The organism is Proteiniclasticum ruminis (assembly GCF_900115135.1).
Lineage (GTDB): Bacteria > Bacillota > Clostridia > Clostridiales > Clostridiaceae > Proteiniclasticum > Proteiniclasticum ruminis_A.
The window spans coordinates 1-57671 of the sequence record NZ_FOVK01000009.1; the positions used below are offsets into that span (position 1 = coordinate 1).

The window sequence follows — 57671 nt, forward strand, 5'->3', positions numbered from 1 at the left end:
AGAAATGCACAGGACGGAATTTCTCTGATCCAGACAGCAGAAGGTGCTCTTAACGAAACACACTCCATTCTGAACAGAATGAGAGAACTTGCTGTACAGAGCTCCAATGATACCAATACAAACTCCGACAGAGATGAGATTCAAAAAGAAATGAATCAGCTTTCCCAGGAAATCACAAGAATCTCCGAAAACACTGAGTTTAATACTCAGAAGCTTCTTACAGGAGACTTTGCAAGCAAAAAGCTTCACATTGGTGCCAATGAAGGCCAAGCAATGGAAGTTTCCATTGCTGATATGGGCTCAAATGCACTCGGAGTAGAAGGCAAAGTTGGATCAGCTACAGCTGTTACCGGTGTCGCAAACTTAAACGTAAGAGCAGTTAATGGTGATACAGCCCTTACAATCAAGTTTGCAGCAGCTGGAAATGATGCTGTCACAGAAACAACAGCTACAAGATCTGGTGATGAAATCACAGTTACATTGAAACAGGGAGCAGGTACTCCTGGTACAATAGCTGATACTCATGGAGCCATAGCTGATGCATTAAGCACAATTGAAGGACTTATCGTTGAGAAAGCAACTGGATTTGCAGCAGGCACAGCAATCGCAGCTGCTCCTGCTAATACAACCACAAGCACAACACTTGATGCCACCTATAATAGAGATAAGGGAATTAATGTATCTACACAGGCTGATGCCGATGCGGCCATCACAACAATCGATAATGCTATTACATCCGTATCTGCAGAAAGATCCAAGCTTGGTGCTGTTCAGAACAGACTGGACCACACCATCAACAACCTGACAGCAACATCTGAGAACCTCTCAGCTGCTGAATCCAGAATCAGAGACGTAGACATGGCTAAGGAAATGATGGAGTTCACAAAGAACAACATCCTGAACCAGGCTTCTACGGCTATGCTGGCTCAGGCTAACCAGATGCCACAGGGAGTACTTCAGTTACTCGGCTAATCAAAATATTAAAGGTAGACAGTTCATCATTTGAACTGCCTACCTTTTTTCTTGTCCTCAGTATTCATTTTCTCCTAACCTCTCATTACTTTATAAGTGCGATCCCCAAGCTTTCTCTAGAAAACCTCACTTATCCCTGTTACGTTGAAGAATATCATAAGTGAAGTACTTATTCTATCAAACTAACCAATTTCATTAATCCCGAAGTACTCTTTAATAATTGAATTGAGTTGAGTCGTAATTTCAAAAAAATCACAACCCAGATCTAGAGTTTTGACACTTATACTATTGCCGCTCATCCTATATGTACTATTTGGTTGTACAGTTTCATCTGTCTTTGCATAAAGTAACATACCTGACACTTCATGTGGTTGATCTCTTAATTGTCTCTCTTTATTCTTAACATACGTGAATATCTGGTATAGATTCCCAGAATGAAGCTTACGAACATCATATCGTGCTCGCGTCGTATTTGAATAATACTTTGCATCAATGATCAGTGTCTTCTCATCTTTAGTAAGCATGATATCAGTCTGCATAATGGGAAGCATATCATTTATCTCATCATCCAACTGCCAAGGAATCTGGGATGCTCTTGCATTAACTTCAGGATATTCTTTTTTGTAATACTCTAGAATAAATTTCTCATACAGTCGGGACATATGCTGTTCATCAAGAAAATCCATAAGCTTTTTTGTTCCACTAGAGGTGGTCTGCAGTAGACTATTTATTATTAGATGACATATTGAAATAAGCATTTGATACGTCTGATTATTTTTGTTGTAAATAAAATTCCAGTTTATGTTGTAAACATTAAGTATCTCAACATCACTAAAAAACACAAGGTGTTTACGTAATTCCTTTTTTCTTTTCGGGGAAATATCCGAGCGTAGTAGAAGCTCGGCTGTGGATTTTATAACTCGATTCATATAAGAGTTCACGGAAAAATCTTCATACACACAAACCAATTGCTTTCTTAACATAGTCCGAGTTTTTATCGATTCAGAAATATCAATCTTTCCTCGAATAGAAGATAAAGCATCAGATTCCCCTATGTATTCTCTTCCAAGACCTCTCTTTAATTGCAGAGAAATACCTTTTGTCAAAATTGCTGCACATAGTTCTGTAACATTACTAAATTTTTCGGTAGATACATTTTTATATCCCTGCTCATTCAGCACTTGGAAAGCATAAGATAGCATATAATATATATTCTGTACGGGTATCACTTAATAGCACCCCTTAAATAATTTGTCCAATCTTTAATTTTCAGCGGTTCGTCAAACCAGTATTCCTTCAGTAATGGGATGAGCTCGTACTCAACAATATTCGAAAGCATCGAATTACTGATCTCTCTTAGCTCACAAAAGTAGCTATGGCCTATACAGAACCCTTCACCGAGAGACTCATCAGCTGTAATAACACCATTCAAATTATCAATGGTGTTTATAAGATTATTAAATTCCTTGCTATTTAAGCTCATACGGTAGTTTCTAAAACCTTCAGATTCAAATCCTGGCTTCATTTCAAAGAATGCAAACCGTCTGCGAAGTGCATAATCAAGCATAGCCAAACTTCTATCTGCAGTATTCATCATACCAATGATATGGAGATTCTTGGGTACTGAGAACTTCTCATCAGAATATAAGAGCTGCAGTGCATTCCCACGTTTATCGTTCTCAATAAGCATAAAAAGTTCACCGAATATTTTACTCAGGTTTCCTCTGTTTATCTCATCAATAATGAAGAAGTAATCATTGTCCAGATCATCTGCTGCCTTTTTACAAAAGTTATAGAAGGAGCCCTTCTTAATTTCAAATCCTTCTCCTGCAGAAGTAGGACGAAACCCTTCAATAAAATCTTCGTAGCTATAGCTCTGGTGAAATTGAATCATCATCACACGTTCCTGATCTTTAACCCCCATCATTGAATAGGCTAAGCGCTTGGCCGCATATGTCTTACCTACCCCCGGTGCACCTTGAAGAATAACGTTTTTCTTTGTTTTTACAAGTCCTACAAGTGTATTGTATTTGTCTTCATCCATATATACTTCATCAAGAAACCTCTTTTTATCATAAAGAGGGTAGGAAATATCGGGAACCTCAACTTCATCATTATCTTCATCCTTTTCAAATAGTGTAATTAATTTTTCCACATAATCTGTGTATGATGTGATATCCGTCAAAGTTTTCATGACTGCTTGTCCTGGGTGATCCTTAGGCTCATCTATGTAATTATCTGTCCAATTCATCTCTCGAAAATTAGAATAGTCACTATCAATTGAAGAATCAAAAAAGTAATCCGATTTTACTATACCTCGACCAATAAGCTGATGCATTCCCTTTTTCACAAAAACAATATCACCTGGCTTCATCTCATTTGCAAACTGCCAAGTAGCGTGGGCAGCATTTCTATATGGTTTTGATGGGTCAATTTTCTCCTTCATGGCAACCTTCATTTCGTCTTTGCTTGTATATTGAGTTAAATCTCCAATCCTGCTCCACCCTATTCCCATAACATTTTGCCGATAAAAATCTTCCCACTTAACCGCACCATCCCCGGGTGAGTAGATCCAATAATGAACAGTATCTACATCTTCGTCTGCTAAGCCAGCGCCTTTCTCATCACGAGTAGTCTTATCATCTTTTATTTTTTGATTCACTTCCTCAGAATATCTCCATGCTTCAAATGATAGCTCTTTAAAATCCTTTAAACTGCACTCACCACTATTAAGGTAGCTCAGAAGTATATTAATTATTTCAAAATACTTCGCAGAAGGAATTTTACTTTCAATTTTAGGTAAAGAGGATACGACTTTACCAGGTATTTTCCCTGATTCGTATATATACCAAGAGTTACGTTGGTCAAGATTGAGGAAAGAATCCGGAGCAATCCAGTAAAGTGCCATAGTAACTTTACTATTGCCATTTCCTTTTTTATTGATCACGAGATCAAAATACTTCGATAGCACTTTTCGATTTCCTTCTGTAGGATTATCAGCATACTTCATAGCAGTTTCAAACAAATCCCACAATTCTTCAATATCACTCTCCCCACGTTCACCAACATAGTCATAAAAAGTAGCATTTTGGTTATTTAATACTGGAACACTGTCAAAAGACGTTGGAATATCTGCTTGTACTCCAAACGTTTCTGCAACTGATTCAATTATTTTCAAACGGTTTGACTCTTTCATCGAACTCTTGTTAAACAAACCAAATATTGTAAATGGGTCTATATCTGTAATTTGGTTATCTTTATCCAATGTCGGCATACTGATTCCTGTATCTTTAAAAATCTTCTCAACTTTAGTGATAAGCTCCTCTCTTTGTCTCCTAAAGCCTAATAGAAGATGTGAGAACTCTTTGTAAAGATCTACCCAATCATACTGTTTTGTTTCCAATTTTTTCCCTCCAGTATTTTTTATGTTCATATTATCTTTACTTTAACATGGAATTATCAGAGTAATGTAATCATTTTACTTATTATTTGTTGAACTTCACCATTTCTATACCTTCTTTCAAATGACCCTTCAATCCAATGACTTTCACGCAGTAACATAATTAATAATGCAACACATAGCTCATAGTTTGCATCTGGAAGTCTCAATAGTTCTATATCTACATTAATCGGGTCTGTCGATAATAAGCTTCTATAGTCACCATTAAGATCACCAAACCGCTGCAAACAATAGTAATAATGACTCTCATTCGAAGTATCTTTTTCTAGAAGCAATCTTAGATTGTCCTTTTTTTCCTCATTATGCATATATTTGCCCTCCTCACAAATAATGGATGCTGAAATATAATCTTGAAGACTATTCCATACACTAACCATCCACACAGTCCTTATAGACAAATACGCTCTCTATAAAGTTTTCGGTTCAAACTATAAAAGAAACTCATACCAAATAAAGTTCATTACTGATTTGAACAAACTCTTCATCCCCAACACATTCATACTGAAATACAGGACCATCCAATTCTAGATAGGTCTCAACCTCTAAAGTATCCAGATTGATCCTGCATACCCTCTCATTCCCCCTATCCGAAACATAGAGCATATTTCCCAGTAGAGTAAGACTTTCTGGATAACAGAATAGGCTTCCTCGATCCATACCAATTTCTCCATCAGAAATTGAAACTTCCAAACTTCCATCATCCAAAGAGAATCTTTTTACAGTGTGGGATGTAGGGTAAGCACACCATATGGAGTTCCCATACACAGCAATGTCATAAATCGTATCAACTTGTCCCATCTCTTCATATTTCCTCATAAGGGACCCACTTCTATCAAATTTGTAGATGACAGATTCCTGATAATAGCACACATAGAGAGAACCATCTTGGTCCCAACACCTTGAAGTACTCCTGTCACCAAACCTATCCACCATGGGTTCATAAAGATCCCCATTGAAGGCTTTAAAATATTCTTCTTCAGTGATTTCCTCAATCTCACCACGATATCTTCTGTACTCTCTGTTTCCATAATCATCTGATGCCGCATAATAAAGTTCCTTGTTGCTACTAAAGATCCCTGCAACACTTTCACTGATTAACTTCAAATAGACCACTCCTTCTCCACTAGCATTACAAACAAAGACATCCAGTGAAGATAACTCAAACCACTGATTATTTCATACTTCGATCTATCTTCTTTAAAAAACGAACATCCATTTAATTCTTATCGATTCCAGTCCACCTCTGAAAACCAGGTACCTTCACTGAGCTTTTCAGAAAGCTCCACACTCTCTTCCCGATTCTGAGCTGGGGCTACAAAGAACTCATCTATTCTTGGCTGACTCCCTTCCTCATGAAAAAGCATCACAATTTCCTCGAAATTCTTTGTAGAAACATATCCCCATGCTGCATAGAGTTCAGCTGATTTCCCTTCTCGTAGAGACTGACGTCACCCTCTTCATGATGAAAATGAATGAGAACGTGTTTGCCATTCCATCGATGAGAACTGTCTGAAAAAGTAAATTCCCCCTCAAACTCTTTCATCGTAAAGTAGCGGTACTTGGCCGTTCCGCGGATGGTTACCTCCATGACCGCATCCTCGCCTGCACTGAAGCTTCTTTCTATGCCGCTCAGCGTACTTTCTATCTCTTTTTCGTAAGGAAGGACATAGGCTATAACAGCTCCCAGAACCAGAAAGATCAAAAACAAACTGCTATAGATCCATCTTCTCTTCATACACGTACACCTCTCCATTTCACATAGGGATATCAATCTCAAACTTCAGTAAATTCAGAATATATTATCTCTATCTATATCCTAATATATTCAAAGCTATAACTCAATGAAATTTCTATTCTTTTCTCCTTCTTTCAGAGTAAATTGTAAGTCCCCTCCCAGGATGCTACAATTTATCTTAAAGAAGCAGTCCATCCGAAGGAGAAGAAGCAGCATGATACACGAAACCATGAAGATCACACAAGAGGGCTCCCAGGAGTACGCCAGACTTACCACCTATCTCTGGGAGTACTCTCCCGAGATACCCGTAAAGAAAAGAGCATTAGTCCTCATCTGCCCCGGTGGAGGCTATCATAGAACCTCCGACAGAGAAGCGGAAGCCGTTGCCCTCAAGATCATGTCCATGGGCCATCACGCAGCGGTGCTTCGATACTCTGTGGCACCAGCCCGCTTTCCTGTGGCTTTAAGAGAAGTGGCCAGCAGCATTACGCTCTTAAGAGGAAAAGCTGAAGAGTGGCACATAGATGAGAATAGGATTGTTGTTATGGGCTTTTCTGCAGGAGGCCACCTGGCTGCAAGCTATGGAGTCTACTGGAACTCCCCAATGCTGTCAGAAAGCACCGGGGCGAGTTTGGAGAATCTCCGTCCAAACGGCCTCATCCTAGGCTACCCTGTCATCACCGCATACGAACCCCACCGCCATGAAGGAAGCATCCGAAACCTCCTAGGAGACAACTGGCAGGAAAAAGAGTTCCTGGAGAAGGTTTCCCTGGAAAACCATGTAGGATTCCATACCCCTAGAACCTTTCTCTGGAGCACCTTTGAAGATGATACGGTTCCAGCAGAAAATTCCTTGGTCTTTGTCCAGGCACTGATGAAAAAGAAGATCCCGGTGGAGTTTCACCTTTATGAAAAAGGCGGACATGGACTTTCCTTAGCAAACCACATCACCGATAACGTTGCTCACACCTGCGATCAGAAAGAATGCCAGAACTGGATTGACCTTGTAGAGACCTGGCTTCAGAATCTATAGAAGAACCCCAAAAAAGGAGAACAGCCATGAGTACCATTCTCAATGAAAACCTCATCTACGAGATTCTTTCCGTGGTAGAAGAGATCCCGCCAGGTAACGTAGCCACCTATGGCCAGATTGCCCGTCTCATCGGAAGAGAAAAGAACGCAAGGCTTGTGGGCAGTGTCCTAAAAAGATCCGAATACTACGGAAGCTATCCCTGTCACCGGGTGGTGAATCATGAGGGACGCCTGGCTCCCAGCTTTCCAGAGCAGAAAGAGCTTCTACTCGAAGAGGACGTGCCATTTAAAAGTGAAAATCAGGTGGATCTGAAAAAAGCCCAGTGGGAGATCTAGGATGCCAAAATCCCCTGTGAGGCACTGAGCATCTTGTTATTCATTACTAATAAGGCTTTCAAAAGTAAGTACATATTCATCTTACTCTTTTCGCATACATCGTAAAAAGCAGTCAAAGTTTAAAAACTCTGACTGCTTTTTGCTTGAAGGGATGAACTGTTATCTGTTACGTCCGAACCCATTGCCTCCGCCGTTACCAAGACCTTCACCATTCTTTAGGCCGCTTCCATATCCTTGCCCATTTTGAGCTCCATTTCCGAACTGAAGTCCAGCACCTGCCATCGGTCTATCACCAGGATTGCCTTCGCCATCACAGTCTGCCTGATGTTCCTGAATTCTTTCCATCAGAGCATCTGCATTTTCCTGAGAAATCCTGCCTTCTGTCACTCTTTCCTCAACGACTTCTCTCTTCTGCTCAAAAAGTTCTGCTTTGAATTCATCCAGTACGCCTGCATCAACCGCAATGGAGCCATAGGTATTTTCGGCTGTCTTCAGTTCAGCAATTTCCTCCACAGACTTTCCTGTCATACCCGCTAAAGCCTCCTGTGGTGAGTCGTACTTTGCGGCTGCGAACACGGTCATGGAAGTCACTCCCATGGCTAGAGACAGAGCACCTGCTGCAATGATGTTTCTTTTGTTTTTCATTTTCTTTTCCTCCTAAATTTGTTTGTTGTTGAGATTGTTTCTATGGTTCAAATTTATCAGGAATTTATGTCATATTTTTGTTTTTTTCTGACTATATATGTGTTTTTCACTTTACCTGCAGAATCAAGGAGGTTTTTCTGTTCATTGCAAAAACGAGTACCCGAAAGGCTATCCTGTTTATCCTGTTCTTCATCAGATGCTTGTGAGCCTCATGGAAGAAGGCCTTACACATCTGAATGAGGCTTTCCCAGCCCCGAAAAAAAGCGTCACCCTGGATATGCTCTAAGTCCCTTTAATATGTCATATCAGAAAAGACAAAGGCATAGGAAGACGCCTTCCTATGCCTTTATCCTATAAGTACTGTTTTTCTGCCAAAGGCACTGATGATTTCTGACTCCACCCCATAGACCTCTTTCATGATCTTCGGCGTCACGATGGAAGCCTCTCCATAGGCATGAACCTTTCCGTCTTTCAGAAACAAAAACCGGTCGCAGTACCGAAGGGCTAAATTGATGTCATGGATCACCACAAGGCTGCCAATGCCTCTTTCCTTCGTAATCTCTCTCACGAGCCCCATCATTTCCACCTGGTTTTTCGGATCCAGACTGCTGGTGGGCTCATCCAGAAGAAGAAGTTTTGGATTCTGAAGAAGAGCCCTGGCAATCATCACCTTCTGGACCTCTCCTCCGGAAAGCTCATGAATGTACCGAAGGGAAAAGGGAGAAAGGCCTACCTTTTCCAAAGTCTCCTCGCAAAGAAGAAGATCTTCCTCTGAGACCCCCCACTTCATGTGGGGTTTTCTGCCAAGAAGCACCGCATCAAACACCGTCATTTCATGAATCTCATTCTTCTGAGCAACAAAAGCCATCTGCCTTGCCCGCTCCGCTGAAGATAAAGGCAGCATGCTTTTCCCCTCCACATACACACTTCCATGGCTGGGTACCCGGATTTTGCAGAGGCAGGAGAGAAGGGTGCTTTTTCCTGCGCCATTATTGCCCAAAATGGCCACAAACTCTCCTTTTCCCATACGAAAACTCACATCTTTCAGAATCTCAGTTTTTCCGTAGGAAAAAGAAATCTTATCCACTTGAATCAAACTACATTCACCTCCGCTTTCCTTTCTTCAGAATCAGGTAGAGAAAAAGAGGCGCGCCCAAAAAGGATGTGATGGCCCCGATGGGGAGCACCGCAGGCGTTCTCACGGTCCTTGAGAGAAGATCTGCAAAGAGCATCAGCGCGCTGCCAAGAAGGGCAGAGCCTGGAAGGAGGAAGCGGTAATCACTGCCCACAACCTTCCGGACCATATGGGGAGCAATGAGACCGATGAAGCTGATGGTGCCCACAAAGGCTATGGCCGTGGCAGAGATCAGGGTGGCCAGAAACATGCTCACAAGAATCAGCCGGTCCACAGGAACCCCCAGACTCTTCGCCGTCTGAACACCGCTTTCCATGGCATTGTAGTTCCATCGGTTGTAAAAAAAGTAGAAAAAAGACAAGAGGGACGTGATGAAAATGAGCGCAATCTCTTCGCTTCCTGCCCGGCCAAGGCTACCAAAGGTCCAGTAGACTATGGACGCCACCATCTCGTCGTCACTGAAGTACTGGATGAGGGTGGTGGCACCGCTGAACATGGCACTGAGGGCAACGCCCACAAGGATCATCACCGTGGGGGAGACCCCACGGACCTTGGAGAGAAATAAAATCAGCACCGTGGTAGTCATTCCTCCTAAAAAAGCCAAAATCACAATGATATAAGGATTGGTGAAGGTGATGCTGGAAAGAGCGTTTCCAGAAGCCTTGCTCCCCGCATGAAAATAGACAATGGCCACAGCAGCACCAAAGGAAGCCCCTTGGGAAACCCCCAAGGTGGACGCAGAGGCCAAGGGGTTCCGAAGAACACTCTGCATGACGCAGCCTGCAAGGGCCAAGGCCATGCCCACCACCACCGCCGTCAGGACCCTGGGCATACGAACCTGAAAGAGGATGGTCCTCATGGATGCATCGCCGCTTCTTCCAAGAAGAGTATTTACCACATCCTTCAGCGGCATCCCGGAAGACCCCACAGAGAGTGACAAAAGAGCCATAAAAATAGCCGTGAGAAGAAGACCCAGAAGAAAGAGCGCTTTTCTTCTGGTATAGCGCTGATAGCCTGTTCTGGTATTCTCTTCTCTCCGTACTGTCTTCATTTTCTACTCTCCCAGCTGAATGGTTCCATAATATAGGCCACCTGCCACCATCTCTTCATAGAGATTGACCCCCAGAAACTTCATGAAGATCTCTTCTGCCTTCTCTTCCAGGTTCACATCCTGAAACTCTTCCGGATAAAGAATCTTTCCGGCATGGTAAGCATTGAGAAAGGCATAGGTGAAATTGGTGCCTGCATTGTTGAAAGACGGCATGGTATAGACCTGTCCCTCTTTTACCGCCCGCAGATTTTCAAAATACTCCGGATGGTCCTGATACTCCTTCGTCACAAGATCGAGATTCCCAGGATCGAGGAAAATCACCTGGGGGTCCCAGGTCATGATCTTTTCAAGATCCGCCTCATAAAAGCCCTCTATGGCAGCATCCTCCGCCACATTTTTCGCATGGAGGGCATCAAAGATGCCGAACTTGGAGTAGGTGCCTGAAAAGCCCCGTCTGCCGTTAAAGGTCACGGCTCCTGCATAGGCCCGAAGCTTCTCTTCTTCCGGCACATTCTCCGTACGCGCCGTAAGATCTGAAAGCATTGTGTCCATATAGCTTAGGATCTCCTCTGCTCGGTCTTCCTTCTTTATGACCTCTCCAAAGACTCTCATAGCCTTGTAAAAAGACTCCGGGGAAAGGCCGGTGCTGTGCCGGACTGAAACCACGGGAATTCCTGTCTGAGCCTGAAGCTCCTCTGCTGCCTCATAATCAAAGCCTGCGATGATGACATCCGGGGAAACCAGGATGATCTCTTCAGAGAATCCGTTGTTCTGTCCACTGCCGCCTCCTTCGCCTACCACGGGAAGCTTTAAAAGATCCTCCCGGTGGATGGGGTTATAGTCTCGTCTAATGTTGACCCCTTCAGAAAGGTAGGCTTCGCTGCCCACCACCATATCCATGGCCTGAAGATACGCCGCAAGTCTTGGGGCTCCTGAGCCCAGGCAGATGATGGTTTCCACATCCACTGGAATCTCCACTTCTCTTCCCACCGCATCGGTGATGATTCTCGTCTTGGACGAAGCTGGCGCATCCAGCACGTCCTTCTCCACTGTTTCTTTTTCTCCACATCCAGTAAAGCTTGTGAGGACACTCAAGGCAAGCCCCATCAGTAGGATGCTTTTTAACTTTTTCTTCATACTGTTCTCCTATATACCAGACGATTTGGTCTGCTTTTTGTCTGCTTCTGCCACTTCATGTCAGAAGAAAGGCACCTGTATAAGGTGCCTGCTTCATCCACGATATCTCTACACTGCAAGGTTTCAGGGGAAACCTTCTAACTTTCTCTATGATGTTTTCTACAGTCCGTTGGCGGTTAAGGTCTTCTTGTAGGCATCGGTATGCACATAAAGCTCCTGCTTGATAGGGTTCACCTTTCTCTGCCTCACGGTGTACACCATAAAGAAGAATACACCCAGGTTGAACACAAAGGACAGAACACTAAGACTCATGAGGGCTCCGGTGCTGTAGGTAGGGATCACCTTGAAAAAGGAAGCCGTCTGGAAGTCCACTGACAGAGAGAACATGGCATAAAGAGACAGAATCTGTGCTCTATGCTGCAGCCATGCGCCCCGCTTGAAGAAATACTCCGCAATGACTGCGGCGGTTAAAATACCAAATCCCGCATAGAGGGACCGGGTGGAGATACAGTTATAAACATAGGCATAATTCCATAGAGTATAGCCGATGACATAAGGCCAGGTCATATCCGGCCAGATCATGTCTCTGGATTTGTCCTTGGACACCCGGATGCCCACAAATCCTGTGAGGGTGATGATGGTGAAAACTCCGGCAATGGCATTTAGAATGTTCCAGGGACCGCCCTGAACCACTATGCCGCCTGCGTCCACCGTCAGGGTCTTATAGGTGACAAAGATCTCCAGCTCTCTGAATACGGCCTCTGCAATGTTGATGGAGAGGATGGCTGCTGGAAAAACTGCAGCAAACTTCTTTGTGCCAAGCTTTGTAAAGCGGATGAGAAGGAATCCATAGACACCGATGAGGGCGGATACCACCTTCACCCATCCGAACCAGGTTTTTCCAGTGGGAGAACCCAAGGGGCCATAAAAGATCCCTATGGCCAGAAGCACTGGAAGCAGGACAAACATCAGCACCGATACGGTTTTAGATCTTCTGCTGATCTCATTTAAGAAAAGGAATGCGGCGATAAAAACCACCAGGGCCAGGAAACTCTGTACATTTAAACCTTCGTATAAAAATCCCATGATAAGCTCCTTTCACTAATACGCAACGACTTCTTTGATGTTGAACTCCTGACCGGAGAGAAGTGTATAAGCACTCCCCCCGCAGGAAGGACAGATGCGGCGGTGGGTGACAATGTTAAAATCTTCCCCACAGCCATGGCACTTGGCCATGGCCGGTAAAGTGAGGATTTCAAGCTTTGTCTCTTCATAGGCGGTGCCGCTCACCGCTGCCGGATAGCATTCCTCGATGAATCTTGGAATGGCCTGGGAAAGCTGGCCGATTTCCAGCACAATCTTATCCACCTTGGATAGCTGGTTTTCCAGGACAAAGCTGTCCACCACACGGATCACTTCATAGACAATACCAAGCTCATGCATACAAACACCCCATCATCTGGTTTCACTGAACGGATTGATCTTGTTCAGTGTAATCTTCGCTTTTCTTGTAATGGCATTTTTCATCACAGACTTTGGCAGTTTGTCCAGCTCAAAGCCCTTGACATCGTGGACTCTTTCCAGACTGATGGCACCGAATTTGCATCGTAAGGTGCAGGCGCCACAGCCTACACAAAGATACTCATCCACTTTGCTGGCACCACAGCCAAGGCATCTTGAGGACTCTTTTTTAATCTGCTCTTCTGTGAGGACCCCTCTTAAATCCTTGAAAGTATCTCTGGCTACTCTGCCAGAAACTGCAGCAGTTCTCTGACGCTCTGTGCCATCATAGTCCACAATCTCCTTGAGATTGCTCTTATCCAGCATGATGTAGGAGTGGTTGTCCCGTCCAAAGACCAGGGACTGTCCTTTCTGGACAAATCTGTGGATGGAGATGGCCGCTTCTTTACCTGCTGCAATGGCATCGATGGCAAGTCTTGGTCCGCTGGCCACATCGCCGCCGGCGAAGATGTCTGCCTTGGAGGACTGAAGCGTCACAGGATTCACCTTGATGGTCTGACGCTCTGTGAGAAGAACATCCTCTCCTTGGAGAAGATCCCCATATCCATAGGTCTGACCCACAGATAAGAGCACATGGTCACACGGAACCATAATGGTGTCCGTCTCATCATAGGCAGGGGCAAATCTTCCCGAAGCATCAAAGATGGAGATGCATTTTTTGAACTCCACGCCCGTGACCTTCACGCCGTCATGAAGAATGCGCACAGGACCCCAACTGTTGTGGATGGAGACCTCTTCAGACAGAGCTTCCTCCACTTCTTCCTCGTGGGCTGGCATGGCGTCTCTTGGCTCCAGGCAGTAAAGAGCAGCGCTCTCTACATCGCTGAGCCGGATGGAACTTCTGGCCACATCGATGGCCACATTGCCACCGCCGATGACAACGACCTTGCCGGATACCCCTGGATTTTCTCCAAGGTTGATCTTTTTCAGGAACTCTACGCCGTGCATCACGTCTTTAAGCTCTTCTCCCTGAAGACCCAGGTTTCTTCCTAAGGAAGCCCCAATGGCAACGTAGAAGGCATGGAAGCCTCTTTCTCTCAGCTGCGCGATCGTCACATCCTTGCCCACTTCTACACCGGTCTCAAACTTCACGCCCAGACCCTTGATGACTTCAATCTCCGCATCCACCACATCTTTTTCCAGACGGTAGGAAGGAATGCCTAAGGTGAGCATACCGCCCAGTCTCTTTTCCTTTTCAAACACCGTCACATCGTAGCCGTCCATAGCCAGATCATAGGCACAGGTGAGTCCCGATGGGCCGGATCCGATGATGGCCACTTTCTTGTCGCTGTAGTCATGACGCTTCTTTGGCACATAGCGGGTACCTGCTTCCAGGTCCTTCTCTGCAATGAACTTCTTGATGTCATCCACCGCCACCGCTTCATCATAAGCGCTTCTTGTGCAGTCCTCCTCACAAAGTCTTGGGCAGACTCTGCCACAGACTGCTGGCAGGGGGTTGTGCTTTTTGATGAGTTCTAATGCTTCAGTGTATTTCCCCTGGGCAGCCAGCTTGATATACCCCTGCACCGGGATATGGGCTGGGCACTTGGTGATACAAGGGGCTGTTCCGGAGTCTAAGGTGTTCTTCCGGTTCACCCGGTAATCGCTGTTCCACTTGTCCTCTTGCCACTCAGTATTTCGAGGGGTTACTTTTGTGATCTTCTCATCGAGAGGCGTCTTTGCGCAAAGCTTCTGTCCAAGCCTGATGGCGTTGGTGGGGCATACATCCACACACTCTCCGCAGGCAACGCATTTGGACTCGTCCACCACAGACTTGTAGTTGGAACGCACGATGTCATTGTTTAAGTACTCATTGGCCAGTCTCATGGCATAGCAGCCACATCCACAGCAGTTGCAGATGGCATGGGTATGGCCAGGCGTATCCAGGTTCGGCACGGAGTGCATGAGTCCGTTGTCCTCTGCCTTTCGGATGATCTCAAAAGCTTCTTCTCTTGTGATCTCCCGGCCTCTTCCGGTTTTGATGTAGTACTCCGCCGCATGGTCCAGCTGAATGCACATCTCTTCCTTCAGATGTCCGCAGCCTTCATGCATGGCTTCTCTGGAGGTTCTGCAGGAGCAGTCGGACACAGAGAAGATATGGGCTTCGTTGAGATGCTTGGAGATTTCCTCGTAGCTGGCCTTCTTGGAGTTTCCGTCAATGGCACGCTCGATGGGCAGCACTCTCATGGGGCCACCGCCAATGGGCATAATGCCTGCGGCCATGGGTCCTTTCTTGCTGCCGAAGAAGTAGAAGGCCTCTGCCACTTCCGGATATTTTGCCACCAGTTCTTTGTTGTTGTTGATCATCTCCAGATGTCCAGGCACAAAGATGTCATGCCAGTACACATCCACCCCATCCACGGTGTTCCAGAAGGTCACCCCGGTCCAGGCCAGATGCTGCAGAGCTTCTTTCACTTTTTCCAAAGGCTCTCCGGCGGCCGCTGCGATCTCTTCTGCACTCTTTTTGTCTCTAAAAGACACATGAAGGGCGATCTTTGCCTCATAGGGAGAAAGGATGGGTGCCAGAGCATAATACTCCGGACCAAAAGGAATGGCCTCCCGGCTGGTTCCCGCTTTGGTTCTGCCGATCTTGTTCGCCAGGTCCACAATCTCCTGTCGGTACTCTCTGCCGTCCACATCTGCCCAGTTCAGAGCAAAGTTAAAGTTTTTGGACTTGTTGAAATTTGTTTTTTCCTGTTTTTTTGCCATGTTCTACATCCTTCCCATTTGCTTTCTGATCCAGTTTGTCCAGGCTTCCATTCCTTCTCCGGTCTTAGCCGAGAGAGGGAAGATCTCAATGTCCTTGTTCAGGTGATACACTCTTTCCTTCAGCGCTTCCATGTCAAAATCAAAGTAGGGCATCACATCCATCTTGCTGATGAGAAGCGCATCCACCTTGGCGAAGATCATGGGATACTTGAGAGGCTTGTCGTCTCCCTCCGGTACGCTTAATATGGCGATGTTCTTCATGGCGCCAGTGTCGTAGCCCACAGGACAGATGAGGTTTCCAATGTTCTCCAGAAACACCAGATCCAGATCCGAAACTTCCAGGGCATCCACCCCAGCTCTCGCCATGGTGGCGTCAATGTGGCACAGTCCGTCTGTGTGCATCTGCACGGCTCTAGCACCTGCCTCCTGAACGGTTTTTGCGTCCACATCGGAGTCCACATCCGCTTCAATGACCCCGATGGTCATCTCCTCTTTCAGCGCTTTCACCGTACTCACCAGCGTGGTGGTTTTTCCGCTGCCGGGAGAAGACATGACATTCACCATGAAGGCTCCATTTTCTCTTAAAAATCCTCTGGTTTCCTCTGCCACTTTCTTGTTGTCCTCATAGATATTCTTCTTGATGGAAAAGACTTTCAGCTCACTCATTTCTACACCTCAACCCTTTATTTGACATGATTATAACAATCTGATTTTCCAGTAACAACCGCCCTTTTTGTCTTAAAATTAACAATAATTTACTTTACCTATGTGTTTACAATGGATGGAGAGTCCTTGTAAATAGGGAATATTCACTGAAGTGTACACACCAGTCCAAAGTAAAATTTTCTTTCTACATTGTATAAAGCCTTGTATTATGTTAAAGTTTTAGTAAATCATGTATAGCAGAAATGGGGGGTACAAATGGATTCCAAAGAGAAGCAGAACATCCTGGCAGAAGGTCAGAAATATGGCATCACTGCCACCTGTGAGAAATATGGCATCTCCCGGACCCTCTATTACCGGTGGCTCCACCGCTATGAAACCAAGGGCATGGAGGGGCTGAGGACAAGGAAAGCCCTTACGTCTCCCAAAAACCGGACACCTAAGGCTCTGGAGGAGAAGGTGCTCACCCTCATCCGGACCTATCCTGCTCTGGGTCCAAGGGAAATCAAGTACCTGTTGGAGGAGATTGATGTCCCTCTGAGTGAGTCTGCGGTGTACAACATCATGAAACGCCACAATCTCTCAAGACGGGAGCAGCGCATGGCTTTTTCCAGAAAGAAGCTGCCAAAGTCCACTTCAGGAACCCTTCCCTATGAGGCTTCCAAAAGTGGAGAGTGCTGGTTTTTCTTTCTGACTGCCTGCGGATACTGGCAGGATGGAAAACCGCTCTATATCTACAGCATCATCGACTACCAAAGCAGGATCGCCTGTTCCCGGCTTTATGAAACACTTTCCATGGACTGCTTCGAGGATCTTCTCACAGCAGCAGCGCTGCCTGTGGCCCAGAACCTGGGCTTTCAGACAAAATATCTGGTTTTCTTAGAAGATGCCCAGCTTCAGTGTAAAAACAGGAACCTCTTCGAAGAAAAGGTCCATGAGATCCTTCATGCCAGCGGATTTGATCCTGAGCTCCATTTTCTGAAAAGCGATGCTCTGCCAAAAGAAATCCTCTCCCTTCGGGAAAGTTACACGAAAGTCTGTCTATCGGCCCTGATGCCAAGGCTCTCCCAGTCAGAACCTCTGTCTTCCCTGAAGATCGCCCTCCAAAGAGAAATCAGACGCTATAATCTGTCCCATCAGATGCTCTATGAAGACCTCTTTCTCTCCCCTCTGGAATTTCACAGAAGATCCATCGGGGTGGGAACCATTCTTCCACTATGGGCCTATATGGACCGGGACTATTAAGGAGTACAATCTATGCACATCGCTGTCATCGGTGGAGGATTCAGCGGCCTTCTGGCCGCGTACCTTCTACAAAAAAAAGACATCCACGTTACTGTTTATGAAAAAGAAAATCTTCTGGGAGGCCATCTCAGAACGCTGTACTGCCATGGCCTTACGGTGGAAATCGGAACCGCAGCAGCTTTTTCTCCCCATCTGAAAGAGCTGCTTCTTGAGCTCGACATTTCCTATACCGAGAGGTTCACCTACAGAAACTTCCTCGATGAGAACCACCAGAAAGTGGAGCAGCTGAGTCATAAGGAAGTGGTAAAGCTCATAGAAGAGCTCCCCAGGTATGAGGCGCTTTATAGCACGCACTTTTCCGAGAAGTCCTCTCCTTTTTATGGAGAATTCGGGCATCTGAAGATGCCTCTTTGTGACTTTCTGACGATGCATGACCTTCCCATGATGAGACAAGTCATCGCACCGCATCTTTCTGCCTACGGCTTTGGGGCCATTGAGGAGGTTCCAGCCTACTATGCTCTCCACACCTTTGATCCCCAGACCATCAAAGCCATCATCCGGGGAGACAAGCTTCTGTTTGTGGATGAAGGAATGCAGCGCCTCATGGAAAAGCTCAGTGAGCATCTGAAAGACATCCGGTATGGGGCTGAAGTGATCCAGGTGGAACCTGTCTCAGATAAAGTGCGGATCGACACAGCCTTTCATACAGAACTTTATGATCAGGTGCTGGTGACCACGAAGCTTCCCAAGGATGTGCTGAAAGATGATCTCTACAATGATCTCATGAAAAAGATTGATACAAACCCTTACGTCACCTGCACCTATGAAGTGGAGAACAAAAACATCGTCACCACCTACTACAAAGCCAATGCAGGAAAGAAAGAGTGTCTTCAGTTTTTCAATGTCTATAAAGACAAAGAGAAAACCATCCTGGTGGCTTACACCTATGGACACCTTACTAAAAACTTAGCGGAGAACATCACAGAGGATCTTATAAGGACCGGGATTGAAGTGAAGCATCTCATCATGGCCAAGCAGTGGTATATCTTCCCCCACCTGAAAACCCATAATCTCACGGAGGACTTCTATCGGCAGCTTTTGGAGCATCAGAAAAAGAGCCCCATCTGCCTCACTGGAACCCTCATGACAAAACCTTCCATCTCCCATCTCTATGAGGCCATCAAAACCTTCATCCAAGAACGCTTTTCCTGAATGAAAAAGACATAGAAATACTCTTTTTGACTTTTTAGAACTTATGAATAGAAATACGTTGGAAGCAGAGAGATTTCATCATGTTTTCAACGTTTTTTTGTACACTTATTTCAAGTTCATCTCTGAAACATTTTATTCTACCCTTTTCAAGTATTTTGTATCGGCCACCTGAGGGGTTCATCACTTCGCCATTTTCCATCCTGCGTACACCAAAAAAAAGGATAAGGCGAACTTCGCTTTATCCTTTACTTCATCCATTCAATCCGGTTCCGATGTGTTTAGTGCTGCTCACCCTTGAACTGCTCAGATCTTTAGAACTTTATACGATTCAATGATCCCTGAAATCAGCGAAGGGTCTTTATAACTTGCTGCAACTACAGTATTCTTTGAACGATCCAAATGATCAATACCACAACCAGAACAGTACCAAGTAATCCCCATGCTCTATTGGAGTTCATAGTAAATTCTCCTTTCTTGTGAAGATTTTTCATCCGGTGTCGCAGATGAACGCAACCTTTTATTTTGCGAGCTCTTTTTGATATAACAGCTGCGCCGATTCATTGCTCAAATTTTCCAAATCTGGCCCTTTCGCTGACGTGAAAACTGTTTTAATCAGGATACCGATTCTTTGACCTAAAAATCAGTTTTCTTCAGAAGATTATCTGCTGTCTTCTCCGCTTTTTTTATTAGTTTCTCCGCTTTATCCTCTGCTTTATCTCTGATCATTTCAGCCCGTCTCTGATCTTTTACATCCCGAATGTTGTCTATTACGCTCTCCTTCACATCTCTGATCTCTTCTTTTGCTCTACCTTTGATTTCGTCAATTCTATCGTCGGTCTTATCCTTGATTTTTTCTGCAGATTTCTTTGTATCTTTAAATGTACGCTCTATTCTTCTTTTGAAATTATCCATTGTTCATCCTCCATTTTATTTGTGAACAAGAGTTCAGCAAGTGCGATCCGATATTTTCTAAAACGCTTCCCGCTCATAGGCAAAGAACGCATGTCTTCTAAGTCCGCCTTTTCATCATACTGCCCCATGAGATTCCTCCTTACCGAGGCAGAAGACTCCATGCTATTTAGGGTCTTCATATTGGTTTTTCTCATAGCGCTGGCTTTGACGTGGCTTCAGTAGTTTCAGCACGCCCCAGGCTACAAAGGCCACTGTAACCATGGCAATGGCCGATGCTGGTTCAAAGACTGCAGTGTTTCCAATCGCAAACATGGAGATATCAGAGAAAATCCCTTCAAATAACCCAACAATATACTGTGAAATCTCATAGACCCCCTGAACAATTGGGTTCTCTGGATTTGCTCCCAACAGCTTAAATACCAGTCGAAACAGCAAAAGTAATTCTACGGTTCCAAAAAGCAAGCTGGCCACGGTTTGCGCCAAATGGCTTTCTTTTTTTGTCTCTCTAATTTCGGTTTGTCTTGTTCTATTTTCCATCCTTATTCCTCCTTTTTTTCATGTGATCGCATCAGAAAGTGCTATGTCAGACTTTGATTCCATTCACAATGAATGTGAGAAGCTCCTCAAAGGCCTTGTAGTATCTGTCTTTTTTTCCCTTTATTTGGAGCAAATAGGCTGTTTCGCGACCTACAAAGAAAATCACATAGCCAAACATCTCAGCGTCGATATCCCGGATTTCTCTGATTTCTTTAGACTCCTCCAGCATTCTTTGAAAGATATCCGGAACCCCAAGGGAGTCGTCTTTCATTTCGCTCTCTTTATTCTTGAGTGGTCCTGTACCTTCCTGAGATAACACTTTGGCCAAATCAGGATTGTTCTCCATTTCCGTAAAATGGTACCTCAGAATTCTCTTGATCTTTTCCAAAGGAGAGATCTCCTGTTTCTCCTGTTTCTCTATAAACTCAATCATCTTGGTGTGCTGCGACTCAAATATATAGTCCAGAATATCGTCTTTATTCTTAAAATAGATATATACGGTTCCAACAGCAATCTCCGCATCATCTGCAATATCTTGAACCTTAGTCTTGTAGAATCCCTCTTCTGCAATAATCTTGGTGGCAGAAAGACGAATCAGCTCCTTTTTATTCATGGTATCTCCTCCGCATCTCACGTGACAAGTATGCGAAATATTCTGAATAATCAACCTGTACCTTGCCAACGGAATGTGAAGGTACTCTTATCAATACTAGATGTTGAACTATAAACTGAATGAACGTTCATTCAGTTTACTGAATTAAAAAAGGGCTTTTCCACCCATCTTATTTCCGAAATCAAGAAAGAAGTTTTTGTCATCTTCTCCCCATTTCCTATTCATACTTTAATCGATGGTTCTTCCTAAATACATTATAGCACTAAATCATCGTTCGTGCCTATTTTTAATAAAACTTTATAATAACACAAATTTTAAAACTATGCAATATCTTTTTGAGTATTCATGTACATCTTTTAAGAGAGCTTTCGTAAGAGCCCACCTATCTTATCTGCTTCTCTTTGTCTATGAAAGGATTCTCCCACTATTCTTCTGACTTACCGCACAATTCTAATACCACACGCCCCCGCAGACCCATATTGCCTTCTTGAGTCCTGTACACTTCTATAGGATGAGTTCGCTGAAGCTTAGTGTGGAAACTCCAATTCCATGCTAAAATCAATTCAGATGATTAAATGTAATGGATGGAGAATGAACGTGCCTAAATATAAGAAAATCTATATGGAAATCACCAGCACCTGCAATCTCTCCTGCAGCTTCTGCCCAGAAACGAAGCGCCCCAAAAGCTTCCTGTCTGTGAAGGAGTTTGAGAGAAGGCTTCATGAAGTCAGACCCTACACCGACCATCTCTATCTCCACGTGAAAGGAGAACCTCTCCTTCATCCGGAGCTTGAAAAGCTTCTGGATCTCTGCATGGAGAATGACATCCAGGTGAATCTCACCACCAACGCCACCCTGCTTTCCAAGCACCAGGAGATGCTCCTCCGTAAACCTGCACTAAGGCAGATGAACTTCTCCCTCCACAGCCTGGATGGAAATGAGGGAGAACGTGACAAGGACTCCTACATGAGAAGCATTCTGGACTTCGCCAAAGAGGCTTCCGAAAAAGGACGCCCCATGGTTTCCTTGAGGTTCTGGAACATTGATAGAGAAGATCTTCTACGTCTCTCCCACCGAAAAAACAGAGCCCTTCTGGAAATCATCGAAAAGGAGTTCCATTTGGACCATCCGATTGAAGAGAAAGTACAGCCAGGACGTGGCCTGAAACTTGCAAACGGGATCTACATCAATCAGGACCATGAGTTCCAGTGGCCGGCCTTAACCGAAGAGGAAGATGATGGAGAAGGATTCTGCTATGGCCTGAAAGACCAGGTGGGAATCCTCACCGATGGCACTGTGGTGCCCTGCTGCCTGGATGGAGAAGGCATCATAAACCTTGGAAATATAAAAGAGCAGTCCTTTTCTTCCATTCTCTCTTCAGAAAGAGCAAAGAACCTGGCAGAAGGGTTCACAAGACGAACCGCCGTGGAAGAGCTCTGCAGAAAATGCGGCTACCGGAAACGCTTTGGAAAATAATCCTAGTCTTCAGGCTCTGTTTCCATCAGCCTATCTTACACACTTACACATTTAAAACATAATAAATGGAAAGAAAGAAGGGTCAGCACCAAGTGCTGACCCCCTTTCATTCAAGGAGATTTATTTACCAAACTGAGCATCATTGTTGCCCGAGTCAGATGTCCACATTTCAAGCATGTTGATAGGGTCGTTGAAGTCTGCGATCCATCCGTTTCTAGCTACATCAAAGTTACCAGCTTTTCTCTCGTTTAGGAATACGCTCCACTCCAGAGTCTTGATGGTCATATCGATACCCACAACAGCCAGGTCCTGCTGAATTGCTTCTGCAATGGCTACATGTGCGGAGGACTCATTGGTCACATACTCAAAGCTGAGTGGTGTGGATGCATCCAGCATTCCATCTGCAGTGATGGTGAATCCTGCTTCTTCTAAGAGAGCCAGAGCTTCTTCAACACCTGCATCGGAATATTCTGGGTCAAAGTATCCAGCGGTTGCTTCGTCTGGATAGGTGTAGTCTGCATCGTTGGTCTTGAACTCACCGCCATGTCCATCCATCATCTTTGCAGGGATGAAGGCGTTGGCTGGCTGCTGGCCTGTCTGTCCAATATTTTCAGCAATGTATCCTCTGTCGATGAGAAGTGCGATGGCTTTTCTCATGGCATTAGCCTGTGCAGGAGTCTTGCCTTCAAAGAGCTTGCTCTTTACGTTGAAGGTCACATAATAGGTTCCCAGCTGATCCACGATGTTAAATTCTTCGCTGCTGAGAAGTCCTGCGATTTCGTCTGTAGGAACGGTGTCTATGAACTGAAGGTCTCCGGACTTGTATGCTGCGTAGATCGCCGCATCGTCATCACTCAGCATGAATTCCAGTTTTTCAATCTTCACCTTGTCTGCGTTGTAGTAGTTTGGATTCTTCACATAGACCATACTTTCATTGTGGTTCCAGGTCTGCAGTGTATAAGCACCATTAGACACAAAACCAGCTTCCAGAGCCCATGCGCCAGGATTGGTCGCATAATCTGCAGGAGCTTCCACAACATCTTTCTTTACAGGCAGATAGGTTGGGAAGGCCACAAGATCCAGGAAGTAAGCAGTAGGAGCAGATAACACAACAGTCAGGGTCTTTCCATCTTCAGAAGCGGTCACCTGAAGGTTGTTGTCATCAAAACCAGCGATGGAGTTGAACATGTAGCTGTAGTCTGCAGCGGTTGCTGGATCTGCAGCTCTTTTCCATGCATACTCAAAATCCTTGGCATTGAGCTCTGAACCGTCGCTCCACTTGAGGCCGTCTTTCAGAGTGAACACATAGGTAAGGCCATCTTCCGACTCTGTGTAGCTTTCGGCAAGAGCAGGTGCCAGATTTCCTTTGTCATCATAGGTGTAAAGTCCAACAAAGGTATTGGCTGCAAGAGTTGCACCATCCACCGTACTGTTCAGTGCAGGATCCAGTTTGTCTGGTTCACTGGCCAGCTGAAGCTTCAGCACATTATTGGGTGCAGCACCGTACATGAAGTACTTGGTTCCGTATGGATTGGAGTAAATACCTGTCACATCCGGTTTCTGCAGATAAATATCATTGTAATAATAGATAGGCACTAAAGCGAAGGTCTCCATGAGCATATCTTCTGCTTTATGCATCAGCGCTTCACGGGCAACAAAGTCTGTGCTGGATTTGATCTCTTTAATGAGGGCATCATATTCTGCCCAATCCAGAGCATCCACCACATCTTCTGCAGGTTCTTCTTCCCCAGGAGTCTCAACAGGAGTTTCTGGGGTCTCAGGAGTTTCCTCTTTCTCTCCGCAGGCAACAAGCACCGACAAGGACATGAGCGCAGCAAGCAACAACGCTAGGGGCTTTTTCATAGTAATTTCCTCCTTTTTTTTGAACTACCGTAATATTTTTCTGAGTGTTCCCAGAGATCTGTCAAACAAGCCTCTGAGAGGTCCTCACAATTACCTCAAGGATCGGTTCTTCTACACATTCCAGCAGGCAACAAAATGTTCTCCACCTCTATCGAGAAGGGGCGGCATTTCCTCTGCACACTTTGCCGTTGCATAGCGGCATCTGGTTCTGAAAGAGCAGCCGCTGGGCATCTTTAGTGGACTGGGCACATCCCCTTCCAGCACAATTCTCTTCTTTTCCCTGGCAATCTTAGGATCCGGGATGGGCACAGCGGACAGCAGCGACAAGGTATACGGATGCACTGGATGACTGTTCAGTTCATCTGCATCGGCAATCTCCACGATTTTCCCAAGATACATCACCGCAATACGGTTTGCCAGATGATGGACCACAAGAAGATCATGGGCAATGAAGAGATAGGCCACACCAAGCTTACTCTGGAGATCCTCAAACATATTGAGCACCTGGGCCTGGATGGATACGTCAAGGGCTGACACCGGCTCATCGCAGACGATGAACTTCGGCTCCACCGCAAGGGCTCTAGCGATGCCAATTCTTTGTCGTTGTCCTCCGGAAAACTCGTGGGCGTACCGGGCGGCATGCTCTGCATTCAGCCCCACAAGCTCCATAAGATTCAAGATCTTCTCTCTTCTCTCCCGCTTGTTGCTGTAGAGTTTATGCACATCAAAGGGTTCTCCGATGATGTCTTCCACCGTCATTCTTGGATTGAGGGAGGAATAGGGGTCCTGGAACACCATCTGCATGTTTCTTCTCATGGCCGTGATGTTGTCTTTACTCACCAGCTCCCCATCAAAGTAGACACTTCCTGCCGTGGGCTCATAAAGCCGCACGATGGATCTGCCCACGGTGGTCTTTCCGCATCCGGACTCTCCCACAAGGCCCAGGGTTTCACCGGGTTTTATTTTGAAGGAGACATCATCCACAGCTTTCAGCATCTGTGTTTTGAAAAAGCCCATGCTGATGGGAAAATACTGTTTGAGATTTTCCACTTCAATGAGATACTTCTCTTCCATGTTCCTCCTCCTTCCTGCTTTCCAGCATTTTCTTCACGTTGAGCCAGCAGGCTGCTGCATGTACACCGCCTAAGTGAAGCTCTTCTGGAACTTCCTTGAGACAGATCTTCATGGCTTTGTCGCATCTGCTCGCAAAAGCACAGCCCGAAGGCATGTTGAGAAGATTTATGGGTGTGCCCGCGATGGGTTTCAGTCTTTCTTTCACGCTTCTGATATTCGGAATGGAGTTCAGAAGCCCTTTGGTATATTCATGGGAAGGACTGTAGAAGATATCATCTGCCGTACCTCTTTCACAGACCCGGCCGCCATACATGACGATGATCTCATCACACATTTCTGCAATGACGCCCAGATCATGGGTCACCAGGATGATGGCCATGCCTAGCTTCTCCTGAAGCTCTTGCATCAGTTCCAGAATCTGTGCCTGGATGGTCACATCCAGGGCAGTGGTAGGTTCATCTGCAATGAGGACATCCGGTTCACAGGCCAGGGCCATGGCAATCATGACTCTTTGCCGCATCCCTCCGGAAAGCTCATACGGATACTGCTTCACTCGCTTACCAGGTTCATTCACCCCCACCAGCTCCAGCATCTTCACTGCATGCTCCTTGGCTTCCTTCTTGCTTCGTCCGGTGTGGAGGAGAATTGCCTCTTCCAGCTGATTCCCGATGGTGAACACCGGATTGAGACTTGTCATGGGGTCTTGAAAGATAATGCTGACATTCTTTCCTCTGAAGTTATGGATTCTCTTCTTGTCAAACTCCAGAACATTTTCACCTTTATAATAGATTTCTCCTTCTGTCACCTTCCCCGTATCCGCCAGGATACTCATGATGGAATAAGCCGTGACGCTTTTCCCGGAACCGGATTCTCCAACGATCCCCAGGATCTTTCCCTTTTCCAGGTTGAAGGAGACGCCATTGACTGCCTGGACTTCACCGGCATCGGTGAAAAATGAGGTGTGGAGGTTCTTGACCTCCAATAAATACTCACTCATATCATCACTTCCTTAACTTAGGATCGAACGCATCTCTCATACCATCGCCCAAAAGGTTCAGAGACAAAACGATGAGACAGATGATGGTGGCTGGGAAAAGAAGCTTATAGGGATAACTCTGAAGACCTTCTCTGGCGGCATTGGCCAAAGACCCCAGCGAAGGCATCGGCGCCTGAACCCCAAGACCCACAAAGCTCAGAAAGCTTTCCGTGAAGATTGCGGAAGGAATCTGCAGTGCAGTAGAAATTATAATGACACTGATGCTGTTGGGCAGGATATGCTTCCGGATGATTCTCGATGCTTTTGCACCAGAAGTTTTGGCAGCCAGCACATACTCGTTCTTCTTGATGGAGAGAATCTGTCCTCTGACAAGCCTTGCCATCCCCACCCAGTAAAGAAGTCCAAAGACCAGGAAGATACTGATCATATTGCTGCCCAGCCGGTCCACGATCCCTCCCCCGGCGCTTTGAAGCACCTGGTCCAGAACCACGGAGAGCAAGATGATGATCAGCATATCAGGCAGAGAATAGATGATGTCGACGATTCTCATCATGATGAGATCCGCCCGTCCACCGACATAACCGGAAATGCTGCCATATAAAAGTCCAATGACCAGCACAATGAGACTGGCGAAAAGACCTACACTCAAAGATACTCTTGTGCCATAGACCACACGGATGAAGTAATCTCTAGAGAGGGCATCGGTACCGAAAATATGGGGAAACACTTCTCCACCGTTGTCGATATACTCCTGCTCCAGCTCTGAATACTCAAAGGGTTTGAGATTTTTTGCCCCTCTGTCTCTCTTGCCGTCCACGGAAATGATCTCAGAATACTTGTAGGGCACCACATGAGGTGCCACGATGATGGTCAGAAGAATGATGGATAGAACCGCCAGACTGAACACCGCCAAAGGGTTTCTCATGAGCTTTCTCATGCCGTCCTTGAAGAACGTGGTGGATTCTCCCATGACCTCCTGCTGAAGCTTCTCTTCCTCTGTAGCCAGCTCAAATGCATGGTGATCCAGCTGCAGACTGAAGCTGTTTTTGATATTCTCGCGTTCTGCTCTTTGCATAAAACATACCTCCTAGTCAAAGCTGATTCTTGGATCAACCAGTTTATATACAAGGTCACTGATGAGATTGGCGATGACCATGAGGGTAGCCAGGAAAATGGTGGTGGCCATGATCATGGGATAATCCCTATTGGTGATTCCACTGACAAATTTTGATCCAAGTCCTCCGATGGTAAATACAGATTCCACCACCAGACTTCCCGTAAGAATATAAGCTGTCATAGGGCCTACATAGGTGATGATTGGAATCAGCGCATTTCTGAGGGCATGCTTGAAAATAATCTTCCACTGGGCTACGCCCTTGGCCTTAGCGGTTCTGATGTAATCCTGTCCCAGTGCATCCAGCATGCTGCTTTTCGTCAGTCTCGTGATATAGGCCATGGGATAGAGCGAAAGCGCGATGACTGGAAGAATGTAGTTGGTGGATTCTGCACTCCAGACTTGGATCCATCCCAATTGGATGGAAAAGACCAGAAGCAGAAGCGTCGCCAGCACAAAACTTGGGACTGCTGTGGACAAGGTGGAGAAGAAAATGATCAGCCGGTCCGGGAGCTTATTTCTGGTGAGCGCTGCAAGGCTTCCCATGACAAGCCCCACTGTAAGAGCCACCACGACAGCCATACCGCCTAGCCTTGCTGAGATGGAAAAGGACTCTGTGATGGTCAGTGCAATGTCTCTTCCCGTCTTGATCGATACCCCAAAATCACCTTCCAGAATATTTCCAAGATAGAGAACATACTGTTCAGGTACGGATTTATCCAGATTAAAGCGGGCTTCCAGCACCGCCTTCACCGCTTCACTGGGTGCCTTTTCCTTGGAAAACGGTCCACCAGGGATTGCATTCATGGTGAAAAATGTGATGGCTGTGATGATGAATACCGTAAGCACCGCAAGACCCACACGCTTTACTACATACCGAAGCACTTAAACCCCTCCTTCTGCCATCAGGATTCCCAAAAAACAGTAGGAACCCTGTGTTATTGATACCAATATTATTCCTCTATTAACATTTTGTCAATAATATGTAATTCTTGATAATAACCTGATAATCTCAAAACAATCTGAATTGTATAAAATCTTGCAAAAAGACTAATATTTTGTCCTCTCGCTGAATACACATGTTTGCACGATGCTGTTGTATATTTCTGTCTGTACTGCATAATTACGTTTACATAAATGTTTACACAGATATCTATTTGAATAATCAGAAAATTATACTTTTAATAAATCTTTATAGAGAAGACATGTTCCTGATCAGGACATTTTACTTCTTTGCCTTTTCTCTGACTTTCGTCCAAAGAAAAATGAAGAATTCACGGATTTCTTGTGAATATATTAACGATATTTTGAGGACTTTACTCTCTCCTCTCTGTCCTCGTTCCAAAAGACAGATCTTCCTCATCACAAAGGATGGCTTTTTCTAATTCTCTTCCTGTTATTCATTCCGAATTCTTCTTGAGATGGTATAATGATTAAAATTACATGAGGTGATGTTATGTCTAAAGAAAGCTGTATCCAAATGGTCAAGGATAATCATTTCTGTGTTCTCTCCACATCCAAAAATAATCTGCCCAACAGTTCACTGATGCTGTATCTTTCCAATGAAGAAGGAAACACGCTCTACATGGTGACCCGAAAAGGGAGTCTGAAACATACAAATGTTGTAGAAAACCCTGAAGTCAGCCTCCTCATTGATACCCGGGAGAATAGTAAGACTAGTTACAGCAGTGTCCGGGCGCTCACCGTTTATGGAAAGGCCTTCATAATAGCGGATCAAGAAGAGGAAAATGCTCTTTTTAACCTTCTTACAGAAAAACATCCTGATCTTTCAGTTTTTTCCAAATTGAAAGATGCCTGCATCATTAAAGTCACCGTAAATAAATTTCTCTACCTGGATGGCATAGAAGACGCAAAATACTACACACTGCCTGAATCCCACTAAGTCAGACAACGGAAAAAGCACTGAAGCTGCTTTTTCCCTTCATGACACCTGGGTTTCATTCATAAAAGAAGGCTATGGTTGAAACCGGTGTTGAAGATGGAATGTTACGTGAAGATTCAGTAGAATATCAATCTATAGTCAGATATAACTATATTTTTTAGATTTTGCGCATTAGAATTCATCTATCAAGGAGTTTAAATGAAAAAAATATACCTTATACCACTTCCTGCAATTGTGATCGGAACGGTTGCAATGTATATGAATGGAGTTTCAACGATTATTTGGATTCAAAATATTCTTGCTTCATTAATTGTGATGCTTTTTTCAGAATTTTCATGGCGAAAAAATAAAATAATAGGCCGCATTTATATTGTCCCATTAGCTATTCTACTCTTGTTATTAACTTTTTTAGATGTAGGATTGGAAGGTGTCCATAGATGGGTATCTATTGGTCCAATTAGGTTCTACGTAGCAAGCATAGTGTTGCCTCTTTTAATTATAGGGTTATGGAAAATTTCAAAAAAATCAAATTGGATGACTATAACTATAATAACTATGAGTGTGTCTATCCTACTCGCTTTACAACCTGATGCTTCTCAAACTACTGCTTTTATGATTTCGATGGGAATTATTTTGTTTAATAAAACAAGTAAGAGTTGTTATCGCTTAGGTGTTTCAGGCGTGTTTTCTATAATTCTAATCCTTTCGTGGTTGTATTTAGATAGTTTACCTCCAGTACCCTATGTTGAAGAAATAGTTAAGATGGTAGCTAGTATGGGGGTTGTATGGTTTGTTTTAGGAATCATCTCTCTTGCAATGCTACCATTGCCATTTTTCTTATTTCCACCGCAAAGTGCTAAGTTGCCCTCAATTTGTATTGGAGTATACTTTATAATTATTTTGATTTCTACACTATTTGGTAATTTTCCTGTTCCAGTAATGGGTTATGGAATTTCGCCAATAATCGGTTATTTTATTGCAATTGCATGGCTTATCAATGATAAATCTAATTCGTAGATTTTATCAATTGCGAAACAAAAGGATTCAGTGGAATGCCTTTTACAATGCCTAAGTTTCAACACTACTCTCAAACATAGCCTAAAAAATATGATGCAACTGCGCATTTGCCAATCTCTTTGTGGTACACTTGAAAACAGTGAAAAAAATGAAAAGGGAGAAATTTATGGACTATATATTTTGTAATATCAGCTGGATGAAATACTACAACGGCATCACCAGGGAGGACCAGCCAAAGCATGGGGGCCATCTTCTCAAAGATCCTTCCGATGTGTTTGAAAAAGACAACTTCCGGGACTTCAACGGAAACTGCTATGGTTATGTACGCACCGGAGGGGACATTTTACTGGATAAGCACTTCCGGAGCGTCTCTCAGGGCGCCAAAGAGCTTCAGGGGGTCACTGTGGTGTTCACCGCTGCCCTAAGTGAAGAGGAATCCCGTATCGTGGGATGGTATGAGAATGCCACAGTTTATCGGGAAATGGTGAGTCTTCCCCTATATGAGGAGGACTACCTGTATTTTAACTTCAAGGCAAACGCCACCGACTGCACTCTTCTGCCAGAGGACCACCGGACCTTTTCCATCAAAAGATCCAAATCCTCCACGCCGCAAAAAGGTGCGTCCAAATCCAACATCTGGTATGCAAAATCCGAGTACGGAAGGACCGAGTTCATTCCAAAGGTCCAGAGCTATATCCGGGAGTATGAAGGTCCCAAGGTGGCCATCGGCATCCTTGATAACCTGAAAGAAGCACTGCCTATGGAAAATCTTTCTTTGGTTTCCTATGAAGATTTACTGAAAACTGCTGATGACCACTATGAGGAAGAGCACTATAAGGAAGCGGTCCTTTACTATCAGGCCGCCCTTCTGAAAGAAGCAACCTATGATGCAGGGTTTGGCCTGGCCAATGCTTACTGCCAGCTGAACGCTTTCAGCGAAACCATCCGCATCGCAGAGGACCTTCTCGCGACTTTCGGGGAGAGTCGAGAACTCATTGAGCTTCTTTATGTGGCCAGCGATGTGATTTTGGAGAAAGAAAAAGCACCCAGATACTTCAGAAGACTCAATGAGCTGGAAGGCACACCACTTTCAGATCGGGAGTACTATGATTACCTCAATGAAGTGACAGATCTTTTCCGCTCCTATGGACAGTATTTACGATAATACGATCGAAAACGCACTCGGTAGATGCCACTATATAGGCGCATCCACCCGGTGCGTTTTGTCCTTTCCAGAGTTTCCTCTGCCTTCCCCTTCAGTCTGTCATAGAAAAGGCGTTTTATGGAGCAGTATATGTTTTTGTGATACCATGAGAAAAAGAAATCATCCATTGGAATGAGGTTGAAGTTTATGTTCTGGAAAAAACAAGAAACACCCATCCCCACTGTAAAGGAATTAAATCTAGAAAAATATCTCGGACTCTGGTATGAAATCGGAAAGCTGCCGCAAAGAGAACAGAGACAGCTGACACACGTCACCGCCCGGTATCATCTGGATGAAAAGGGTATTCTTCGGGTGCACAATACAGGCTACAGAAACGGCAGGAAAGTTGGCATCCGCGGCAAAGCCTGGATACGGAAGGAAAAGGAACCCGGCGCTCTTTATGTACAGTTTTTCTGGCCCTTCAAAGGGGAGTATAACGTCATCAAGATTGCAGAGGACTACCGCTACGCTGTTGTCGTCGGAAAAAGCAAGGAGAGTCTCTGGATTCTTGCAAGAGAGAAAGCCCTGCCCAAAGAGGATCTCCGGGAGATTCTTGATTTTCTGAAAACCCATGGCATCGACACGAAGCGTATCCTGAAAACCAATCAGAAGGAGGAGAGGCACCATGGATCTCTTTAAACAGATAAAAACCCATCCGATTCATTTCAGCATTCTGCTTCTGCTTCCTATACTATTTCTTCTCCTTGGAAAACCCCGGTGGCAGTTCTATCCTCTGTACGCGCTCTTTTTGCTGTCTCTTGGTTTCTTTCTTCTGGAAGCCTTTGGTGCTTTTCATCCAGGAAAAAGCACACATCGTGTTTTCCTTTTTCTGGGTGGAACCCTCCTTGTTCTTTTTCTCCTCTTTTCCGCCGCGTTCCCAAAGATGAAGATCAAAGAGCCGGAAGGACCCTACAAGGTTGGCACAAAGATCTATCTTCTGGAAGACACCACCCGGGATGAGCCTTATACAGAGGATTCAGAAGATCACCGGCAGATTGCCTACCAGATCTGGTACCCTGCAGAAGAAACGGACGGATACGAAAAAGCAAAATGGATCACCGAAGGGAAAACTCTGACCCGGACTTTAGCGGAAAGCTTCCGGTTTCCCTCTTTCCTTTTGGACCATACGGCAGAGATCTACGCCAACGCCTACCTGAATGCCCCTTTGCTTCCGAAGGAAAACCCCTATCCTGTAGTACTCATTTCTCATGGATGGCAGGGTTTCCGGCAGCTTCATACGGATTTCGCCGAACATCTGGCGTCATATGGATTCATCGCCCTATCCATTGACCATACCTACGGCTCCCAGGCCGTACCACTGAAGGATGGTTCCACTGCTCTCCTGAAAAAAGAAGCCCTCCCCAGCCGAGTCTCTGCGGAAGCCTTCCAGAAGGCCTCTTCCCTTCTTATGAGCACCTATGGTGAAGATGTTCTTAGTGTTCTGGAGGATCTAACCCGGAAGAAAGACGAGAAGGATCCCTTCTTCCATGCCATGAACCTCAGCTCCGTGGGCGTCCTTGGACATTCTACTGGTGGCGGCGGCGATGTCTATGCCGCTCAGAAAGACCGTAGAATTTCTGCCCTTCTGGGTCTGGATGCCTGGCTGGAGCCTTTAGGAGGAGAAGCTCTTTCCCAAGGACTCTCCATTCCGGCGCTTTTTGTAAGAAGCAGCCAGTGGTCTGAAGGACCCAACAATCTTTATCTCAGGACCCTTTTATCCGCAAGCAGTGAAGCTTCTTTATTTGAGATGAGAGAGACCAACCATGTGGACTTCTCCATGGCTTACATGTACTCCCCCATTTCTCCCTACATCGGTTTTTCTGGAAAACTGGGACCAGAAAAGTCCTCTGAAATCCAGAAGGCGCTTCTCCTGTCCTTTTTCCAGGAAACTCTTGGCGGAGAAAATATCCCGGGGATTTTACCTCTAGAGGATGTGCTTTCCCGGTATGAGGATCTTCTCCCCATCCAAGAAGAGGATCTTCCTTCTCTATGGAAACCAGCCAGGGAAAGAAGCTTCTGATTCCCGATGCATCATGCTTTGTTCGTGATTTCCACAACCGTTCATGAAACGTTTGCTGTTTCGTTTCCGTTCTGATATTGAACATCTTTCTTCTCTTTTATACAGTGTAAGCAACCTATGAAAAATGAGGAGGAGCAGCCCATGAAAAATATCGTGCCCCATCTGTGGTTTGACCAGGAAGCGAAAGAAGCTGTCACTTTCTATATGAGCCTTTTTGAAGACTCCAGAATGCTCCGGGATATTGTCATCGAAGACACGCCTTCCGGAGATGCGCCCCTTCACTATTTCACGTTAGCCGGTCAGGAATTTGCCGCCATCAGCGGTGGTCCCTACTTCAAATTCAATCCGTCTGTGTCCTTTATGGTCCAGTGCAAAGAAAAAGAAGAGGTGGACCGGTTGTGGAAAGCCTTTGCAGAGGGTGGAGAAGTTCTCATGGAACTGAACAGCTATCCCTTCTCCCCTTATTATGGATGGATCCAGGACCGGTTTGGCCTTTCCTGGCAGCTCTCCTTGGTGGAAGCAGAGCCCATCTCTCAAAAAATCCTGCCCTGTCTGCTGTTTGCGAAAGACGTCTGCGGCAAGGCAGAGGAAGCCGGAAACTTCTATGCATCGGTCTTTCCAGAAAGCTCCGTGGACTTTGTCAGTTTCTATCAGGAGGGAGAGGCCTCTAGCGCTAAAGCCAAGGTGAACTATCTGCAGTTCTCCCTGCAGAAGATGCTTTTCACCGCCATGGATCATGCCATGGAAGGAGAAGAGATCTTTACAGAAGCCCTCTCTTTCATTGTGAACTGCAAAGACCAGGAAGAGATTGATTACTTCTGGGACCACCTTTCCTTTGTGAAAGAAGCGGAGCAGTGTGGATGGATCAAAGACAAATACGGGCTTTCCTGGCAGATTGTTCCAGAGGACTTTGACGACATCTTTGTCACAGGATCAAAAGAGGAAGTGAAAAGAGTAACAGAAGCCCTTCTTGAGATGAAGAAGCTGGATATTGCCGCTTTAGAAAAAGCCCGGCTGGGTGAATAAATGAAATAGAGCAGAGAGTCTTAGGTGTATCTACCTCAAAACTCTCTGCTCTATCTTTATCTATAGGTTCATTTCATCTTTTCCAAAAAAATGACTTACGCCTCTCTTAGAATTTTCTCCATGGCCTTTCCTTTGGCCAGTTCATCGATGAGTTTATCCAAGTATCGGACTTCTCTCATGAGGGGATCTTCAATCTCCTCCACCCGCACACCACAGATGACTCCTTTAATGAGGGTTCTATTGGGATGAAGCTTTGGTGCTTCCTGAAAAAAGCGCTCCACCGTTTTCTCTTCCCTCAGCACTTCTTGAAGCCCTTCCTCATCATACCCTGTCATCCAGAGGATGATTTCATCCACTTCTTCTTTTGTTCTTCCTTTTTTCTCCGCCTTGGCCACATACATGGGATAGATTCTTCCAAAGCTCATACTGAAGATCTTGTGTGTCATACTATACCTCCGTTATTACTTGAAACTAGAAAAGTCTCATGGCAAACCAGTACACCACATAGAGGATGAGAAGAATTGCTACAATCCCAGTGAGGTTCCGGTAAAGACGCTTTTTGCGCTGGGCTTTATAGGAAAAGTCTTCCTTGTCCCTTTTTTCCTCATCGGGAAGCTCCATCCGGTTCTTCTCTTTTCTTGCCTGCTCTTTGATTTCCACTTCCTGCCCCACCCGATTCGCCACATGCCGGTTCTGATCGAAATTAAAACTCATGCTGATCCTCCTCTCCTTTTTTTGCTGTTCTTTGCACTCATTTTACCACGAGCTGAAAACCAAGGGAAACAAAAGTCTTTTCAGGTCAGTCCTTTTGGATCCCTTTCCGTTTGGGATTCGTATCTATCCGCAACTCAGCCCATTATGAATTTATGAATTTTTCTTTTACACCGATTCTTTTTCTTTGCGAAAGCCAGATGATTTGATATACTAAGGAAAATTTATGCAAAGAAGGAGAATCTTACGTGGCAACAACAACTGCTCTACCACGAAAAAAAATACAGTCAAGGAATAAAGCTTCTCAGGACATTCCTGATATTCCACAAAAAACCCGGGAACTGTTTCTTTATGCCATTGCCCTCTTCAGTCTTCTCACAGGTTTCTTTTTTAACTCTCCTAAAGAGATCTTCGAGGGACTTCTTCGGATCCAGCTGTCCCCCAGCGTTCTATTGTCCGATTTCATGGAGGTTGGAAACATTGGCGCTGCTTTTGTCAACAGCGCGCTCATGATGCTGCTTTATACCCGGGTGGCCAAACGGAGCGGAACCCTTGTGAGTGGACCGCTCATGGCTTCTCTTCTCACCATTGGGGGCTTCGCGTTCTTTGGTAAAAATCTATACAACAGCATTCCCATTGTGACCGGTGTCTTTCTCCATGCGAAATACCGGAAAGAGCCCTTTGGGAAGTTCATCCTGCCCGCTTTCTTCGGCACTGCCGTTGGCCCCATCGTAAGCCAGATTTCATTTGGGTTTGTGCTTCCTCATGCGGGCAGTGTCTTCTTAGGAATCGCCGCAGGTCTCCTTGCTGGATTCATTATCCCGCCCCTTGCCAGCCAGTTCATCCGCTTTCACCAAGGATACAGTCTCTACAACATGGGCTTTACCAGCGGCATTGTGGGTATGCTGTTTATGAGCATCATGCGTGCCTTTGCCTTGGAGAACAACCGGGAGGTCCTGCTATTAAAAGAATCCTCCCCTTATCTTATGGTGTATCTTCTCCTGCTTTTTTCAGCCATGGTTCTTTTTGGCGTCAGCCATGACAGAAACTGGCCCAAGAGGCTCCTGCATCTCTTTAAAAAGCCAGGACAGCTGGTGTCAGATTTCACTGCATCGGATGGTTTTTCCGTCACCGTTCTCAACATGGGTCTTCTGGGCTTTTTGTCCTTGGGATACCTGTACCTTGCTGGCGGAACCCTCAACGGACCTGTCTTCGGAGGGATCTTCACCGTGGTTGGATTTGGCGCATTTGGAAAACATGTGAAAAATGTGATTCCAGTCATGGCAGGGGTCTACCTATCCAATTTTGTGTTCCATTGGGAAGTGTCCTCCATCAGTTCTCTCCTGGCCGCTCTTTTTGCCACAAATCTTGCACCCATTGCCGGTGCTTATGGCATCCTCCCTGGACTTCTGGCAGGATTCATCCATATGGCTGTTGTGATGAATGTAGGGGATCTTCACGGCGGTATGAACCTCTACAACAACGGATTCTCCGGTGGATTTGTCGCAGCCATCCTGGTGCCGATCCTGGATGCACTGAACATCAATAAGTATACGTGGGAGGAAGATCTGTAATGGACAACAAACTGCGCTCTGTAAAAATTCTGGAGGAAGTTCTTGGATATTTTCTGCACCACGGGGTGGAAAAACTCGACATCTCCTTTTTCTCTGATGAAAAGAAACTCATCATTACAGTGAGAGGCTCCACAGATGTGGAACCCCAGGATCTTCCCCAGCTGATCAAGCTTCTCAATGAACCACGAAAGCCTGAATACGAGGAATATTACTGGAGCCTTCTGGGGGCTTCCAGCAAAAGACAGGAACTGCATCTTTTGGGCTCTCTGGTGGATTGTGGAGCCGGGACTTTTAAAGATCATACGCTCACCATCCACGTGGAACGAGACTATTAAATCATCACCAACATGCATAGATGAATAAAATCTATGCATGTTTTTTATTGCCCTGAAAACGTATAACCTTATTTTAAGCCATTTTTACCTCTTGACTTCTTACCCTTGCCCGGATATTATGTATAAATAGTGCATTTTATGCATAAATATTCTAATTCAAAGGAGGACCCGGAGACATGGCAAGTACCATCTCCTTCATCAGAAGGCTCAACATCAATATCAATCAAAGCTAAATAATGGAGGAATGATCAACATGCCAAATTTCGGTTTTCTATCTTTAGTCCCAGTGATTCTTGCAGTCACCATTGCCATCAAATATAAAAACGTCGTACTGGCTCTCTTTGTCAGTGTGTTCACCGGGGTACTCATTCTGGTGAACTTCTCTCCCGTCACTGCGCTGACAGAAATGATCGGCACCTACTTCTTCGCTCAGCTTCAGGATTCCTATAATGCAGGGGTTCTGGTTCTTCTGGTCTTCATCGGAGGATTCATCGCCCTCATGGAAAAGTCCGGCGGAGCCCTGGCTTTTGCTGCCAAAGCCTCCCAGGTCATAAAGACCCGAGCGAAAGTCCAGCTAGCGGCTTGGATCGGCGGCATCATCATCTTCTTCTCTGATCTTGGCACCCCCCTCATCGTGGGCCCCATCTTCGAACCACTCTTTGACAAGCTGAAGGTTTCCAAGGAGAAGCTGGCCTACATCATCGACTCCACGGCATCTCCTGTGGCGGTCCTTGTGCCTTTCATCGGCTGGGGAGTCTACATCATGGGCCTCATCCAGAAAGAGTATGAGCTCCTGGGCGTTACTGAATCTGACTGGACAGCCTTCATCAAGTCCATCCCCTTCAATATCTACTCCATTCTCGCAGTTTTCTTGGTCCCCCTCATCGCCTTCAGCGGCTATGAGTTCGGCGCCATGGCGAAAGCTGAGAAAAGGGTCCAGGAAACCGGTGAGAAGTACTGGTCCACCTCAAAGCCCATGCGAAAAACAGATCAGATGGAGGTGAAAGAAAGTAAATCCTCTCTGGTGTTTCTTCCACTTCTGGTTCTTTTTGTCACTCTTTTTGGCATCCTGGCTCCTTTGGGATTCCCCTTCAAGCAGGTGCCTGGAAGCGCTTTTAGAAGTGCACTGAGCACTGGATACCTTCTGGCTTCCGCGGTGCTGATCCTCATGATGGTCTACCACAAGGTGAAAAGCTTTGAAGAAACCTTCTCCATCTATCTGGGTGGTATGGCGAAGATGATGAACGTAGCTGTGATTCTCGTTCTCGCCTGGTCCTTGAGCGCCGTGAGCAAAGAGCTCGGAACATCAAGCTACATTGTCAGCATTGCCAGCGGATCTCTTCCTGCATTTCTGGTTCCCGCTGTGACCTTTCTCCTTGGCGCAGTCCTCTCCTTTGCCACTGGAAGCTCCTGGGGCACCTATGCCATCTTAATGCCACTTGTGATTCCCATGGCTACAGCTTTGGGCGCACCACTTTATGCCTCCATCGGTGCTGTCCTTTCCGGAGGAATGTTTGGAGACCACTGCTCCCCCATCTCTGACACCACCATCCTGGCGTCTTCCGGGGCAGGCTGCGATCACGTGGACCATGTGAAAACACAGCTGCCTTACGCGCTCCTGAACGGAACAGCTGCACTCATCGGATATCTCTTTGCAGGAGTAACTGGCAGCGCACTTTCTGTGGTCTTATCGCTGATTCTTGTCACCGTGCTGTATATCGCAGGGTCCAAGTATAAAGGGGTACGCATCCACGAAGAGAAAAAACTGCACGCAGCCTAGTGAAACTGAAGGAGGAAAAGAAACTTGAAAAATCTATGGAGCAGCCGCTTCAAAAAAGAAATGAACCAGATGGTGGAGGAGTTCAACGCTTCCATCACCTTTGACAAAACCCTCTACAGACAGGACATCAGAGGCAGCATTGCCCATGCCACGATGCTTCAGAAGATGGGGCATCTAAGCCCCCATGAACTGGAAGCCATCGTCAAGGGACTCTCTGATATCGAAAAGAAAATCGCCTCGGGAGAGCTCCTCTTCACCTACAAAGATGAGGACATCCACATGGCCATCGAAAGCCAGCTCATCAAAGACATTGGAGACACCGGAAGAAAGCTCCATACCGCCAGAAGCCGCAACGACCAGGTGATCCTGGATGTGAGACTGTATCTGAAGGAAGAGATGGAGGAAATTTTTGAGATTCTCAAAGGACTTCTTGAAACCCTCCTTCATCAGGCAGAAGCCACCAAAGAGATTCTCATGCCTGGCTTCACACACCTGCAGCATGCGCAGCCTGTCACCGTAGGCTTTCATCTCATGGCCTACTTCCAGCAGTTCAAAAGAGATCTCATGAGGCTTCAGGGATGCTATGAAAGAACCGACGAGAATCCTTTGGGTGCCTGCGCTTTGGCAGGAACCACCATCCCCATTGACCGCCACTATACCGCTAAGCTCCTTGGGTTTAAGACCGTCACTGAAAACGCCATGGACACTGTATCAGACAGAGACTTCATCGTAGAGTTTCTGAGCTTTTCTTCTCTATTCATGGCCCATCTCAGCCGGATATCGGAAGAATTTATCCTGTGGAATGCCCAGGAGTTCAGCTTCATCGAGATCGATGACGGCTTCTGCACCGGCAGCAGCATCATGCCTCAAAAGAAGAACCCGGATATTCCTGAACTCATCCGCGGAAAGACAGGCCGTGTCTATGGTCACCTCATGGGGCTTCTCACGGTGCTGAAAGGTCTTCCCATGGCCTTCAACAAAGACCTGCAGGAAGACAAGGAAGCGCTCTTTGATACGGTGAAAACCATCAAGACCTCCGCCATGATCTTCACGGAAATGCTTGAAAACACAGTGTTCAAAGCACCGGATATGAAAAAGCACATGGAAAAAGGCTTCCTTCAGGCTACGGATCTGGCTGAACATCTGGTGCTTCAGGGCATCCCCTTCAGAACCTGTCACGAGCTGGTGGGAAAAGCCGTAAAGTACTGTGAAGAGCATGATCTAACTTTGGAGGACCTGACAGAGGAATCTCTCCTTCTCATAGATCAGCGCCTTGCCGGCATGTCCCTTCCAGATCTTTCCATGGAAGGCTCCATAGAGAGAAGAAACTCCTATGGCAGCACCGCTCCAAAAGATGTGGAGCGCCAGATTGCATCCGGCTGGGAACTGCTGAGATACGTCAACATAAACTAAAGACAAGAATTAGAGCCCTCACATCAAGACTTACGCGATGTGGGGGCTCTTTCCTTATGTCTCTATGTTCATTTTAAGGTTGGCTTAAATATGTTTCTGCCAGCTTCTCCAGTTCCTTCTCAAAGAGGTCATCATCCCGAAGCTTCATGGTGCCATAATAGCCATAGCCTTCCTCCGTATCCATCTCCACCACCTTGGCCTCTTCTTTATCCAGAGAAGTGTAATGATCTGGATACAGAAACTTTCCATCCTTGGTCATCTGAATCTGAGGGGCAAAGGGGTAAAGCACGGAATAGATTTCCTGCCCCTCTTCTTCTCTAAGCGTCAGCGGAACTAGATATGTTCTATCCACCTGGAGCTTCTCCACACTGCCTGCCAAAGAGGTATAGGTATAAAGATCATTCGTGACGGTGATGCTCTTTCCTTCTTCCACACCTTCCGAGGGCCCATAGACTTTACTGACCAGCACTGTATAAAGGACCTGATCATTTTGAAAGTCAATGTCCGTGACGGTTCCTTTGATGAAGACCGCGCTTTCCGTAAGAAGCTCTTCCGTAAAGGGCATGATCTTTCCACTTTGTCCTTCCATCGGTTCTGGCGCTTCCACAAGGACAGGCTCTTCAAAGAGAAGATCGCTGTATTTTATGATCCCAGGTTCCCCACTTGGGGTCCCTGTTCCAGGATTCTTTCCAGCTAAGCTGTTTCCAACGAGAATCACGGCCAGCAGGGCAAAAGCGGCCACGGTTCCATACAAGGGTTTTCTGTTTTTCTTTTGATCCATGGTGAACACCTCATCTTCTTTATTTGTCAGTTTTTCCATCAGTTCATCCTGATGTTTTTTCCTGGGCTCTACGTTTTTCCAGAGATTCCTGTACTCTTCCCTAGACATAACCATCCTCCTTTTCCAGTTCTTCTTGTAACAGCTTTCTGCCTCTTGTGAGCTGCATTTTCACCGCAGACTCTTTCAGGCCAAGAAGCTTTGCCACATCTTTAATTTTCAGGTCCTCATAATAATGAAGATGCAGCACCGTGCGGTACTTTTGGGGCAGATGATGAAGCACTTCTTTCAGCACATCTTCCTCAGGGGAGGATACATATCCGTCCTGATCCTGAAGAGGCATCTTCTGCACTTTGGAGAGAAGGGAATGGAGGCTGCTGCTGCAGTTCATGGTGACCCGCAAAAACCATGCTTTCTCATGGTCTGCGTTCTCAAATACCGGCCGCGTCCGAACATAGCGCAGGAACACTTCCTGTGTCACATCCTCGGCGTCATGGCGGTTTTTTGTTCTGGCATAGGCCAGTTTAAACACTCTATCGTACTGGTTCAGAATGACCGTCTGAATCCCGGGTTCATGGTGGTCTTCTCTTTGCAAGTTCCTTCCTCCCTTCTCTCTTTATTAGGAATACCCTGGAGACTGAAAAAAAGTCACAAGGGCGAAAAAATACTTGAAGATGAGGTGTCAAAGTATCTTTTCACAGGACTTCTTTTCATTTGGTGAGAAAATCATAGCAGAAGGAGCTGCGCTCTACAATGAAAAAAGCTCCGGTTTCCCGAAGCTCCTACACATTTTATTATTAATGAGACTTTCGAAGCTGCGCATACAAAGCGCCCACGAAAGCGCCAAGAGCCGCCGGAAGAATCCACCCAAGACCAAGATCGTAAAGGGGCAGATAATTTTTATAAAACTCCAGAATGCTGCTAAAGAAGCCCACGGAAACGGAAGGCATAAACTGCAGAAGCGACACATACCCATCCAGGATGCTGACAGCAAAGGTGAGAAGAATCGCCATGAGAAACACTGGCCTTTTCAGGGGCAGGATTCCCGACAAAAGACTAAGAAGGATCAGTACAATGGCTACGGGATAGATGGTCATAAGCACCGGCACTGCCAGCTGGATGATCTTCGTGAGGCCAAAGTTTGCCACAAGGAGAGACACCAGCGTAAGGATCCTCACATAGGTTTTATAAGAGAATCTCCCGAAGGTCTCCTTGAAAAACTCACTGCAGGAAATGATGAGACCGATGCTGGTTTTGAGGCAGGCCAGTACAATGATGGCTGCAAGAAGCACCGCGCCATAATCCCCAAAATAATGCTTCGCCACGGCGGAAAAAACCTGGCCGCCATTTTCAAAGGTACCAAGAATCCCTACACTGGATGCCCCCATATAGACAATGAGCCCATAGAGGAGCGCCATGAGCGCCATGGCAAAGATACCTGAAATCAGCGTGGCTTTGGCCATATCCTTTTGAGAGGTGATGCCTCTTCCTTTTAGAGCCTGGATGACCACGATGCCAAAGGCAAGAGAGGCCAGAGCATCCATGGTGTTGTATCCTTCCTTGAACCCGGTGACAAAGCTTTCCTTCACATAAGTCCCCAAGGGGCTTTGAAAACTCCCCATGGGCTTCAGAAGGCTCGTGAGAATCAGGAAAAAGAGAAAGAGAAGAAACAGCGGTGTCAGATATTTTCCGATATAATCCACTATTTTTCCAGGTTTTAAGGCGTAGTAGTACACCAGGGAGAAAAACAGCAGACTGAACAGGAACAGAAAAAGGCCAGACTGTCCTTCTTTGAGATAGGGCTCAAACCCCACCACAAAAGGAACCGTAGCCGTTCTTGGAATGGCAAAGAGTGGTCCGATGGTGAGATATAGAGCTACGGAAAAAATCAGGGAGAACACTGGATGCACCTTATCCGCCAGTTCTTTCAGACCACTGGCGCCAGAAAGCCCCATGGCCAGAATGCCTAAAAATGGAAGACCGATGGCAGTAGTGAGAAATCCAGCTAAAGCACCAAAGAACTCTGTCCCTGCACTTTGTCCCATCTGAATGGGAAAAATCAGGTTTCCTGCACCGAAAAACATGCCAAAGAGCATGGTGCCGACAATGATGTACGTTGAAGTATTGTTTTTCTTGTTCAAAGTATTTCCTCTTTCTATAAAATAATAAAATATCCTTCCTATTCTATCATAGGATCTCTACAGAAAGCACGGTGAGATCAAGATCTTCCACACGGAACCTGACATTCATTCCCCCGAAGCTCAGGCCATAGACTCTTTCCGGATCGTTCTGATACGAAGGCCTTGGGTCTTCTTTCAGCACCGAAACCAGGGCTGCATACTTTTCTGGAATGATTTTATCCACAAGTTCTTTTGGAATATCCACAGAAAGCTTTGGTTTTTCCACTTCAAAGATCCCGCACCGGGCTTCCTCATGGCTGTCTGAATAAGGCAGATAGGGCTTGATGTCCACAATGGGGGTTCCATTCATAAGATCTGCCCCTTGCACCAGAAGAACCGGCCCTTTCACAGGATCCATCTCCACCCCTTTCAGCTTTACAGCAGACAGACCCAGATGGTTTGGCCTAAAAGGAGATCTTGTGGCAAATACACCCAGTCTCTTGTTTCCTCCAAGCCTTGGGGGCCTTACCGTCGGTGTCCATCCTCCCTCCACAGCTTCTGAGAACTGCCAGATGAGCCACAGGTGGGTGAAGTTCTCCATGCCTTTCACTGCATCTTCTGTTCTGTAGCCCGGTTCAAAGACGATTCTCCCTTCTAAATCCTCCACAAGACCACCCTGTCTTGGAATGCCGAACTTTGAGGGAAAATCCGTCTCAATTCTTGCAATGATGTCTATCTCTATTTTTTGGTTTCCTGTTGTTGCTTCCTTCATATACCGCACCTTTCTTTCTATCCGTTAAGCACCGGAGTGCTCCTTACTTTATTTTAGTTTCTCTTCTATATCCTTGAAAAAGACTCCCGTGAAGTCCTCTGTCCACTGAAAAAGCTTCCTTGAAAGTTCTTCATTCCGGGCTTTTGTGGAGACCTTTGCCGATTTTCCATTGTAGAAGTACTCTCCAGTGATTCCTTCCACAGAAGGGTCTGTGGCCAGATACACCGCAGTGGCTGCCCCATCCTCAGGGCTTCTGAAAAATGGCTTCAGAAGCTTTGTGATGCCTCTCCCAAACCCAGTCTCCCGGTTCACGCCCATGTTGGTGGCGACAGCACCAGGATGGCAGCTGTTCACCGCAATACCATATGGCGTAAGCTTCTTTGAAAGCTCTTTGGCAAAGAGCACATTGGCAAGCTTCGACTGTCCATAGGCCTTGAAAGGACGAAAACTTTTTTCAAGAGACAGATCCTCAAAATAAATATCTCCCCATTTATGGGCACCGGAAGCCACTTGGATAATTCGGCTACCTTTTTGAAGCTTCTGTAGAAGAAGCATGGTCAGAAGAAAGTGTCCCACATGGTTCACGCCAAACTGCATCTCCAGTCCTTCTTTCGTGAGCTCTCTTTGGGTGGTGATGACCCCAGCGTTATTCAGCATCACGTCTATTTTCTCATAGGTTTCTCCAATAGATGCAGCCGCCCTTCGGACGGACTGAAGATCCGACAGATCGCAGAGAATCAGCTGAAAGCAGCCTGGCTGCTCTTCATTCAGCATATTGAAGGCTTCGTTTCCTCTTTTTTCACTGCGGACCAGCATCAGCACAAAATATCCTTTTCTTGCCAGCATTCTGGCAGAAGCCATGCCCATACCTGAATTGGCGCCGGTCACCAGGGCGATTTTCTTTTCCATTCTCATTTCCCCTTTGCTTTATGCCATAACTTTTCTTTCTATCTTATCACAGATCCTCCCGCTTCAATATTAGGGAAACATCAGGGATCCACAGTCAATTTTCTCCAAAATACAAAAAAAGGATCTGTTTGAAATCTGTGTTGAAAATGGAATGTCATTTGAAAATTTAGTATAATATCAATATAGATTAAGTTGTTATAACGCATGACTATGTATTTTACAAAGAAAGAAGGATTAAGAAATGATACAATCTGTTGTACATATTGCTTTGGTTGTAAAAGATTATGATGAAGCCATTGAATTTTACACAAAGAAACTTCATTTTAACTTAATCGAAGATACCTATCAACCAGAACAAGATAAGCGTTGGGTAGTCATATCACCGCCAGGTTCATCTGGAACTACAATATTACTTGCAAGAGCTTCAAAGCCAGAACAAGAATCTTTTGTTGGAAACCAAGCAGGAGGAAGAGTTTTCTTGTTTCTTGGAACAGATGACTTTTGGCGAGACTATAATGAAATGATAGCAAAAGAAATTGAATTTGTTAGAGAACCCAAAGAACAATCATACGGAACTGTAGCAGTTTTCAAAGATTTATACGGAAATCTTTGGGATTTAGTTCAATTTATAGAAAGTCATCCGATGTTTCAACGTATAAAATAGGCTAACTCTGATGTAAAATTACTATGCAAATTTTATATATTACGACACAAAGGGATTCAATCGAATCCCTTTTACAATCTGTGAATTTCAACACTATTCACAAACAGAGCCAAAAAAAGCCACAGCTTTTGCTGCAGCTCTTTTATTCAGTCTACGAGGAAAGATATTTTGACATTCACTCTATACGTAGTAATTTCATCGCCCTCTACCACAGCCTGCATTTCTTTCACATACACAGACTTGATGTTCTTCACGGTTTTTGAAGCTTCCTTCACTGCATCTCTTGTTGCGGCTTCCCAGCCATCTTTAGATTCCGCTAGAAGCTCAATGACTTTCACAACTGCCATAACCTTAGGACCTCCTTCTTTGTTTTTTATCATCATAACAAAGAAGCATAGAGAAACTATGAGGAAACACCAAACAATCTATGAATGCTCTTGTTCCTTCTCTAAAAAGAGACTGAAAAGCGCATAAGCCGCTCCCCCAAATAAGATGGGTAAACTGAAGAATAGAATGAGTCCAGGTGCATCGTCATAGTCTGCCAGACGGTAAGTAAAGGGCAGCATCAGCACAAAAATCATACTAAAGACCATGGCAGCTGCCCTGGCTTTTCTCCATACTCTTTGCCTGTTCTTCCCCACTTCATCCACTCTTTCCTTCAGCAAGCTCAACATGAGCTGAAGGAGATAAATCACGGGCAGGATGGACAGGTACAGCCCGCCAATGAGAGGATACAGTAAGCCCGCATAGCGTGGATTCACAGGCTCTTCCAAAAGAGAGAACAGAAGCATCAAAGAGACCCCCACAATCACAACCGTCAAAAGCACCAGAAAACCTTTTAAGTACCATCTGTACCATGTATTCATCTTTTTCATTCTAATCACACTCTGCTGTAAGGTATTTACAGAAGATCTCACTCCACTGTAAACTCAGAGCTATTTTATCATCATTTTTATTGAATAACAATAAAAATATATTATTATTCAATTTTATACTATTTCTCGATTCCTGAACTGTTCCTGGAGAACCGCGTGGAAAGACTTATCTCAATACGTTCCGATCTTCCACGTACTCCTCCAGAAGAGTCTTCTCCACATTGGGATAATTTTCCAGCAGCCCTTCCAAAAGCACGCTTTTATAAAGTGCTCCCGCATCATTTTTTGCCTTCACTCTTTTACTGGTGAAGGTTATGGCAGGAATGCCCTCGATATCCTTCAGCTTCACTGGAAGACCGTACCAGGATGTGTCTTCGTCCGGTTCATTTCCACCATTTTCTTCCCGTAGGATATGCTCATACTGGGTTTTTGTCACAAGATAGGCCACGCCATAGGCTTCTCCAGGCTTAGTGGTATCCAGAAAAGAGACGCCTTTTCCTTCCCAGGAGCCTGATCGTCCACCATAGTACATGTCAAAGGGTATGGTGACCTTCTTCTTTCTTCTTGGGAGCCTTCTGTCCGTACATTCTTTCTGATGTCTCCCAAGCCCTCGGAAGCGTCCGCCCTCCAGATAATACCTAAACCGCTCAAAGAGCATGTTGGACCCATAGGAAACGTACCAGATGAGTTCTTCCTTGGGGACCCAGGGCTGATCTGTCAGTGCCACTTTACTCTCCTTCTCCACTTCATGAAGATACACATAGGTGCCCACAGTATAGAGCATGGAGCCCTCCTGCCATACGGAAACTTCCCGGTAGCTGTAAAGATGCCCTTCTTCTTCCAGGTGATGAATCCGCTGCAAAGTTTCACTGTCGACTTCATAGATCTCACCTAAGACTGTACCGTCCTTCTCTTCTTTGATCCCAGGATAGCTCCCCAGGTGATATAGTGCATAGCCTCTCAGCTGAGCCTCTCCAAGATATCTGCTTCCAGAAAGATATGCCTCATGATTTCTATATCCTCTCATCAGTGTCCCATAGACAAACAGTCTTGTCATGCTCTTCTCTCCCTTCGGTTTTCTCTGTTCAGTGATTCATCAGAACTTCTAGTATTTCTCATTCCTTCTGAATCTCATTATTTGTATCTTACTTCGAAAAGAACAAAATGAAAATACAACTCTGTCATCAGATCTCGTCCCAAGCCTTCAGTTGGATGACAGTACGTCAATATCAATAACAAGAAAATCGACCCCTTTTTTTCAGATACTAAAGTTTAATCCAACCTAAATCTTCATTTTTCCAATAATTCTTAATCCTGTACGAACAAGATTGACAACGTTTACCTGATTCGTTAAACTAAATACGAACAAACCTTCATAGGCTTGTTAAATTTCGACAGCTATTCTCCGACTCTGAAAAGGGCTGAACTTCGCTTTAAATTGGCTGAAAATTCAGTGAAGTTAGCAGCGCTTATACAGAACCGGCAGTTTTTGCTGTCAAAAAAAGAGAGGGGTAAAAGAATGAAAAAGAACCGTAAACTTGTCATCTTATCCGCAGTGCTTTCCGCGATGATGCTGTTTTCCGTAGCCTGTTCCTCTGGCGATACTGAAGGAAATGGCGATGGCAGTGTGGATATCGGGATCGTTCTTCCTACAAAAGATGAGCCCCGCTGGGTACAGGATGAGACCAGATTCAAGGAAGCTCTCGCAGATACAGACTATTCTGTAGAAATTCTCTTCAGCCAAGGATCCTCTGCGAAGGAAAAAGAAAATGTGGAATCACTTCTGACCAAGGGAATCAAAGTACTGATCATCTGCCCACACGATGGAGATGCCGCTGCCGCTGCTGCTGAAGCTGCCGCTGCTGAAGGCGTCAAAGTCATCTCTTATGACCGACTCATAACGGGTACAGACGCTGTAGATTACTATGTGACATTTGACTCCGTTGCTGTTGGTGCGGCCCAAGGTCAGTATCTCATTGACAAAGCTTCCGGCAAAGACAATCCACTCTATCTCTATGCCGGTGCAGCAACAGACAACAATGCATTCCTGTTCTTTGAAGGCGCATGGAGCGTTCTTCAGCCTAAAGTCAAGGATGGCACCTTTGTCATCAAGAACTCCCCAGAAGCTGTCGCACTTCAGGACAAAGCTGAGCTGACCCGTGATGAAATGTCCAAGATCATCGGACAGATCACCACCAACTGGGATTTCAATGAAGCAAAGAACAAGGCTGAATCTCACCTGACTGCCGCATCTGCTGCAGACAAGGGCGATGTATTTATCCTGGCACCAAACGATGGAACCGCAAGATCCATTGCAGACACCTTTGCCACAGACACTGATGTGACAAGCTTTGTTGTAACAGGACAGGATGCTGAAAAAGCTTCCGTTCAGTACATCATCGACGGAAAACAGTCCATGACCGTATTTAAAGACGTGAGAACTCTTGTAAAAGACTCCATTGACATGGCTGTTTCCATTCTAAAAGGTGAAACTCCTGGAACCACAGGCGCCTATGACAACAAGAACAAAGAAGTTCCTGCAAAGCAGACTGAAGTTATTACTGTGGATCAGGAAAATGTGAAGGCAGCCCTCATTGACTCCGGATATTATGAAGCATCCGAGTTTACTGGACTGGAATAGCAGCTCAGCCACCAAAAAAATAAAGTACCATCAGATAGTGAAAGCCATTTTGGCTTTCACTATTTATGATATACGAGACCTGGAAAAACTTTGGTCTTTTCCGGGCATCCGCAAACAGAGGAGAGGGAAAATATGGAAACTGCTCTTCAGACAGATTATATTCTGGAAATGAAAAACATCACCAAAGTCTTCCCGGGGGTAAAAGCCCTGGATGATGTGAATTTCAAAGTAAGACGTGGAGAGATCCACTGCCTTGTTGGGGAAAACGGTGCCGGTAAATCCACCCTGATGAAGGTGCTCTCCGGCGTATGGCCTTATGGATCCTACGATGGAGATATCATCCTCAATGGTCAGGTTCAAAAGTATCAGGGCATCCATGACAGCGAAAAAGCAGGCATTGCCATCATCTATCAGGAGCTCGCCTTGATTCCTGAGCTTTCTGTCTATGAAAACATCTATCTGGGCCACGAAATCAGAAAAGGCAGATTCATTGACTGGAACGAGACCATCAAAATGTCCAAAGAAATGCTGAAAAAAGTAAGACTCAACATAAACCCCGAAACGAAAATCAAGGAACTGGGCGTCGGCAAGCAGCAGCTCATAGAAATCGCCAAGGCCTTCAGCAAAGAAGTGAGCCTCATCATCCTAGATGAGCCCACGGCAGCGCTAAACGACGACGACTCCGCAAACCTTCTGGAGCTTCTTCTGGAACTGAAAAAAGAAGGCGTCACCTCCATCATGATCAGCCATAAGCTGAAGGAAGTCATATACATCGCGGATACCGTCACCGTCCTTCGGGATGGCAAGACCATCTGCTCCCTGTCCAAAGAGAAGGGAGAAATCTCTGAACCAGTCCTCATCCGAAACATGGTGGGCAGAGCCATTGATGACATCTTCCCCAAAAGGCTGGAGAAGAATCTGGGAGAAACGCTTCTGGAAGTGAGAAACCTCAGCGCTGTAGATCCTAAAAACGGCAAAAAGGTGCTGAAAAACGTCAGCATACATGCGAAAAAAGGAGAAGTGGTGGGCATCGCCGGACTCATCGGCGCAGGACGGACAGAGCTTGCCTCCTGCATTTTCGGGAACCCAAAAGGATTTAAAATGGAGGGAGACATCTTTGTCGACGGTGAGAAGCATACCTTCCATCATCCGAAAGATGCCATCAAAAAAGGCATCGCCTATGTCACTGAAGACCGAAAAAAGGAAGGACTGATCCTTCTTCAGGATATTAAGAACAACATCAGCCTGGCCAATCTCAAGGGCATCTCCTCCAGCGGCATTGTCAATGACAATGAAGAAATCACCGTAGGAGAATCCTACCGGAAATCCCTTGGCATCAAAACCCCTTCGGTGGAGCAGCTCACAAGAAACTTAAGCGGTGGAAACCAGCAGAAGGTTTCCCTGGGCAAATGGCTGAACACAAAACCCAAGGTTCTCATTCTGGATGAGCCCACCCGAGGCATCGATGTAGGCGCCAAGTTTGAGATCTACACCATCATCAACAGCCTGGTCAAAGAAGGCATGAGCATCATCATGATTTCCTCCGAGCTTCCGGAAATCCTCGGTATGAGCGACCGCGTCTACGTGGTTGCAGAAGGCAAAATCACAGGCGAACTGACTGTGGAAGACGCCACCCAGGATAAAATCATGGAACTTGCCACAGTCTGAGAACAAAGAGGAGGAAGAAAAAATGGAACTGCTTAACGATCTCAAAACCATGCTCAAGAAAAATATCCGTGAATACGGCATGTTCATTGCCCTTTTTGCCATTATGCTCGTATTCTCCATCCTCAGTGATGGCGTGTTCATGTCTCCCCGAAACATCAGCAACCTCATAAACTCCATGGGCTACATCGCCGTCCTTGCAGTCGGCATGACCCTCATCCTCATCATCAAGCATATTGATCTGTCTGTGGGATATGTGGCAGGATTTCTAGGGGCTGTGGCAGCAATGCTCATGACTTCCTGGGATCTGCCTGTGCTCCTTGTGATTCCCATCATTCTCTTTCTGGGTATCCTCATCGGACTCTTCAATGGCTTCATGGTCGCAAAGCTTCAGCTTCCAGCCTTTGTGGTTTCCCTGGCAGGCATGCTGATTTTTAGAGGAGCTCTTCTCCAGGTCACAGCAAAAACCGGAACCATTATCATCCCGAATAAAACCTTCAACAACATCGGAGTCGGTTATATCCCGGACCCCGTGAAGCTCCTTCCGGGCTTTCACACATTGACCTTAGTCATCGGCGCACTTTTCATCGTTTTCTTCATTCTGGCCCAGTTCAAGAACCGGAAAAATAAGCTGAAATATCAATTTGAAGTGGTGCCCATCAAGATCTTCTACATCAAGCTGGTGTTTGTATCCGCGCTCATCGCCTATGTGACCTATATCCTCTCGGACTATAACGGTCTTTCCTGGACCGTTGTCATTGTCCTCATCGTGGTGGCTCTTTATCATTTCCTCACCACAAAGACCGTTCTGGGAAGACACATCTATGCAGTGGGCGGCAATGATGAGGCGGCAAAACTTAGCGGTATCGACGTGAAAAAGGTCACCCTTTTCGTCTTCTCCTCCATGAGCATGTTGGCTGCCCTTTCCGGTATTCTATACACCGCAAGGCTCCAGTCTGCAACGGTCACCGCTGGAACAGGATTTGAACTGGATGCCATCGCCTCTGCTTATGTGGGCGGTGTTTCCGCGGCAGGTGGCGTAGGAAAGGTCACAGGCTCCATCATCGGAGCCCTGGTTATGGCTTCACTGACCAGCGGTATGAACCTCCTGAATGTAGGGGCATCGTACCAGTACATCATCCGTGGTGCCATCCTCATTCTTGCTGTGGTTTTCGATGTGCAGACCCGAAACAAAGCAAAATAGCACAACAAAGAAAGGAACCACCCAAAAGGGATGGTTCCTGTTTTTATGTCCTTAGGAGATTCTGGCATAGGCCATGGAATCTCCTTTTTACTTTATTTTTCTGTCACTGGAAGATGTCTAGTACTTGGTTGTATTATAGAAAGCATTCATCTCCCAGAAAGGAACATAGGTCTCAGAATGCGCTGCGATGTAGATTGGACCAGCTTTCTTTAACGTAATCTCATAGGTGAAGCTTGTGGTCTGGTCTGTGATGACTGGCTTATATGGGAACTGTCCAGGATCTGCTGTGTATACCGATGTCTTTCCGGTCTTCTTCACTGGCAGAGGTGTTTCTCCTACATAGAGGTGAATCTTCTTCAGGGAGAATCCAGGCTCCATCTCGTATCGTAAGGATACCAGCTTGTCGTGGTACTCTACATACAGTTTGCCTGCAAGAAGTCCCTTGGTGACATCATTCTGGCCTGCTCCTGTATAGATTGGGAAGATGTAGCTGCCTTCAGGCAGTGGTCCATTGGTCCATCCCCATTTAGCATTGCCAACTAAAGTATTGATTGGGATGGCATAGTCTCCACCAAAGGCCCATCCGGTCTCCATATAGAGCCTCTGTCTGACTTCCACAATCTCTGTGTCACTGTCTCTGATCTCATTGGGAAGTCCTGCAGGATTGGCAAGAACAGACGCTGTATTTTCCAGCATGCCGATATCCGCTGTGGTCAGCAGTCTCGTATACTGTACTTCTTCAGAAGCGCCTATGGCTAAGGAGCCAGTAAATCCACTTAGAGTACCTGCCAGAGTATCTTTCACAACCACATTCACAAGATCAATGTCTCCCGTATTTGTGATCTTCACCGTGTAGGTCAGGGTATCGCCCACATGAGCCATGGAGGTATTGACACTCTTCTCCAGCTTGATATGAGGATGTACAAGATCTACCGATACGCTGTCTTCCAGTTCAAACTTAGAAAGAAGCTCAAAGCCCATTGGACTTGCAGTAAGTTTCACTGTATTCTTCAGTTCTGTCCATCCATACTTTGTCATGTAGTCAGGATCGTCAGCGGCTTTGACCACATATGGAACCTTAAAGGTCTTTGTCATGCCGGAGGCAAGTTCAAAGGTCTCATCAAGGCCCAGCATTGGATCCGTCACATGGACTTTCATGTCTGGTGCAAAGTCTTCTTTTGTCAGATTCTTCACGGTAATGGTGTAGTTGATGGTGTCGCCCACCTTAGAGATTTCCGTATCTGCTGTCTTCTCAATGGTGATATCCGGTACAAAGAGCTTCACTTCATGAGAATCCGATGCATCCAGGATGTTCGGGAATCCCTTCGGCGATGCGGTGACAGAAGCCTTGTTCTTCACTGGGCTCACATCTTCAGGTTTAATTATGTAGGTATAGGTGTACTCTTTAGATTCACCAGATGCAAACTCCGCATCGGTCACAACATTTCCAGCATGATCATCCACAACAGAATAGATGAGATTTGGTGCATCCATGGAGCTGGTGTTCTTTACAATGATCTTATAGTTGATGGTGTCGCCAATCATGGAAACGTCTTTATCCGCAGTCTTCTCAATGGTGATGCCAGGCTGGAACAGCTCCACAGTATGAGTATCGCTGTTGGATACTTCTTTTGTGAATAAACCATTGACATATTTAAATGTGGCTGTGACGCTGTTGATAAATGGATCTGCTGCGTCTGATGGAATCGTAAACTTCTGTGTGACCTTTTCCTTCTCGCCCACAGCAAAAGTCTTCTTGGTAAAGAGGGCAGTCAGGTCATACTTAAAGCTATCGTCATACACTTTCACCAGTTCCAGAGGCACATCTCCGATATTTTCCACTTCAAAGGAGTAGGTGACTTCATCCCCAATCTTAGACAGCGGGTCTCCATCCTTTGTGATCTTAATGATCGGATAAACCACCGTTGTTTCTGCTGATGCGCTGCCGTCATAAACATTCGGGAAGTTCTCAAAAGAGGTTACATAGGAAGCTTCATTCTTTATGACAGATCCTCTTTCCGAATCCTCTGGAATCACATAGTTCATCTCATCTCCATCAAAGGTCTTAGATTGACCAGGAAGGAGCTTGAAAGTTTTCGCTGTAGCATCCTTGAAGCCCAGCAGTTCATCTGTGAGAACGAAGGTTGTCTCCGGAGTGTCCAGTGAGCTTGTATTCTTCACGGTTACTGTATAGTGCACTGTTTCTCCAGGAACTGCTTTTGCTTTATCAACTTTCTTTTCAATGGTGTAGCTTGGTTTGAAAAGATTTGTTTCATGAGTAGCTTCTCCCTTAGCCTCCACTTCCATATACTTATAAACAGCTGTCACCTTATTTATAAATGGATCGTCTTCGGTTTCAGGAATGATCATCTCAAACTCATGACTCTCTGTTGCACCGACTGCTAAGCTTGGTCCAAATCCATTGGCAATAGATCCTGCGTCCAGTGGACCAAACTTGTCATCAGAAATGCTTACAAGATTCAGTGGCACATTACCAGTATTCTTCACTGTAACGGTAAACTTGATGGTGTCTCCGATCTTCGACAGTTCGTCTCCAGTTTTTGTCACTTCAATCTTCGGATCAGGCAGGAAGTTACCAAAATCCACTCCGGATATAATGGTTGATCCTTGATCCGGCATCAGCATGGATGGAATCCTCCATCTCCATCTGACCTCACCAAGAACGTCTTCCTTATAGGATACCGCACCGATCGGAAGGGACTCCACTTTATTTGGATAGGTCTGCATATAGTTTGGTTCCATCATCTCATAAACGAGAAGCTCCGATCCATAGGAAAGACCTTCGAAAGTATAGACACCATTGGCATCAGTTTTGGTCTCCAGCGGTACCAGAATGTCTTCGATTTTACCTATGAGCTTGATGGTCCAGTTTGGCAGACCAGACTCACCCACATCAAACATTCCGTTGTTGTTGGCATCCAGGAACTTTTTACCTGTTACAGTACGATAGGTCTCAGGTGCATCTGGAAGCTGTACATCTCTGCTTCCTTTCACATCCAGCATACCAAAGTGTCCGCTGGAACCTGTCTCAGGTCCTGAACCATAACCAATAGGATCAAAGTCCAGAGTATCATAGATATAGCCACCCCAGCCTGCAGGTGCACCGCTGGCATAGGCTTTCTGAAGATCTCTCGAGAAAATGGAGGTTCTGGCCAGGTGAAGCTCAAAATAGATGTAGAACGAATCTACGGTGTCAGGATCCTTTCCCTGGGCCTCCAATGCATTCATAATATCTTCAGCCGTAACGATAAACGATCTTCTTTGATCGTAAATACTACCAACTTCACCGATGGTTCCAGATATAGCAGAGCGGTTCATCTGAGAATTTGGAAGGTTCAGCAGTTCATACCCGTCCCAGGTATTTTCTCCCGGATGGTTCTGAGCGATGTTCACGTTTTCTGCTGTGCCCAGTGGATAAGCATTACCGTCAGCCATGGGCCATCCTTCTGCAAAACCAAGCTCATCTGTACCAACCTGAATGCCCTTCACCAGGTCCACAAACATACCCCACTCGCCACCGCCACCAATGGGATACGCAGCACTATACCAGATGGTGAGATCCGGAAAGTTCTGGAATCCTGGGTAAAGGCTCTGGAAATTGGAAATCTTCGCTCTACCTGGGAAATACTCTCCTTCCGCATAGGATTTACCAAGGTTACCCGTCGTCCAGTCTCCATCCCAATCCTTTGTGTCCACATTAAATCCTTCTAAGGTAACGCTACCATCAAAATCTGCAGGATACACAATTTTCGTACTGAAGTTCAGCGTCATCACCATGAGAAATGCAATCAGTGCCGAAAGTCCTTTCAGCACCCGCCCACGACGCATTTTGTAGGCTGCCATTCTTCTGCACATCCTTTCACGCAATTTGCGTTGAAAAAGAAACAGGAACGTTGTCTCTTGCTATAATTGATTATGAGACCTTTGAAAATTCAGAATAATAACTAGTAATTCATATCAATTCTCGAAATTATACAAATATGTTTAAAATAAATCAAATCTAATTCCTAGTATTTCTATCATATATTGTATTCTATAGTTGGATTTTATCAGTATTATTGGCCAATTACAACGCTTTAAGCAGACAATTCCGAAAATTAACAATCATCATATGGATTTCTTCTCCTTAACATTTTATACATTTATTCTTATATGTATTTTAATTTAATTTCTTTTATTCAGCAAAAAATATATAATTCGACATTACAGAGTTGTGGGTACATTACGAGCTGCACTCTTCCGGCGGCACCTCCCCACAAAAGGTAAAATTCAAGAATAATCTCAACTTTATCACTTCTCATATTGACTCTAAAGCTGCTTCATACCTTATAATGAAGAAAACATACAGAAAGGATTGGCTTCATGAAGATAAAAGATGTGGAAAAACGCACCCAGACTGATCGGGCCACTTTGTACTATTACGAAAAGGAAGGTCTTTTAGTCCCCCAAAGAACAGATAACGGATATCGGATCTACGATGAAACCGATGTGGAGATGATTGAAAAAATAAAACTTCTCAGACACCTTCAAGTATCCATTGAAGATCTCAAAAAACTGAAGAGCGGCAGCCTCACTCTGCCTGAAGTGATGGAGAAGCAGCAAGCACTGCTCCAATGGAACCAGGAGAAAAATCTGGCTTCTTCCAGAATCGTGTCACGCATCCTGGAAGATCAAGGCACCTTTGATGACTTTCACCCGGAAGCCTATCTTAAGGACAACCTCTCAAATCATGGAGCCATGGCATTTTACGCTTCCACAGAAGAAGATGAGCTGCCTAAAGTCTATGAGCCACTGAGAAGATTCTTTGCCAGAGCTTTTGATTATCTTCTTTACTCTGTGTTCTGGTATCTGCTTCTCTATCTATTGTTCAGAATCGATCTTCTAAGCAGAACCACGCCAATGAGAATCCTCGATCAAGGCGCAGTGATGCTCCTCATGCTTTTTGTGGAGCCTCTTTTTCTCTCGGTCTACAGGACCACGCCAGGAAAGAAGCTTCTAGGTATGACCCTCGAAAAAAGCAGAGATGTTCCATTGAAGTACCACGAAGCATTTCATCGAACCTACCTGGTTCTCCTGGAAGGGATGGGTTTTCTGATCCCTGTTGTAACACTTTTTACCCACATCATCTCCTACAATAGATGTGTTCAGGGAGAAGAGGAACCCTGGGACGAGGGGATTTCCTATCGAGTCAGAGACCGAAAAGGCTTGAGATATGTTCTATACAGCGCCTCATCCCTCATCCTTGTCGGCATCTTGATCCTTCTTCAGTATCTTTATTTCATGCCGCCAAACCGTGGGAATCTCACTGTGGAAGAGTTCACGGAAAACTTCGCACATTACAAAAAAATCTACCAGATGGATCTTCACGGAGAATCCTTGAAACGCTCAGGCGCTTGGGAGGATCCCTACAATTTCATAGACTACTATCTCCCCAATCATGTCACTCAGCCTCCAGCACTGGGTTTTACCATGAATGGCGGATTCGTCACTGAAGTGTCCTTTGATGTGGACGTCAGGGATACAGACTTCTTTGTCTATCCTTATGGAGATCTCATGAGCCTCATCAGTCTGTCTCTCATGGAGCCGGACTGGAACCTTCT

At 45.5% G+C, this 57671-nt stretch carries 55 protein-coding genes (1 of these 55 running past the window's edge); 21 read left to right on the forward strand and 34 right to left on the reverse strand.

From position 1 onward, the window contains the following. Positions 1-972: flagellin (locus tag BM243_RS11405; protein ID WP_074912488.1), on the forward strand; the 972-nt coding region annotated here is incomplete at its 5' end. A 182-nt stretch (positions 973-1154) separates the two neighbouring features. On the opposite strand, the gene mcrC is transcribed toward BM243_RS11405, so the two are convergent. The 6 genes from mcrC to BM243_RS11430 form a co-directional block, all read right to left on the reverse strand. Continuing rightward, on the reverse strand, positions 1155-2201 hold the full coding sequence (gene mcrC / locus BM243_RS11410) for a 5-methylcytosine-specific restriction endonuclease system specificity protein McrC (protein WP_074912489.1): 1047 nt from the start codon (positions 2199-2201) through the stop codon (positions 1155-1157). After that, complete coding sequence (locus BM243_RS11415; RefSeq protein ID WP_242943549.1) at positions 2198-4375, reverse strand: AAA family ATPase; 2178 nt, start codon at positions 4373-4375, stop codon at positions 2198-2200. Before BM243_RS11415 ends, mcrC begins: the two co-directional genes overlap by 4 nt. Before the next feature lie 56 nt (positions 4376-4431). Then, positions 4432-4740 (reverse strand): hypothetical protein, encoded by a 309-nt coding sequence (locus tag BM243_RS11420; RefSeq protein ID WP_074912491.1) that lies wholly within the window; start codon positions 4738-4740, stop codon positions 4432-4434. 133 nt (positions 4741-4873) lie between these two features. After that, complete coding sequence (locus tag BM243_RS11425) at positions 4874-5536, reverse strand: NHL repeat-containing protein (RefSeq protein ID WP_074912492.1); 663 nt, start codon at positions 5534-5536, stop codon at positions 4874-4876. 119 nt (positions 5537-5655) lie between these two features. Then, positions 5656-5799, reverse strand: a complete 144-nt coding sequence (locus BM243_RS15275) for a hypothetical protein (protein WP_177213513.1) — start codon at positions 5797-5799, stop codon at positions 5656-5658. After that, entirely contained in the window at positions 5796-6167 is a 372-nt protein-coding gene (locus tag BM243_RS11430) for a hypothetical protein (RefSeq protein ID WP_074912493.1), read from the reverse strand. Before BM243_RS11430 ends, BM243_RS15275 begins: the two co-directional genes overlap by 4 nt. Before the next feature lie 214 nt (positions 6168-6381). Between BM243_RS11430 and BM243_RS11435 the strand changes: the two genes are divergently transcribed. Continuing rightward, complete coding sequence (locus BM243_RS11435) at positions 6382-7200, forward strand: alpha/beta hydrolase (RefSeq protein WP_074912494.1); 819 nt, start codon at positions 6382-6384, stop codon at positions 7198-7200. A gap of 26 nt (positions 7201-7226) precedes the next feature. Further along, the gene (locus tag BM243_RS11440) at positions 7227-7535 is read left to right on the forward strand and encodes an MGMT family protein (protein WP_074912495.1); all 309 of its coding nucleotides are present in this window, start codon (positions 7227-7229) and stop codon (positions 7533-7535) included. A gap of 159 nt (positions 7536-7694) precedes the next feature. Here the strand turns inward: BM243_RS11440 and BM243_RS11445 are convergent, their stop codons facing one another. The 8 genes from BM243_RS11445 to hypB all read right to left on the reverse strand — a co-directional run bounded on the left by BM243_RS11445 (position 7695) and on the right by hypB (position 16399). After that, positions 7695-8180 (reverse strand): hypothetical protein, encoded by a 486-nt coding sequence (locus BM243_RS11445; RefSeq protein ID WP_074912496.1) that lies wholly within the window; start codon positions 8178-8180, stop codon positions 7695-7697. 346 nt (positions 8181-8526) lie between these two features. Further along, entirely contained in the window at positions 8527-9267 is a 741-nt protein-coding gene (locus tag BM243_RS11455; protein ID WP_242943555.1) for an ABC transporter ATP-binding protein, read from the reverse strand. Between the two features lie 16 nt (positions 9268-9283). Beyond that, the gene (locus BM243_RS11460) at positions 9284-10366 is read right to left on the reverse strand and encodes a FecCD family ABC transporter permease (RefSeq protein ID WP_074912499.1); all 1083 of its coding nucleotides are present in this window, start codon (positions 10364-10366) and stop codon (positions 9284-9286) included. 3 nt (positions 10367-10369) lie between these two features. Further along, positions 10370-11503 (reverse strand): iron ABC transporter substrate-binding protein, encoded by a 1134-nt coding sequence (locus BM243_RS11465; RefSeq protein WP_074912500.1) that lies wholly within the window; start codon positions 11501-11503, stop codon positions 10370-10372. A 159-nt stretch (positions 11504-11662) separates the two neighbouring features. Next, positions 11663-12589, reverse strand: a complete 927-nt coding sequence (locus BM243_RS11470; RefSeq protein ID WP_074912501.1) for a DUF5692 family protein — start codon at positions 12587-12589, stop codon at positions 11663-11665. 15 nt (positions 12590-12604) lie between these two features. Beyond that, positions 12605-12946 carry a hydrogenase maturation nickel metallochaperone HypA/HybF gene (locus BM243_RS11475; RefSeq protein ID WP_074912502.1) on the reverse strand — a complete coding sequence of 114 codons (342 nt, stop codon included), beginning with the start codon at positions 12944-12946 and terminating at the stop codon, positions 12605-12607. A gap of 12 nt (positions 12947-12958) precedes the next feature. Beyond that, complete coding sequence (locus BM243_RS11480) at positions 12959-15733, reverse strand: FAD-dependent oxidoreductase (protein ID WP_083422776.1); 2775 nt, start codon at positions 15731-15733, stop codon at positions 12959-12961. A 3-nt stretch (positions 15734-15736) separates the two neighbouring features. Further along, positions 15737-16399, reverse strand: coding sequence for a hydrogenase nickel incorporation protein HypB (hypB, locus tag BM243_RS11485; RefSeq protein WP_074912503.1), 663 nt, complete (start codon positions 16397-16399; stop codon positions 15737-15739). Positions 16400-16654: 255 nt separating this feature from the next. On the opposite strand from hypB, the gene BM243_RS11490 reads away from it, so the two are divergent. Together BM243_RS11490 and BM243_RS11495 are read left to right on the forward strand one after the other, a co-directional pair. Continuing rightward, the gene (locus BM243_RS11490; RefSeq protein ID WP_074912504.1) at positions 16655-17641 is read left to right on the forward strand and encodes a helix-turn-helix domain-containing protein; all 987 of its coding nucleotides are present in this window, start codon (positions 16655-16657) and stop codon (positions 17639-17641) included. Between the two features lie 12 nt (positions 17642-17653). Further along, a complete protein-coding gene (locus BM243_RS11495) occupies positions 17654-18853 on the forward strand; it encodes an FAD-dependent oxidoreductase (protein ID WP_074912505.1) in 1200 nt (399 codons plus the stop codon). Positions 18854-19486: 633 nt separating this feature from the next. On the opposite strand, the gene BM243_RS11500 is transcribed toward BM243_RS11495, so the two are convergent. From BM243_RS11500 to BM243_RS11510, 4 genes are read right to left on the reverse strand one after another with little or no spacing between them, the layout of a single operon-like run. Next, entirely contained in the window at positions 19487-19765 is a 279-nt protein-coding gene (locus tag BM243_RS11500) for a hypothetical protein (protein WP_074912506.1), read from the reverse strand. Then, complete coding sequence (locus BM243_RS15280; protein WP_177213514.1) at positions 19741-19893, reverse strand: hypothetical protein; 153 nt, start codon at positions 19891-19893, stop codon at positions 19741-19743. The genes BM243_RS11500 and BM243_RS15280 overlap by 25 nt, the downstream gene beginning before the upstream one ends. A gap of 34 nt (positions 19894-19927) precedes the next feature. Next, positions 19928-20302 (reverse strand): YggT family protein, encoded by a 375-nt coding sequence (locus tag BM243_RS11505; protein WP_083422777.1) that lies wholly within the window; start codon positions 20300-20302, stop codon positions 19928-19930. A gap of 46 nt (positions 20303-20348) precedes the next feature. Beyond that, positions 20349-20915, reverse strand: coding sequence for a TetR/AcrR family transcriptional regulator (locus tag BM243_RS11510; protein ID WP_074912507.1), 567 nt, complete (start codon positions 20913-20915; stop codon positions 20349-20351). Positions 20916-21506: 591 nt separating this feature from the next. Between BM243_RS11510 and BM243_RS11515 the strand changes: the two genes are divergently transcribed. Next, positions 21507-22391 (forward strand): radical SAM/SPASM domain-containing protein, encoded by an 885-nt coding sequence (locus BM243_RS11515; protein ID WP_242943550.1) that lies wholly within the window; start codon positions 21507-21509, stop codon positions 22389-22391. Between the two features lie 120 nt (positions 22392-22511). Here the strand turns inward: BM243_RS11515 and BM243_RS11520 are convergent, their stop codons facing one another. From BM243_RS11520 to BM243_RS11540, 5 genes are all read right to left on the reverse strand, one after another. Beyond that, positions 22512-24254: a peptide ABC transporter substrate-binding protein gene (locus BM243_RS11520; RefSeq protein WP_074912509.1), complete on the reverse strand. Its 1743-nt coding sequence runs from the start codon at positions 24252-24254 to the stop codon at positions 22512-22514. A 111-nt stretch (positions 24255-24365) separates the two neighbouring features. Beyond that, positions 24366-25328 (reverse strand): ABC transporter ATP-binding protein, encoded by a 963-nt coding sequence (locus BM243_RS11525; protein WP_074912510.1) that lies wholly within the window; start codon positions 25326-25328, stop codon positions 24366-24368. Continuing rightward, on the reverse strand, positions 25306-26325 hold the full coding sequence (locus BM243_RS11530) for an ABC transporter ATP-binding protein (RefSeq protein WP_074912511.1): 1020 nt from the start codon (positions 26323-26325) through the stop codon (positions 25306-25308). Before BM243_RS11530 ends, BM243_RS11525 begins: the two co-directional genes overlap by 23 nt. Positions 26326-26329: 4 nt before the next feature. After that, entirely contained in the window at positions 26330-27400 is a 1071-nt protein-coding gene (locus BM243_RS11535; RefSeq protein WP_074912512.1) for an ABC transporter permease, read from the reverse strand. Between the two features lie 12 nt (positions 27401-27412). Next, positions 27413-28324, reverse strand: coding sequence for an ABC transporter permease (locus BM243_RS11540; RefSeq protein ID WP_074912513.1), 912 nt, complete (start codon positions 28322-28324; stop codon positions 27413-27415). A gap of 571 nt (positions 28325-28895) precedes the next feature. Here BM243_RS11540 and BM243_RS11545 point away from each other — a divergent pair. From BM243_RS11545 to BM243_RS11570, 6 genes are all read left to right on the forward strand, one after another. Continuing rightward, entirely contained in the window at positions 28896-29342 is a 447-nt protein-coding gene (locus BM243_RS11545) for a pyridoxamine 5'-phosphate oxidase family protein (protein WP_074912514.1), read from the forward strand. Positions 29343-29540: 198 nt separating this feature from the next. Then, on the forward strand, positions 29541-30359 hold the full coding sequence (locus BM243_RS11550; protein ID WP_074912515.1) for a cell division protein: 819 nt from the start codon (positions 29541-29543) through the stop codon (positions 30357-30359). A gap of 166 nt (positions 30360-30525) precedes the next feature. Beyond that, the gene (locus BM243_RS11555) at positions 30526-31524 is read left to right on the forward strand and encodes a hypothetical protein (RefSeq protein ID WP_143093586.1); all 999 of its coding nucleotides are present in this window, start codon (positions 30526-30528) and stop codon (positions 31522-31524) included. Positions 31525-31710: 186 nt separating this feature from the next. Beyond that, positions 31711-32202, forward strand: coding sequence for a lipocalin family protein (locus BM243_RS11560; RefSeq protein ID WP_074912517.1), 492 nt, complete (start codon positions 31711-31713; stop codon positions 32200-32202). After that, positions 32189-33583: an alpha/beta hydrolase family protein gene (locus BM243_RS11565; RefSeq protein ID WP_074912518.1), complete on the forward strand. Its 1395-nt coding sequence runs from the start codon at positions 32189-32191 to the stop codon at positions 33581-33583. Before BM243_RS11560 ends, BM243_RS11565 begins: the two co-directional genes overlap by 14 nt. Positions 33584-33724: 141 nt before the next feature. Beyond that, positions 33725-34609, forward strand: a complete 885-nt coding sequence (locus BM243_RS11570; RefSeq protein WP_074912519.1) for a VOC family protein — start codon at positions 33725-33727, stop codon at positions 34607-34609. A 95-nt stretch (positions 34610-34704) separates the two neighbouring features. On the opposite strand, the gene BM243_RS11575 is transcribed toward BM243_RS11570, so the two are convergent. Beyond that, a complete protein-coding gene (locus BM243_RS11575) occupies positions 34705-35055 on the reverse strand; it encodes a DUF2200 domain-containing protein (RefSeq protein WP_074912520.1) in 351 nt (116 codons plus the stop codon). Positions 35056-35080: 25 nt separating this feature from the next. Continuing rightward, positions 35081-35323 carry a hypothetical protein gene (locus BM243_RS11580; protein ID WP_074912521.1) on the reverse strand — a complete coding sequence of 81 codons (243 nt, stop codon included), beginning with the start codon at positions 35321-35323 and terminating at the stop codon, positions 35081-35083. A gap of 245 nt (positions 35324-35568) precedes the next feature. Between BM243_RS11580 and BM243_RS11585 the strand changes: the two genes are divergently transcribed. From BM243_RS11585 to argH, 4 genes are all read left to right on the forward strand, one after another. After that, on the forward strand, positions 35569-36894 hold the full coding sequence (locus BM243_RS11585; RefSeq protein ID WP_074912522.1) for a DUF1576 domain-containing protein: 1326 nt from the start codon (positions 35569-35571) through the stop codon (positions 36892-36894). Then, positions 36894-37229 (forward strand): hypothetical protein, encoded by a 336-nt coding sequence (locus tag BM243_RS11590; protein WP_074912523.1) that lies wholly within the window; start codon positions 36894-36896, stop codon positions 37227-37229. Before BM243_RS11585 ends, BM243_RS11590 begins: the two co-directional genes overlap by 1 nt. 253 nt (positions 37230-37482) lie before the next feature. Further along, positions 37483-39009: a Na+/H+ antiporter NhaC family protein gene (locus BM243_RS11595; RefSeq protein WP_074912524.1), complete on the forward strand. Its 1527-nt coding sequence runs from the start codon at positions 37483-37485 to the stop codon at positions 39007-39009. A 24-nt stretch (positions 39010-39033) separates the two neighbouring features. Next, positions 39034-40422, forward strand: a complete 1389-nt coding sequence (argH, locus tag BM243_RS11600; RefSeq protein ID WP_074912525.1) for an argininosuccinate lyase — start codon at positions 39034-39036, stop codon at positions 40420-40422. A 73-nt stretch (positions 40423-40495) separates the two neighbouring features. Here the strand turns inward: argH and BM243_RS11605 are convergent, their stop codons facing one another. The 5 genes from BM243_RS11605 to BM243_RS11625 all read right to left on the reverse strand — a co-directional run bounded on the left by BM243_RS11605 (position 40496) and on the right by BM243_RS11625 (position 45001). Continuing rightward, positions 40496-41311, reverse strand: a complete 816-nt coding sequence (locus tag BM243_RS11605; RefSeq protein WP_074912526.1) for a hypothetical protein — start codon at positions 41309-41311, stop codon at positions 40496-40498. Then, entirely contained in the window at positions 41304-41795 is a 492-nt protein-coding gene (locus BM243_RS11610) for an RNA polymerase sigma factor (RefSeq protein WP_074912527.1), read from the reverse strand. The genes BM243_RS11605 and BM243_RS11610 overlap by 8 nt, the downstream gene beginning before the upstream one ends. 202 nt (positions 41796-41997) lie before the next feature. After that, positions 41998-43341: a branched-chain amino acid transport system II carrier protein gene (gene brnQ, locus BM243_RS11615; protein ID WP_074912528.1), complete on the reverse strand. Its 1344-nt coding sequence runs from the start codon at positions 43339-43341 to the stop codon at positions 41998-42000. Positions 43342-43387: 46 nt separating this feature from the next. Further along, entirely contained in the window at positions 43388-44092 is a 705-nt protein-coding gene (gene tsaA / locus BM243_RS11620) for a tRNA (N6-threonylcarbamoyladenosine(37)-N6)-methyltransferase TrmO (protein ID WP_074912529.1), read from the reverse strand. A 48-nt stretch (positions 44093-44140) separates the two neighbouring features. Then, positions 44141-45001 (reverse strand): SDR family oxidoreductase, encoded by an 861-nt coding sequence (locus BM243_RS11625; RefSeq protein WP_074912530.1) that lies wholly within the window; start codon positions 44999-45001, stop codon positions 44141-44143. A 241-nt stretch (positions 45002-45242) separates the two neighbouring features. On the opposite strand from BM243_RS11625, the gene BM243_RS11630 reads away from it, so the two are divergent. Further along, complete coding sequence (locus BM243_RS11630) at positions 45243-45665, forward strand: VOC family protein (protein WP_074912531.1); 423 nt, start codon at positions 45243-45245, stop codon at positions 45663-45665. Between the two features lie 146 nt (positions 45666-45811). On the opposite strand, the gene BM243_RS11635 is transcribed toward BM243_RS11630, so the two are convergent. The 3 genes from BM243_RS11635 to BM243_RS11645 all read right to left on the reverse strand — a co-directional run bounded on the left by BM243_RS11635 (position 45812) and on the right by BM243_RS11645 (position 47597). Then, the gene (locus tag BM243_RS11635; RefSeq protein WP_074912532.1) at positions 45812-46012 is read right to left on the reverse strand and encodes a dodecin family protein; all 201 of its coding nucleotides are present in this window, start codon (positions 46010-46012) and stop codon (positions 45812-45814) included. Positions 46013-46090: 78 nt separating this feature from the next. After that, entirely contained in the window at positions 46091-46540 is a 450-nt protein-coding gene (locus BM243_RS11640) for a DUF2975 domain-containing protein (RefSeq protein WP_074912533.1), read from the reverse strand. A gap of 166 nt (positions 46541-46706) precedes the next feature. Next, positions 46707-47597 (reverse strand): gamma-glutamylcyclotransferase family protein, encoded by an 891-nt coding sequence (locus BM243_RS11645; protein WP_074912534.1) that lies wholly within the window; start codon positions 47595-47597, stop codon positions 46707-46709. 462 nt (positions 47598-48059) lie between these two features. Between BM243_RS11645 and BM243_RS11650 the strand changes: the two genes are divergently transcribed. From BM243_RS11650 to BM243_RS11660, 3 genes are all read left to right on the forward strand, one after another. After that, positions 48060-49181 (forward strand): sugar ABC transporter substrate-binding protein, encoded by a 1122-nt coding sequence (locus tag BM243_RS11650; RefSeq protein ID WP_074912535.1) that lies wholly within the window; start codon positions 48060-48062, stop codon positions 49179-49181. A 132-nt stretch (positions 49182-49313) separates the two neighbouring features. Beyond that, on the forward strand, positions 49314-50849 hold the full coding sequence (locus BM243_RS11655) for a sugar ABC transporter ATP-binding protein (RefSeq protein ID WP_074912536.1): 1536 nt from the start codon (positions 49314-49316) through the stop codon (positions 50847-50849). Between the two features lie 22 nt (positions 50850-50871). Next, positions 50872-52050: a sugar ABC transporter permease gene (locus BM243_RS11660; protein WP_074912537.1), complete on the forward strand. Its 1179-nt coding sequence runs from the start codon at positions 50872-50874 to the stop codon at positions 52048-52050. Positions 52051-52167: 117 nt separating this feature from the next. Here BM243_RS11660 and BM243_RS11665 read toward each other — a convergent pair whose 3' ends face one another. Then, a complete protein-coding gene (locus tag BM243_RS11665; protein ID WP_074912538.1) occupies positions 52168-55914 on the reverse strand; it encodes a DUF7507 domain-containing protein in 3747 nt (1248 codons plus the stop codon). Between the two features lie 519 nt (positions 55915-56433). On the opposite strand from BM243_RS11665, the gene BM243_RS11670 reads away from it, so the two are divergent. Further along, positions 56434-57671, forward strand: partial view of a MerR family transcriptional regulator gene (locus BM243_RS11670; RefSeq protein WP_074912539.1) — the 5' portion only. Its footprint extends 205 nt past the window's final position; the window shows 1238 of its 1443 coding nt (coding positions 1-1238); its start codon is at positions 56434-56436; the stop codon falls past the right edge of the window.

What these genes read in the sequence shown, in the direction of transcription:
- BM243_RS11420 (WP_074912491.1), bottom strand. Translation starts at nt 4,740, where the DNA reads ATGCATAATGAGGAAAAAAAGGACAATCTAAGATTGCTTCTAGAAAAA.
- BM243_RS11430 (WP_074912493.1), bottom strand. Translation starts at nt 6,167, where the DNA reads ATGAAGAGAAGATGGATCTATAGCAGTTTGTTTTTGATCTTTCTGGTT.
- BM243_RS11435 (WP_074912494.1), top strand. Translation starts at nt 6,382, where the DNA reads ATGATACACGAAACCATGAAGATCACACAAGAGGGCTCCCAGGAGTAC.
- BM243_RS11440 (WP_074912495.1), top strand. Translation starts at nt 7,227, where the DNA reads ATGAGTACCATTCTCAATGAAAACCTCATCTACGAGATTCTTTCCGTG.
- BM243_RS11445 (WP_074912496.1), bottom strand. Translation starts at nt 8,180, where the DNA reads ATGAAAAACAAAAGAAACATCATTGCAGCAGGTGCTCTGTCTCTAGCC.
- BM243_RS11460 (WP_074912499.1), bottom strand. Translation starts at nt 10,366, where the DNA reads ATGAAGACAGTACGGAGAGAAGAGAATACCAGAACAGGCTATCAGCGC.
- BM243_RS11465 (WP_074912500.1), bottom strand. Translation starts at nt 11,503, where the DNA reads ATGAAGAAAAAGTTAAAAAGCATCCTACTGATGGGGCTTGCCTTGAGT.
- BM243_RS11470 (WP_074912501.1), bottom strand. Translation starts at nt 12,589, where the DNA reads ATGGGATTTTTATACGAAGGTTTAAATGTACAGAGTTTCCTGGCCCTG.
- BM243_RS11475 (WP_074912502.1), bottom strand. Translation starts at nt 12,946, where the DNA reads ATGCATGAGCTTGGTATTGTCTATGAAGTGATCCGTGTGGTGGACAGC.
- BM243_RS11480 (WP_083422776.1), bottom strand. Translation starts at nt 15,733, where the DNA reads ATGGCAAAAAAACAGGAAAAAACAAATTTCAACAAGTCCAAAAACTTT.
- hypB (WP_074912503.1), bottom strand. Translation starts at nt 16,399, where the DNA reads ATGAGTGAGCTGAAAGTCTTTTCCATCAAGAAGAATATCTATGAGGAC.
- BM243_RS11490 (WP_074912504.1), top strand. Translation starts at nt 16,655, where the DNA reads ATGGATTCCAAAGAGAAGCAGAACATCCTGGCAGAAGGTCAGAAATAT.
- BM243_RS11495 (WP_074912505.1), top strand. Translation starts at nt 17,654, where the DNA reads ATGCACATCGCTGTCATCGGTGGAGGATTCAGCGGCCTTCTGGCCGCG.
- BM243_RS11500 (WP_074912506.1), bottom strand. Translation starts at nt 19,765, where the DNA reads ATGGATAATTTCAAAAGAAGAATAGAGCGTACATTTAAAGATACAAAG.
- BM243_RS15280 (WP_177213514.1), bottom strand. Translation starts at nt 19,893, where the DNA reads ATGGGGCAGTATGATGAAAAGGCGGACTTAGAAGACATGCGTTCTTTG.
- BM243_RS11505 (WP_083422777.1), bottom strand. Translation starts at nt 20,302, where the DNA reads ATGGAAAATAGAACAAGACAAACCGAAATTAGAGAGACAAAAAAAGAA.
- BM243_RS11510 (WP_074912507.1), bottom strand. Translation starts at nt 20,915, where the DNA reads ATGAATAAAAAGGAGCTGATTCGTCTTTCTGCCACCAAGATTATTGCA.
- BM243_RS11515 (WP_242943550.1), top strand. Translation starts at nt 21,507, where the DNA reads ATGAACGTGCCTAAATATAAGAAAATCTATATGGAAATCACCAGCACC.
- BM243_RS11520 (WP_074912509.1), bottom strand. Translation starts at nt 24,254, where the DNA reads ATGAAAAAGCCCCTAGCGTTGTTGCTTGCTGCGCTCATGTCCTTGTCG.
- BM243_RS11525 (WP_074912510.1), bottom strand. Translation starts at nt 25,328, where the DNA reads ATGGAAGAGAAGTATCTCATTGAAGTGGAAAATCTCAAACAGTATTTT.
- BM243_RS11530 (WP_074912511.1), bottom strand. Translation starts at nt 26,325, where the DNA reads ATGAGTGAGTATTTATTGGAGGTCAAGAACCTCCACACCTCATTTTTC.
- BM243_RS11535 (WP_074912512.1), bottom strand. Translation starts at nt 27,400, where the DNA reads ATGCAAAGAGCAGAACGCGAGAATATCAAAAACAGCTTCAGTCTGCAG.
- BM243_RS11545 (WP_074912514.1), top strand. Translation starts at nt 28,896, where the DNA reads ATGTCTAAAGAAAGCTGTATCCAAATGGTCAAGGATAATCATTTCTGT.
- BM243_RS11550 (WP_074912515.1), top strand. Translation starts at nt 29,541, where the DNA reads ATGAAAAAAATATACCTTATACCACTTCCTGCAATTGTGATCGGAACG.
- BM243_RS11555 (WP_143093586.1), top strand. Translation starts at nt 30,526, where the DNA reads ATGGACTATATATTTTGTAATATCAGCTGGATGAAATACTACAACGGC.
- BM243_RS11560 (WP_074912517.1), top strand. Translation starts at nt 31,711, where the DNA reads ATGTTCTGGAAAAAACAAGAAACACCCATCCCCACTGTAAAGGAATTA.
- BM243_RS11565 (WP_074912518.1), top strand. Translation starts at nt 32,189, where the DNA reads ATGGATCTCTTTAAACAGATAAAAACCCATCCGATTCATTTCAGCATT.
- BM243_RS11570 (WP_074912519.1), top strand. Translation starts at nt 33,725, where the DNA reads ATGAAAAATATCGTGCCCCATCTGTGGTTTGACCAGGAAGCGAAAGAA.
- BM243_RS11575 (WP_074912520.1), bottom strand. Translation starts at nt 35,055, where the DNA reads ATGACACACAAGATCTTCAGTATGAGCTTTGGAAGAATCTATCCCATG.
- BM243_RS11580 (WP_074912521.1), bottom strand. Translation starts at nt 35,323, where the DNA reads ATGAGTTTTAATTTCGATCAGAACCGGCATGTGGCGAATCGGGTGGGG.
- BM243_RS11590 (WP_074912523.1), top strand. Translation starts at nt 36,894, where the DNA reads ATGGACAACAAACTGCGCTCTGTAAAAATTCTGGAGGAAGTTCTTGGA.
- BM243_RS11595 (WP_074912524.1), top strand. Translation starts at nt 37,483, where the DNA reads ATGCCAAATTTCGGTTTTCTATCTTTAGTCCCAGTGATTCTTGCAGTC.
- BM243_RS11605 (WP_074912526.1), bottom strand. Translation starts at nt 41,311, where the DNA reads ATGTCTAGGGAAGAGTACAGGAATCTCTGGAAAAACGTAGAGCCCAGG.
- tsaA (WP_074912529.1), bottom strand. Translation starts at nt 44,092, where the DNA reads ATGAAGGAAGCAACAACAGGAAACCAAAAAATAGAGATAGACATCATT.
- BM243_RS11625 (WP_074912530.1), bottom strand. Translation starts at nt 45,001, where the DNA reads ATGGAAAAGAAAATCGCCCTGGTGACCGGCGCCAATTCAGGTATGGGC.
- BM243_RS11630 (WP_074912531.1), top strand. Translation starts at nt 45,243, where the DNA reads ATGATACAATCTGTTGTACATATTGCTTTGGTTGTAAAAGATTATGAT.
- BM243_RS11635 (WP_074912532.1), bottom strand. Translation starts at nt 46,012, where the DNA reads ATGGCAGTTGTGAAAGTCATTGAGCTTCTAGCGGAATCTAAAGATGGC.
- BM243_RS11640 (WP_074912533.1), bottom strand. Translation starts at nt 46,540, where the DNA reads ATGAAAAAGATGAATACATGGTACAGATGGTACTTAAAAGGTTTTCTG.
- BM243_RS11645 (WP_074912534.1), bottom strand. Translation starts at nt 47,597, where the DNA reads ATGACAAGACTGTTTGTCTATGGGACACTGATGAGAGGATATAGAAAT.
- BM243_RS11650 (WP_074912535.1), top strand. Translation starts at nt 48,060, where the DNA reads ATGAAAAAGAACCGTAAACTTGTCATCTTATCCGCAGTGCTTTCCGCG.
- BM243_RS11655 (WP_074912536.1), top strand. Translation starts at nt 49,314, where the DNA reads ATGGAAACTGCTCTTCAGACAGATTATATTCTGGAAATGAAAAACATC.
- BM243_RS11660 (WP_074912537.1), top strand. Translation starts at nt 50,872, where the DNA reads ATGGAACTGCTTAACGATCTCAAAACCATGCTCAAGAAAAATATCCGT.
- BM243_RS11665 (WP_074912538.1), bottom strand. Translation starts at nt 55,914, where the DNA reads ATGGCAGCCTACAAAATGCGTCGTGGGCGGGTGCTGAAAGGACTTTCG.